The organism is Lysinibacillus macroides (genome assembly GCF_001281525.1).
GTDB lineage: Bacteria > Bacillota > Bacilli > Bacillales_A > Planococcaceae > Lysinibacillus > Lysinibacillus macroides.
In genome coordinates this window covers 947,342-1,004,635 of record NZ_LGCI01000010.1, presented here as the reverse complement: position 1 = coordinate 1,004,635, position 57,294 = coordinate 947,342, and the positions used below count along the sequence as shown (strand labels likewise).

Genomic DNA, 57,294 nt, shown 5'->3' with positions numbered 1-57,294 from the left:
AATATACAGATAAAAAACTATTGCTATTAGCTTGTGGTGACGATTATGCTAAGCTTATTATTAAAAATAAGCCTGCCCTACAGGAGCATTTTACTGTCCCGTATATTGATGAGTCATTAATGGATGAAATTTTACTGAAAGAAAATTTCTATAAAATGTGCGATCAGTATAATTTTAAATATCCAGGTACAGCAACGGTAACAGCCGATAACTATGAAAACTTTACACCACCATTTGATTATCCGATTATTTTAAAAGCATCCAATTCTGTAGAGTATTGGGCATGTAAATTCCCGGGTAAGAAAAAGGTGTTTGTGGCGCACGATGAGGCAGAAAAAACAGCTATTTTAAAAGCGATTTATAGCTCAACCTATCAGGATACAATGATTATTCAGGAATTTATCCCTGGGGATGATTCTTATATGCGTGTGTTAAATGCCTATGTTGGGAAAGACGGCAAAGTAAAATTAATGTGCTTAGGTAATCCAATACTTGAGGAGCATTCGCCTGAAGGCATTGGCAGTTATGCAGCTATCGTAACAACGTATGACAAGGAGTTAATGGACCAGGTACGCTTCTTTTTAGAGGATATCGGCTATACTGGCTTTGCAAATTTCGATATGAAATACGATATTCGAGATAAGCAGTATAAGCTATTTGAAATTAATTTGCGCAATGGTCGTTCCAGCTATTATGTCACAGCAAGCGGTCATAATTTAATGAAGTATGTAGCAGATGACCATATGCTAAATATTGAGCAGGATGTAACATATGTACAGGACAAGCACTTATGGATGATTATTCCAAAAGGTGTGCTGTTTAAATATGCATCGAATGAAAAGCTAAAATTAGAGGCGAAGAAATTAATTCGTGAAGGCAAGTATACAAATTCCCTATACTTTAATGAGGATATGAATGCCAAGCGCTGGACAAAGCTTACACTTAACAACTTAAATTATTATCGAAAGTATAAAAAATACTTTAATAATAAAGGTTTGTCTGAATAAATGAAGGGAGGGCTATGCAAAAAGATGTTCACTTTTTGCATAGCCCCTTCATTTGTTCTTTATACTTCTGTTAGTTCCACGACAACACCTGAACGTGCATCGGCAGCGAATTCGAAGGTTTGTAGTTCACCCTCATTCATACGAGAGATACCTCCACGATATACTGGGATAGTCATAATACCATTTGTATAATCCTCAGTTTTCATAAAAATCCAAGAGCCATCAATGGGTGCATCCCTTTTAAATTCTTTTTTTATGTTTTCAAGTACTTGTCCTGCGGGTACGAATGGAGAAACTTTTTCACTTGCTTCTTTAATAATGACTGCGGCAGCTAGGCCAGTTGCAACACCGATTAAAAAATCACGTAATTTCATGTTACTTTCCTCCTTTTCTATATTCTTTATTTTAGCATAGCCTATAGAGTGAATGCACGTTCACGATTTTAAAGAAATAGTTCAATATTTCGAATTCAGAAATAAATATGTTACAATAAGTAAAAAAGAATATTCTACTTCGTGGGGAGCGATAGTCATCATGGATAAGGAAACATTACAATTATTTAAAACATTAACAGAATTACCAGGTGCGCCTGGAAATGAACATGCTGTACGCGCATTTATGCGTTCCGAGCTAGAGAAATATTCAGATGAAATGATTCAAGATAATTTAGGTGGTATTTTCGGTGTTAAATATAGTGAAGTTGCTGATGCTCCAAAAGTGTTAGTGGCAGGGCATATGGATGAAGTTGCATTTATGGTGACATCCATCACAGACAATGGGATGTTGCGCTTTCAAACATTAGGTGGCTGGTGGAACCAAGTCATGCTGGCACAGCGTGTAGAAGTATTTACGAAAAATGGTGCAATTCCTGGCGTTGTATCATCTATTCCACCACATTTATTAACAGATGCTGAGCGTTCAAAGCCAATGGATATAAAAAATATGCTGATTGACATCGGCGCTGATAACAAGGAAGATGCGATCGCTCTTGGTGTTCGACCAGGACAATCGGTGATTCCAATTTGTCCATTTACACCAATGGCAAATCCGAAAAAAATTATGGCAAAAGCTTGGGATAATCGATATGGCTGCGGATTAGCCATTGAATTAATGAAGGAAGTACAACATGAACAACTTCGCTCTCATTTATATGTAGGTGCAAATGTAATGGAGGAGGTTGGCTTACGCGGTGCACAAGTATCAGCAAATATGATTAAGCCAGATTTATTCTTTGCCTTAGATGCTTCTCCTGCAAATGATATATCAGGAGACAAAAATCAATTCGGGCAGCTTGGCAAAGGAACATTGCTTCGAATTCATGACCGCACAATGATTACACATCGAGGGATGCGAGAGTTTATTTTAGATACAGCTGAATCAAATCATATTCCTTACCAATACTTTATTTCACCAGGTGGCACAGATGCAGGGAAAGTGCATATCGCCAACGATGGGATACCGAGTGCAGTAATTGGTATTTGCTCACGTTATATTCACACATCTGCCTCAATTATTCATATTGATGATTACGCAGCTGCGAAAGCATTAATTATTGAATTAGTGAAAAAAGCAGATCGTTCGACATTAGCATCGATTCACGCTAATGTATAGGAAGTTAGAAGGATGCCTTTAGCGGGCATCTTTTTCTATGGAAAGAAAGTGGGGATTAGATGAATATAGCAATTGGTACAACCAATAAAGCTAAAATAGAAGCAGTTGAAGCAATTGCTCGACACTATTTTAAGGATGCTACTTTTACTTATGTAAAAGCTGCCTCAGAAGTAGCAGATCAACCACTCAGCCATGAAGAAACTCGAAGGGGTGCTATTAATCGTGCTCAAAATGCTATGATACAAACGGCTGCACAATTATCATTTGGCTTAGAGGGTGGTATTATGGAAATAGAGAATGATATGTATGTTTGCAACTGGGGTGCACTTACTGTTGCAGATGGAGCGAGGTTTACAGCTGCTGGTGCTCAAATTATATTACCAAAAGAAATTGCCCAGGAAATAAGAGCTGGTGGAGAATTAGGGCCCATTATGGAGCAATATACAAAACGTCAGGATATTCGTCAAGGTATGGGGGCTGTAGGAATTTTTACGCAAGGTTTAGTCAGTAGACAAACAATGTTTGAGCATATTGTATCACTTTTAATTGGTCAATATTTGTTCGCATATTTACAAAAATAGTGGATGGTGGTAAGGTAGTGCGGTTGCAACTTATGAAAGATTTTTTTAAAATAGAAAAAACTTTGTAGTGAAAGGAAGAGAGACATGTCATATACATGGCTAAGAGCTGCTGGACTAATGCTTTTACTGTTGGGGCTTTCTGGTTGTAGTCAATCTATTGAGGAACAAATTGCAAATGGACTGCAAATCACAGAAACCGTTTTTGCTGAAGAGCCAGAACAACATACAGAACAAATTGATGATATCCAACTATACTTACCTGCAAAATTTAAAGTTGAAGATAGTTCAGATGACTATAATATTGTTATTTCAAAAGGAAAAGAAAGCTATATTCTTTTTATTAATGATCGTGAAGCTAAAGATAGTAAGTTATACTATAATCTGTTAAAAGACAATGATGCTGACAAAATTATTGAAGAAACAACTTATGAGAAGGATGATCATTTTGGCTTTACTGCAGTGCTAAAAACAGCTAATGAGGATGAAATGGAGCTAGTTGTGAGTAGCGGTGGTATAAAAATGACAACGATTTCACAAGCCAAATATATTGAGGACAACTTACGAGAAATGACGAAAATTGTTCATTCCGTTAAGATAAAGTAAGTGGATGAGATTGAATAGATCAAAGATAAAACTCCTTATCAATATAATAAAATCTGATTAAAAATATTTCAAGATAATATTATGCGTGAGATACGTCAATAAAATCTATATAGATTTTATTGTTAGGAGCTATTTCAAAAATAGGATGTGAACAAAGTGAAGTCAATAAAATCAGAGCAACTTGTAGAGCTATTAAAAAAGCAACTAAATACGGAAAAATTCGAATTTCATGTTGATAAGAAGCACGATAAATTACGTTTAAATCACAAGAAGCTTGGAAAAGGAATGGAGCTTTCTTTACCAGGAATTGCGGCTAAATATAATGATAAACAACAAGCAGCTATTGTAGAAGTTGTCTATACAATTGAGCAAACCTTCTATGCAATGGAGCAAGAGATGGAGCAGGGTTTTCAGAAAACAACACAAATTTATCCTGTAATTCGTGCCACCTCGTATCCGCAAGCATCAAAAGAGGGACATGCCTTTATTACAACAGAGCATACAGCCGAAACCCGTATTTTTTATGCCCTTGATTTAGGAAAAACATATCGCTTTATTGATGAATCCATGCTTGAAGCATTACAATTAACCGTGGAGCAAATTCGAGAAATGGCTAGATTTTCCGTTAAGCAGCTACCAACTACGTATAAAAAAGATGAGGTAGCAGGCAATCTATTTTATTTTGTCAATGTCAATGATGGCTATGATGCAAGTCGTATCTTAAATGAAAATTTTCTAAAAGAAATGCGCTCACAGGTGGAGGGTGATATGACATTATCTGTGCCTCACCAAGATGTGCTAATTATAGGTGATATTCGCAATGAAACAGGGTATGATGTATTAGCACAGATGACTATGCATTTCTTTGCAGTCGGTACAGTGCCGATTACGTCATTATCATTTATTTATGAAGACGGGGAATTAGAGCCCATCTTTATCCTAGCAAAAAACAGAGTGAAAAAGGAGCAAGAAAAACAATGAATGTATTTTACAACAAAGAGCATGTAGGCGACGTTTTATTAGTTCAACTAGCAACGGAGCCAATCGTCAAAACAATCGTAGAACGTGCTGGCGATTTTGCGATTTTAAAAGAGGCACAAACGGGAGAAATCAAGGCTTTTAATTTATTTCATGCAAGTAGCTATGTGCAAACAGATGCAAACGGTGTAGTGGATGTAACGCCAGAATTAGTAGCCCAGTTGGAAGCAGCGATTGAAAAAAATGATGCTGCTCTTCGTCTCGATGTTGACTTTTCCCCGAAATTTGTGGTCGGTCATGTAGAAACAAAGGACAAGCATCCAAATGCTGATAAATTAAGTATCTGTTCTGTAAATATTGGCGATGAAACGTTACAAATTGTTTGTGGTGCGCCAAATGTAGCAGCAGGTCAGAAGGTAGTTGTAGCGAAAATTGGTGCAGTGATGCCTTCAGGAATGTTGATTAAAGCGGGTAATTTACGTGGGGTGGATTCCTTTGGTATGCTGTGCTCCGCTCGTGAATTAGCTATTCCAAATGCCCCTTCTGAAAAAGGTATTTTAGTGTTGTCTGAAGACGCAGTAGTGGGCAGTGCCTTTGAAGTGCCAAGTAAATAAAATGGCTAAGCTATTAAATAGAAAATGGTTCAATTTTTAAGAGCATGAATTCACTAGTTGTTCTCCTATTAAGATAAGATATGCTAAATCGTTATGTTACGAATATGACAGTAACATAACGATTTTTTTTGTTTAGAATCATCTACTAAATGCAAGTTTCTCACACATTTTTATGGTATGCTTTTTGATGTAGACATTGTGCTATTGAAAGAAAGATACATAGACAATGCTATAAATGAAGTGTAAGAGAAATGAGTGAAATAAAGTGAATTGGTTTAAAAAACAAATTAATAAAATTTTAAATAAAGAAGATGATGAATACGACTATGAAGAATATTATGAGGACTACGAACAAGAACAACAGGTACAAAGTGAGCCACCTGTAGCGAAGCAAAAAACTTTCCGTTTCCCATTAATTGATGATGAGGAAGTAATGTCTCAGCAGCCATCACAAAAAGAAGCATTTGATTATATAGAAGATGATTATTATGGACAAATTGAGGACCTCTCTTTACCTAAACATTTAAACCATCATATTGTGGATTCTCGTGTTTATGATGTAGAGGTTTCAGGGATTCGGGAGTTATTGGCGAATCGATCAAAGCGTACAGGTCGAAAAACAACTATGCCAAGAAGTCAGGCTGTGGAGCAGGAAAAGAGCTCAAGGGCAAGCCTTGTTTTTCGAGATGCACAACAACAGCCTGTCCAACCTCAACCATCAACACCAAAAGAAACATTTCAGCAACCAGAGAAAATCGTTAAAAGTAGCCTGCCTGAAAACCGTAAACGATTTGTGCCAACAGATGTACCGTCACCTGTCTACGGCTTTGCAAAACCAAGTCCAATCAAGGAATTATTAGATAAACGAAAGGAAGAGTATGACAAGCAAGCGGTGAACGTTCAGACATCTGATAGACAGGAAACTAATCCGTTATTAAAAGAAGCGACAACAAATAAGGTCAATGCAAATATACTAGAAGAAAAAGAGTCGGTTAGCATTAACCAGCAGGCTGTAGTGGAACAGCCTACACCACTTGAGAAGCAGGAGCCACCTATAAATGAACCGATTATTTTTGATGACGAAGTGTTGGAAGCAGTGAATGATCCGCAGGGGCATACTGAGCCAGACATAGCCGTGCCTCAAACAACCGCCTATGCAATGGACTTTGAAGAGCCTGTACAGGAGGACATTGTGCAAGAGCAAACTATTCAAAAGCTATCAGCAGATCAATCGGAAATTCATGTAAAAGAAATGGTTGTGGAGCAAGTTCAAATTGAAAATTCTACCATTCATATTGGCGAAGTTACTGTAGTGCAGCCAGCAACAAATGAAAAAAACGACCAACAGCTTTCAGCAGAACAATCTATAGCTATGACACAAAGAGACGAAAAAAGTCGAATTCCTTTTAATGTACTCATGTTAAAAACGGATAAAGAAAAGTGGAAAATCAAGCAGCAATCGAAAATGGCACAATCCTCTAATACCGTAGAAAATCAGCAACCATCTTCTAATAAGGTAGTGGATGTCAAACCAGTTGTAGACGAAAAAGATACAGAAGACAGCGTGAACATAGCAGCTAGTCAGCTAGATGTACCACAATATAAAGAACCAGACCATTCAATAACTGCTGTGCAATTGCATGAAGAAACGAATACAAATAAGCTTCAGCCAGATAACCATCAAACGGTTATTACAATGGCTCCTGTCACAACGATGTCCAATGTCGCTACTTTAGAAAAAGCAGAAATGGAGCTAGCAAGTGCGGATGAAATTTCAGCAACGACTGAGTTAATGATAGAGCCTATTACTGAAGTTGTTTCTGCTACTATTGAAGCGCCTGTGCAAGTGGAGGTGGTGGAACAGCAAGAACCACGAGCTGTAGCAGTAGTCGAAAAAACGACAAAGCCTGTACATGTTTACCAAAAACCTGCTGATGAATATTTAGAGCCACCAGAAGAAAAAACACAGGATACAGAGTGGATGGAGCAACAGGGAGATACATTGGTTGAGGCACTTTCTTATTTCCAAGTGTCTGCACAAATTGAATCAATTATGCAGGGACCTGCTGTTACGCAATTTGAAATAACAGTGAGTCATGGTACAAAGGTTAGTAAAATTCGCAACCTAGCAGATGATTTAAAGCTTGCCCTAGCAGCAAAGGATATTCGTATTCAAGCACCGATTCCTGGGAAAAGTTCCATCGGTATTGAGATTCCAAACCGAGTATCACGAGCTGTTCGCTTATCAGAAGTGACAAATAGCGCAGCCTTCCTTGAATCAGATTCACCGTTAGAGGCAGCCTTAGGTCTTGATTTAACAGGAAAACCTGTTACGCTGGACTTGCGGAAAATGCCTCATGGTTTAATTGCTGGTGCGACAGGTTCTGGTAAATCTGTTTGTATCAATTCAATTTTGGTTAGTTTATTATATAAAGCTGCGCCACACGAGTTAAAGCTTATGCTAATTGATCCTAAAATGGTAGAGCTGGCACCATTTAATCATATTCCACATTTAGTGAGCCCAGTCATCACAGATGTGAAGGCTGCAACGGCTGCACTTAAGTGGGCAGTAGAGGAAATGGAGCGTCGTTATCAGTTATTTGCGCATGCAGGTGCACGTGATATTACCCGTTATAATGCAATCGCTGATAAAAATAATGAGCATAGCCTGAAATTACCATATATTTTAATTGTTATTGATGAGTTAGCTGATTTAATGATGATGTCTCCAGCAGATGTAGAGGAGGCCATTTGCCGTATTGCGCAAAAGGCTCGTGCTTGTGGTATTCATTTAATTGTGGCCACACAAAGACCATCTGTGGACGTTATTACAGGATTGATTAAATCCAATATCCCTACACGTATTGCTTTTGCTGTTTCCTCACAAATTGATTCCCGTACGATTTTAGATGGGCAGGGAGCAGAAAGGTTGCTTGGACGAGGCGATATGTTATATTTAGGCAATGGTATGTCAGCACCTGTCCGTTTACAGGGAACATTTGTAACCGATGATGAGATTGAGGCCATTATTGAGCATGTTCGTGAGCAGGGCGAGCCTGATTATATTTTCGATCAGGAGGAGCTTTTAAAGAAAACAGAGGTGTCTGCAGAGCAGGATGATCTATTTGAGGATGTCTGCCGATTTGTTTACGAGCAAGGTGGCGCCTCTACCTCATTAATTCAACGAAAATATCATATTGGGTATAATCGTGCTGCTCGTTTAATTGATATGTTAGAATCACACGGCTTTGTGTCAGAGGCGAGGGGCAGTAAACCACGTGAAAGTTATATTACAGAAGAAGATCTAATCACGATGTTTGAATAAGAATGGCGTCAATCACATCTGAATAATCTTATTGATAAGAAAATTATTTTTTTAGAAAACTTACACATTTATTCTTATGCATAAAAAGTGCTATAATAGACAAGATGTGTTGAATAGTACGTATTTTTTAACACTTGTAAAGGTACTAATACCTAAACAGTCGTGTAATAATACGATACACCTACTAGAGATGATAGATGGGATATTGAAATTCCCGGGGGGTTTAATTAATGACAGTTTTTCATTTCACAGGCATTAAAGGCTCTGGTATGAGCCCGCTTGCACAAATTTTATTTGATGCGGGGGAACAAGTACAAGGCTCAGATGTCGAAAAATATTTCTTCACGGAGCAGCCGTTACGTGAACGTAATATTCCAATTTACACATTTGATGCAGATAATATTCGAGAAGGGATGACGGTTATTGCAGGCAATGCTTTTCCCGATGATCATCCTGAATTAACGCGTGCTCGTGAAATCGGTGTAGAGATTATTCGCTACCATAAATTTTTAGGTGAATATATTGGCAACTACACATCGATTGCTATCACAGGGGCACATGGTAAAACCTCTACAACGGGCTTAATGGCTCATGTAGTAGGTGGTTATAAACCAACCTCTTATTTAATTGGTGATGGTACAGGAGCTGGTCATGAAAATGCTGACTTCTTTGTGATGGAAGCATGTGAATACCGTCGTCATTTCCTAGCATATAATCCTGACTATGCAGTTATGACAAATATTGATTTTGATCATCCGGATTATTTTGCCAATATAGATGATGTTTATTCAGCGTTTCAATCATTAGCGTTACAAGTGAAGAAAGCGATTATTGCATGTGGTGATGATGAGCAACTTCAACGTATTCAGGCAAAAGTGCCTGTTGTTTATTACGGATTTGGTGCTGAAAATGATTTTGAGGCGCGCAATGTTGAAAAAACAACGCAGGGAACAACGTTCGATGTCTTTGTGCGTAATGAATTTTATAGCACTTTCTTTATCCCATTATTTGGAGATCATGCAGTTTTAAATACGTTAGCAGTGATCACATTATGTGAATATGAAGGCATTTCACCTGAGCTTATTCAGGAGCGTCTACACACGTATAAGGGGGTAAAAAGACGTTTTACGGAAACACGGATAGGGGATAATGTGTTAATAGATGATTATGCACACCATCCAACTGAAATTCGTGCAACGATTCAATCGGCACGACAAAAATTTCCTGAGCGTGAACTAGTCGCTATTTTCCAACCACATACATTTACACGTACACAAGCTTTTTTACAAGATTTTGCAGATAGTTTAAGCCTTGCAGATACAGCCTATTTATGTGATATTTTCGGCTCTGCAAGAGAAACACAGGGCGCTCTTTCGATTCAGGACTTAGCGTCACTTATTGAAGGCAGCGCAGTGATCAGCACTGAGGGAATTGAGATATTAACACAACATAGAGGTGCAGTATTTTTATTTATGGGTGCTGGTGATGTTCACAAATTCCAAGATGCTTTTGAAAATGTGTTAAAAAGCAATGAAACAGCTTAGTCCGTATGGGTTAAGCTGTTTTTTTTAAAACTTTAGCAGGAATTTTGTTTTTTTTGTCGAAGTTAGGGAAAGTAATAGTAAAGAGAATTTACTAGGAGGTCAACTTATGGAAGTGATTTTGTATATTGCAGCCATTATTGCTGCAATCGGATTTTTAATTTTATGTGTGAGCTTAGGTATGACATTATTTTCACTCAAATCTATTTTAAACAGCTTAGCTGGGACATTATCAGGTATTGAGGGACAGATGCAAGGCATTACCCGCGAAACAACGTCCTTATTAACAAAAACAAATAGCTTAGCAGAGGATATACAACATAAATCTGAACAATTAAATTCAGTTGTTCATGCTGTTAAAGGTATTGGTGACTCCGTTAATGGTTTAAATAATTCTGTCCAACAAATTACATCCTCTGTTTCGAAAAGTGTCGAACAAAATGAAGAAAAAATTGCACAGGTTGTACAATGGAGTAATGTGGCAATGGGTATTGCTGATAAATGGAAGAAGCGCAAAATCATTGAGCAAGCTCAGGAAGCTGTAGTTGAGAATGCGTATGAATTTGAATCAGTGCAGGCAGAAAAGCCGAAAAGAAAATGGGGTCGTAAAAATTGATAATTATTTGGTGAGTATACAATACTGATCGAATAAAAATAAAGTCTTAGACATAAGTTGAAGATGCATCTGTAAAAGTAGATGAACAACATGTCTGGACAAAATTGATCATTAGATGGGGAGGAATTGTTTGCATGATAACTAACAAGCCAAATTTTAACGAAGTAAAGGAACAGCAACTTGAAAGTTCATTACCACAGCTTTATCATCCGCAGGAATCGATTTACGAAGAGGAGCGTGTAAATATGAAAGATTTTGTGATTGGCGCATTAGTTGGAGGAATCGTAGGGGCAGCGGCAGGTCTATTATTAGCACCTAAATCAGGAAAAGATTTACGTAGCGACGTAGCTGTACAAGCTGTTAGTTTAAAAGATAAGAGTGCAGATTTTTCCACAACTGCCAAAGATAAAACATTACAGCTTTCTAAACAACTTCAAGAGCAATCTTCACAATTAGTAGAAAAGGTAAAAACATTAAAAACAGCGAAAGCACCAACTGTTTTTGATGATGGGACCGTTTCATTTGAAGGTGAAGAACCACTAGAGGATTATACACCTAATGAGGAACCAACGGCCGAAGAAACAACAGTGCAGGCTGCTGAAGAGGCAACTGAAGAAGTGCGTGCATAATGTGATGCATTGTAAAAGGGCTACGTTACATATTTTCGTGTAACGTAGCCCCTTTTTACATAATTGGTGATTGCTCTAATAAAATTTCTAATTTATCTCCACCGAAAATTTCCATATCAAAGCTAGCGGGTTGCCCATTTCTTAAAATCGTGAAATTTCCTTTAAAGCTGGTAGGTAGCTGCCAATTAGAGAAGCGGAACACATCCTGATAAATCCAACGACTGCGATCCTTTTCTCTAAATACAATTGAAGATCTATTAGCCACTGTTGAAAGAGGCGAAACGACCACCTCATTGACAAGTGCCTCATTTGCCGTTTTTGATAGTTCTAACACTTCATTTTGGAAATGAACAGTTATTTTATCCTCCAGTAAAAGATTCATCTGGTCTGCAATTCGTTGTACAGTTGGTAGGGCCTGTTGCTGAAAGCTAATCACATCCCCATCCTGCACGCCATAGCTTAATTTAGCTGCTTTTCCATTAATCAGTAATTGCGAAGAAAATTCTGGCAAATATAAGGGTTGTCCATTCACTTGAATCGTGTAGGACTCAAATTGCTTGAGTAAATGCCAATTATTTGTGATTTTAAAGGCATCTTCGATGGTTTCAGCGATATCAAATGTAACGATATCACGATCCTTTAATACGGTATCTAGTGATGCAGGGGTATGATTCACCGAAATTTTTGGTTCAATCACATACTTGGTATTTTGGATGGTAATGGTTTTAATGGCCGCAGGATCAACAATGTCTCGGACAGTAGCCGTTGCAGGCTGTCCATCTTGCCCTTCAATAAGCTGAATAGCATCTCCCGTTTTAATAAGTGTTTTGGTTGTGGCTTGTTGCCCGTTTACTAATATTTCGGCAGGCTGTCCGTGTCCACCTGGAATAAAAATATCCTGCCCATTCACATGGACGGATAAGCCATGACCAGGTTTTCCATATAATTGCTTTGCTCGAATATTCGCTGCTAGAAAAGCATCTGCCACGGTCATTTCTTTTAATTCAAAAAGACGTACAACCTGATTATTGACGGTTAGACTCATATACTGAATCGGCATTTTTTTAGCAGCAATTGCAATCCCTATTGGCGTCACTAACTCTGGTGAGGTTTTAATATGCTCTTCTTTTGTAAGATTCTGAATAGCATCAATGCCACGAACAGCTATGCGATTTGCTGGTAAATCAAGAATATATCCAAGCTCTGCTGGCAGGTTAGGTGTTAAACTACCACCGCCAACGAGCATCACTGCTTTAGGTGCTGTTTGATTATTTAAACGTAAAATTTCCTCGCCAATGGATTTTGCGAGCTGCTTAACAGCTGGTGCAATGGCTAATAAAACCTCATCCTTTGGAAAATACTGATCAAAGCCTAAAATATCTTGGATCAATATATCTTCCTCTGTTTGGAGTTGTCGCTTAGCATTTTCTGCGACAGGGAAGTCTAGTAAATAATGATCACTTAATGCTTCGGTAATTTCATCGCCGGCTGTTGGCACCATTCCATAGGCAACAACGGTACTTTTATCGGTAATGGCAATATCTGATGTACCAGCACCTATATCGACCAATGCCACATTTAAGCGACGCATCGTTGGTGGAATGAGCACATTAATCGCTGCAATAGGCTCTAATGTTAATGCCTCCATCTCTAAATCAGCACGCTTTAACGCAGCAATCAATGATTCGACAACAACACGTGGCAGGAAGGTAGCAATCACCTCAATTTGTGCCTCATCGCCTTGCTGATCAAGCAAGCTACCAATTTCCTCGCCATCCAAGCGATAATAGAGAACGGAGTAGCCAACACAATAATAATGGCTAATTTTTGCATCCTCTTTTTGCTGTAATAGTTGCTGTTGAGCTTGCTGGACAGCCTGAAGCTCCAAGCGACTAATATCTTCCTCTGTAAAAATTGGTCGATTTCGTATATTGATGGTCACGCTTGCTTGTTCTGTTTTTAAAGATCGTCCAGCTGCAGCCACACTTACCTTTGTTAAAGGACCGTGTTTTTCTTCAAGCTCATGTTTGATTCCCTTAATTAATTCCGCTACATACATGACATTATGTATTTGCCCATCTACCATGGCACGTTCTTTATGCTCTTTCACTAAAATATCTTCCACATGGAAATGGTCGTTTTCCTCTTGGAGGATAATACCAACCACTGAGCGTGTACCAATATCAAGTGCAAATAATTTAGAACTCAATGTAATCGCTTCCTTTCTTATGATACCTGAAAACAATTTAGCGAGTTGAAGCGCTAAATTAAAAATGCGTGACATTCTGCACAACATTGATTATAATATTGCTAATATCTAAAAATGTAACATACATTTCAGAGTTCTGAAAGTGTCTGTCATAATGAGAGGAGCAACAACGCATGAGCCAAAAAGATTTAGAAAGCTTACGCAGTCAAATAGACGGCTTAAATTTAGAAATTCTTCGTCTAATTAACGAACGTGCAGCTGTAGTTGATGAAATCGGTAAAATTAAGGAAAAACAAGGTGTTAATCGCTATGATCCATTACGCGAAAGACATATGCTTGATCTTATTAAGCAACATAATAATGGTCCATTAAACCAAATGACGGTTGATTATATATTTAAGCAAATCTTTAAAACAGCTTTAAAGCAACTTGAAGCAGATAAGAAAAAAGAATTGCTTGTATCACGTAAGAAAAAATCTGAAGATACGATCATTAACATTAATGGTGAATTAATTGGACAAGGTAAGCCATCATTTGTATTCGGTCCTTGTGCGGTAGAATCTTATGAGCAAGTAGCAGCAGTTGCAGCCTCTATTCAAGCAAAAGGTGAAAAATTAATTCGTGGCGGTGCTTATAAACCACGTACTTCTCCATATGACTTCCAAGGTCTAGGATTAGAAGGGCTTAAAATCTTAAAACGTGTATCAGAGGAATATGGTTTAGCTGTTATTACAGAGATTGTAACACCTAGTCATTTAGAGGAAGCATTAGATTATATTGATGTGATCCAAATTGGTGCACGTAATATGCAAAACTTTGAACTACTAAAAGCAGCAGGAGCTACAAATAAACCTGTATTATTAAAACGCGGCTTAGCTGCAACGATTGATGAATTTATTCATGCAGCAGAATACATTATGTCAAAAGGTAATGAAAATATTATTTTATGTGAGCGTGGTATCCGCACTTATGAAAAAGCCACACGTAATACACTAGATATTTCAGCTGTCCCAATTTTAAAACAAGAAACACATTTACCAGTTATGGTAGACGTAACGCATTCAACAGGTCGTCGTGACTTATTATTACCATGTGCGAAAGCAGCCATTGCTATTGGCGCTGACGGTGTTATGGCAGAAGTGCATCCAGATCCATCTGTAGCTCTTTCTGACTCACAGCAACAAATGGATATTCCAACATTTGATGCGTTCTATGAAACACTACAAAAATTCATGAAAAACTATGAAGTTCATGCTTAATGATTAATAGTAAACACCGCTTGCTTACTTTTGCAGGCGGTGTTTGTTGTATCGTGACAAATTAATGGCTAGAATATGACTATTTATACTTGGGTTTATGTAGTTCTTCTTGAAAGTCATATGAAAATTATCGTATGATAGGGCTATCAACGGTTCTTTATCATCCATTTTATTATTGATGATGAATCTTATAATTAGGAAAAGGGAGGCACGTACGATGACTGTTACAATTTATGATGTTGCAAGAGAAGCAAATGTTTCTATGGCAACGGTTTCTCGTGTAGTCAATGGCAATCAAAATGTAAAGCCAGCAACACGAAAAAAAGTATTAGAAGTAATTGAACGATTAGAATACCGTCCAAACGCAGTAGCGCGAGGTTTAGCAAGTAAGAAAACAACAACAGTTGGCGTGATTATCCCAGATATTGCAAATAATGTTTATGCTGAGCTGGCTCGTGGGGTAGAGGATATTGCCACAATGTATCGTTATAATATTATTTTGGCCAATTCAGATCAACATGAAGATAAAGAGTTACAGCTACTCGATACAATGCTAGGGAAACAGGTAGATGGTATTGTTATGATGAGTGATGAAGTAACGGAAAAAATGCAACAAACCATGGACCATTCCCCCGTACCAATTGTACTTGCAGGCTCGGTAGATGAATCTCAAACAATCGCTACTGTAAATATTGATTATTTCCAAGCAGCCTATGAAGCCGTTTCTTTATTGATTCAAAATGGTCATACACGGATTGGCTTTGTAACAGGTCCACTTTCGTATACAATTAACGGCAAATTCAAGCTAGCAGCCTATAAGAAGGCATTACAGGATGCTGCACTACCAATCGATGAAGCTTTAATTGCTGCAGAGGAGTCTAGTTATGATATGGGCTTAGAGGCTTGGGAGAGGTTAGCTGCACTTGATAATGCGCCTACAGCTTATTTTGCAGGCAGTGATGAATTAGCGATTGGTTTAATTCATGGGGCACAGGATGCAGGGAAAAATGTACCAGACGATATTGAGATTATTAGCTTTGAAAACTCAAAGTTAGCGCGAATGGTTCGTCCACAGCTTACAAGTGTGGCGCTGCCGCTTTATGATATTGGGGCTGTTGCAATGCGTCTGCTTACTAAATTGATGAGCAAGGAGCCTGTGGAGGATGAGGCAGTAATTTTACCACACCGTATTGAGCATCGACAATCTGTTAAAAGTAAATAAGGAAATAGCAACACGTAAATCTGATGATAGCGGATTTACGTGTTTTTTGTTGCTAAATGGATAGCATGAGAAGGGGTGGATGGATATCTTCAAATGACGGATAGAGTGGTATGACAGTGCTATCAATCGAATGAAAAAAGCCCCACAAATAATGTGAGGCTTAAGGTTAAACTCGTTTTTCATTACGAATAATATGTAGCGCTTTCGCTAACATTTGTGCATTCTTTTCTTCAATTTCAGCTTTTCGTGGGATTGCCTCATATAAAGGCTTTGGGTCTTCCCAAGTTGGAATTAATGGAACGGGTGCTTCAGGCTGCCAACGATCCAGCCATGCTTGTGGTAATGGACCAGTTGGTAGCGCTTGATTTGTCATTTCGAGCCATAGCATAGCCCAAGCACGGGGCACTACTCGCCAAATATCATAGCCCCCACCGCCAACAGCAATCCATTTACCATCACAATACTCATGGGCTAATTGGTGTGCAAGCTTTGGAATTTCACGATAAATATTCATTGTGCCATGTAAGTGTGTTAATGGATCAAAGTAATGAGCATCAGCTCCATTTTGGGTTAACACAACATCTGGCTTGAAAAATTCAAAGATCTCGCGCATGGATTGCTCATAAATGTCTAGGAAACTTTCATCCTCTGTAAAAGCATCCATTGGAAAATTAAATGAGGTCCCATAGCCTTGACCATTTCCTCGTTCTGTAATATTTCCTGTTCCTGGGAAAAGGTAACGACCTGTTTCATGGATAGATAATGTACAGACATTTGGGTCTTCATAAAAGCTCCATTGCACACCATCTCCATGATGCGCATCTGTATCGACATAGAGTACACGGGCATTGTATTTTTCCTGTAAGTAACGGATAGCAACTGTACTATCATTGTAAATACAAAAGCCCGATGCGCGTCCACGAAAACCATGGTGTAACCCGCCACCAAGATTGAGGGCATGCTCTGCCTTTCCTTCCATCACATAATCTACAGCTGTCAATGTTCCACCAACAAGCTGTGCACCTGCTTCATGCATATTTGGAAAAATAGGTGTATCTTCTGTACCGATCCCATAGCTTTCACCTTGGGCTTCTGATAATTCACCGTGTCCTGCTCTTTTTACGATATCAATATATTTTGGATCATGTGCCAGCAACAGCTCCTCTTCTGTTGCCACACGAGCTGGTACAATATCGACATCATTGAGTGCATTGCTATTTTTTAATAAGTCCATTGTTAGCGTCAAGCGTTTATGGTTGAAAGGATGTGTATCTGAAAATTTATATCCGAGTTGTTCAGGTGAATAAACAAATACTGCCTTTTTCATTATAATGAAACACCTGGTAAATTAGGCCATAATACATCAAAGCCCTCTTTGCGAAGGTCTTCAATCATGGCTAAAGGATTGAGTGTTTTTACTCGGATGCTTAAAATTTTATTTTGTGTATTTTCAGAGTCAGGATAAACTAAGACGCTTTGGACATTGGCATGGTGTTGATGAAATATTTTCGTGATTTCAAATAAAATTCCTGGCGTATCAGATACACGGATATCAATTTTGGAGCCAGGTTCTGTAGCACCTGTTAACTCTATATATGTATAGAGTAAATCAGTGGTTGTGACGATTCCTACTAGTTTTCCTCCAGAGACAATAGGTAAACAGCCTACTTTCGATTCATAAAAGGTAAGCGCTACCTCTTCAACAAAATCAAGCGGATGAGCAATCAGTGGGTTCTTCACCATAATTTCCTCTACGTGTGCATGAAAAATAGGAGAGTTCGGTTCATCTTGTAGTGGTGAAGGTAAAGCTTCTTTAATATCTCGTTCTGTAATCACGCCTAGCACATGATGCTCCTTATCTACTACTGGTAAATGACGAACTTTTTTTTCACGCATTAGCTTTAGCGCTTCAAGCACTGTATTGCTAGGAGCCAATGTGTAAGGATTATCATTCATAATTTCTTCTACGATCATCTATACATATCCCCTTTGTGTTGATTTTAATACATGAAACGATTTCTAAAACGAAGCTTATCAAATCTTTCCATTGTTTCAGTAGATACGCGTTTTCCTTCGCGTGCCATGAGGCAGTTTGCTGGGTGTGATGTAATTTCAGGATCATCTGTAGCAAAATATTCGAAACCAGCTGAACTCATCATCTTCTCCATCATTTTGCGATAATCCCAAACATTTAAACCAGTTCCCTTTAAATCCCAATGCCAATAATATTCAGTAGTAATCACTAGATAATCTTCCATTTCATCCCCCATAAACGAAACGGCTAGCAATGCCTTACCTGCTCCTGTGCCACGATATTCGGGAATCACTTCGATAGCACCTAGTTCAATCATATTATCGATGCGATCCTCAGCCCACCGTTCAAGTGGATCAGGATAAAGGTAAGTAACATAGCCAACGATGGTATCCTCTTTGCGTATAATAACAATGCGCCCTTCAGGAAGTCCTGCAATGTCTATGATGGCTTTCTGCTGTTGTTTTGGGGGTCTAAAGGCAACTAAGCCTTCATGGAAGGAATATGCCGCTAATTTTTCTGGAGGAACAGGTCCTTCCACATACACAGTACCATGCTTTGTTTCCTTTGTGACAGAAAAAAAAGTTTTTTTATGTTCCATAATTACACCACCTGAGTTTAATAATTACATTATAGCTGATTTCTTGCGGAAAAACGTTTATTTTTGCAAAATATACCTATATTTTTGGAAAAATAAAAATATTGAGACATTCTATGTGAATTCGTGTAAAATAGTATTATATTGCTTCTGTTATTTAACAGATGAAAGTAGTATAAACGATATTTTAAGTGTTTTTACTATGTTTATCTGTTATATAACAAATGTTGCATCATTATTTTTCCTTGATGGAAAATCGTGAATAACAGCAGAGGGGATTGCTCATATTCACGATGTATAGTCAAAGGTAAATGCAAAGAAAGGGGTATTTTCATGGGGATGAAAATGAAAGAGAAGTTAGCTGCTTTAGCTGGCCAGCACCATCTAACAAATTATGAGGAAACAGCAAAAACGCATAATTGGGCTGATACGGAAAAAGCATTTAGCTGGTTCGAAACAGGTTTAGTAAATATGGCGTATGAGGCAATTGATCGTCATACAGAAACGTATCGCAAAAATAAGGTTGCGCTTTATTTTAATGATGGGAAGCGTAAAGAGGCATACTCTTTTAATGACATGAAAAGGCTAACAAATAAAGCGGCAAATGTCTTTAAAACAACTACGAATCTACAAAAAGGGGATCGTTTATTTATTTTTATGCCACGTTCACCTGAACTTTATTTTTCATTATTAGGTGCGTTAAAAATGGGCGTCATTGTCGGGCCATTATTTGAGGCTTTTATGGAAGGCGCTGTCTATGATCGACTGGCAGATAGTGAAGCAAAAGCAATCGTTACAACACCAGAGTTACTTAACCGTGTACCTTTAGCTAAATTACCAAAATTAGAACGTGTTTTTTTAGTGGGTGAAGGAATAGAGGAAACAGAGCAAATATTAGATTTTAAGAAGCATTTAGAAGAGGCTTCTAGTCAATTTGATATTGAATGGGTGGATCGAGAAGATGGAATGATTCTTCATTATACATCTGGTTCCACAGGTGCGCCAAAAGGAGTGCTACATGTCCATAATGCGATGATTCAGCAATATCAATCAACACAGTGGGTGCTTGATTTACGTGATGATGATATTTACTGGTGTACAGCCGATCCAGGTTGGGTAACGGGAACTGCTTACGGCATCTTTGGTCCATGGTTAAATGGCGTGACAATGTTAATTGTTGGTGGAAGATTCTCACCACAGGCATGGTATCAAGCTATTGAGGACTATAGTGTAACTGTTTGGTATAGTGCCCCAACAGCGTTCCGTATGCTGATGGGTGCGGGCAGTGGCTTGCTTGAAAATTATGATTTATCATCGCTACGACATGTTTTATCGGTTGGTGAGCCATTAAATCCAGAAGTCATTCGCTGGGGGGTAGAGGAGCTAGGACACCGTATACATGATACATGGTGGATGACAGAAACAGGCGCTCATATGATTTGTAACTATCCTTCGATGGATATCAAGCCAGGCTCTATGGGAAAACCACTCCCTGGTATTTATGCAACGATTGTTGATGATACGGGTGAGGAGGTACCTCCATTTACAATGGGGAACTTAGCTATTCGACGAGGCTGGCCTGCGATGATGCGCCAAATTTGGGGCAATCCAGAGCGCTATGAATCCTATTTCTTAAAAGGTGAATGGTATGTATCTGGAGATTCTGCCTATATGGATGAGGATGGCTACTTCTGGTTCCAAGGGCGTGTGGATGATGTTATTATGACGGCTGGTGAGCGTGTAGGGCCGTTTGAGGTAGAAAGTAAGCTACTAGAGCATCCAGATGTGATTGAAGCAGGCGTAATTGGTAAGCCTGACCCAGTACGTGGAGAAATTATTAAAGCCTTTGTAGCATTGCGTGATGGTGTTGAGCCTTCCGATGCATTAATTGAGGATATACGTGATTTTGTAAAGAAGGGCTTATCTGCTCATGCAGCACCACGAGAAATTGAATTTAAGGACAAGCTGCCAAAAACGCGTAGCGGAAAAATTATGCGTCGTGTATTGAAGGCATGGGAATTAAATTTACCAACAGGTGATTTATCAACAATGGAAGATTAAAAGACCCGTCGATATTTATACAATAGATGCATAAAAAGGGGCAAGAATTCCTTCGATGAACGAAAGGATTCTTGCCCTATTTTTTCTGATACTTACAATTGTATAGAAGTAAGCGGTATCTTTTCTTGAACTACTCGCCACTTAGCTCACGCTTGAAGTGGGAGATTCCTGCGAACACCAACGTAACCGCCAGTTTTTTAGCAGGCTACCCTCGTAGTCCCTACGATTGATACGAGATTCGTATGGTCTTTCAATCTTGTTTTCGGTTTGCCACTTGGTTTTCGTGCCATAGGTTTACAGTGATCTCGTGCGACTCTTGAAAGCTATTGGCGAACGATAGCCAGCAGACGAGTTCTATTTATACACCTACTACTACAGTAGAATCGTTCAAGAATATTATACCCTCAAGAAGGCATGTTGGCTATCGCCAACCGACATTCATCTCCCACTTACTCATGGGGCTACACCTTACACATTCCTTGGAGTGGGCGTCTTCTGTCGGAAAACGATAAAAATTATAATTAAATAAAAATTCAGTTGACTTAATAATTATGCAGACGTATACTATTTTTAACTTATTTCAGAGGTGAGCGCATTGAAAGTAGGTATTGTTGGAGCAACAGGATATGGCGGATTGGAACTTATTCGATTTTTACATAATCATTCAGCTGTAGAGCAGATTGAGTTATTTACATCTTCTGAGGAAGGCGTCATTTTTTCTTCTAAGTTTGGACATCTTGTGCAAATTGCTGATACACCCTTACAAAAAATTGATCATGACGTTTTGGCACAATATGACGTCGTGTTTGCAAGTACACCTTCTGGGGTGACAAGTGAGCTTTTACCACCATTAGTAGGGAAAGGTCCGAAATTGATCGATTTGTCTGGTGACTTCCGATTAAAAGACCCGACAAGCTATGAAACATGGTATGGCAAAAAAGCTGCACCATTCACAAGCCTCCAGCAAAGTGTTTATGGCTTAACAGAATGGAATTCAGAAGCTATACGACAGGCAACACTGATTGCCAATCCTGGTTGCTACCCAACGGCTGTTTTATTGTCGTTATTACCATTGCTAAAAGAGCAGTTAATTGATCCAAACTTTTTAGTTATTGATGCCAAAAGTGGTATTTCAGGAGCTGGGAATAAGCCATCACAAACAACGCATTTTAGTGAGGCCAATGAGAACTTCTCGATCTATAAAATGAATACCCATCAACATATCCCGGAAATTGAGCAAGCTATTTCGATATTTGCACATGTAGATACAACGATTACATTTAATACACATTTAGTACCGATGACAAGGGGTATTTTAGCAACAACCTACGCTCCTGTCTTGCCAGGTATTACGGAGGCACAGCTAGTTGCTTGTTTACAGACAACCTATGAAAAACATCCATTTGTGCGGATTGTGACAGATAGTAATAGCTTAGCAACCAATCGTGTAAAAGGTTCCAATTATTGCGATATTTTAGTGAAGGTGGATAGCCGTACAAACCGTGCCACAATTGTTAGCGTGATTGATAATCTTGTCAAAGGAGCAGCAGGGCAGGCGATCCAGAATATGAACGTTCAATTTGATTTACCCCAAACAACAGGGCTAGATGTTGTACCATTCTTTATTTAGCAACTGTGACTTTTCAATCAAAGGAGGAAATGGAATGACCATGTCGACATCCACAAATAGTATAAAAAAATTATCAAGTAAAAATATTGTTTCACCAAAGGGTTTTAAGGCAGCAGGGCTACACTGCGGTTTAAAGCATAAGAAAAAGGATTTAGCGCTTTTAGTAAGTGAGGTTCCTGCTAGTGTTGCAGGTGTTTTTACAACAAATGCTGTGCAGGCAGCGCCATTAAAAGTCACAAAAGAAGTAGTTTACACAACCAAAAAAATGCAGGCAATGATTGTGAATTCTGGTAATGCCAATGCCTGCACAGGGAAGCAAGGTCTGCAAGATGCACAGACAATGCAAACACTGGCAGCTGAAAAATTGGGCATTGCAGCAAATTTAGTAGGTGTTTGCTCAACAGGAGTGATTGGGGAAATCATGAAAATGGAACCAATCATTGATGGGATTCAAAAGCTAGAGCCAAAGGACAATTTAGAAAGCGCCATTGATTTTGCACAGGCTATTTTGACAACGGATACTGTGATGAAAAACACAAGCTATAGTACGACTGTGGATGGCAAGGAAGTTATTATTGCTGGCGTAGCAAAAGGGTCAGGGATGATTGAGCCGAATATGGCAACGATGCTTGGCTTTATTACAACTGATGCCAAAATTGAAGCAGATGTTTTACAAGCAACACTCGCGGATATTACGAATTTAACATTTAATGCGATTACAGTGGATGGAGATACATCTACAAACGATACGGTGGTTGTTTTAGCAAATGGCTTAGCAGGCAATGATACATTAACACCTGAGCATCCAGATTGGCATCATTTTTACTATACACTGAAAACGGTAGCGGAAGATTTAGCAAAAATGATTGCGAAGGATGGCGAAGGTGCTACAAAGCTAATTGAGGTCGAGGTTGAAGGGGCTATTTCAGACGAGGAGGCACGTAAAATTGCTAAATCAGTTGTTGGTTCACCACTTGTCAAGACTGCTGTATTTGGCTGTGATGCCAATTGGGGACGTATTATTGCAGCAGTAGGCTATAGTGGTGCAGTGGTTGATCCAGATAAAATCACCATTCAAATTGGTGGGGCAACAATGGTTGAAAATGGAGAGCCAGTGCCTTTCTCAGAGGATGAACTAATTCAACTCTTAAAAATGCATGAGGTAAAAATTTATGTGTCTCTTGGTATAGGTGAGGGCAAGGGGCATGCGTGGGGATGTGACTTAACCTATGACTACGTTCAAATCAATGCATCATACCGCTCGTAAACGTATGGTCATCAAGCTTGGAGGCAGTACACTCGCGGGCTTAAATGAAGCATTTTTTGAAAATTTTAAAAAGCTACAAGAGAGCGGTATAGAGCTTATTATTACCCATGGTGGCGGTCCTGCTATTAATCGTGAACTGGCGGCTCGAGACATTGCATCACATACGTTAAATGGCATACGTGTGACAAATGAAGCAGCTATGGAAGTTGTCCAGTCAACATTAATAGGAAAAGTGAATCCTGCATTAGTTCATGAATTAACGAGCGCTGGCATTGCAGCAATTGGCTTAAATGGTTTTGATGGTCAGCTAATGGTCGCAGATTTTTTAGATAAAGATACGTATGGCTATGTTGGCGCTGTTCAAGCTATCAACACATCATTGCTTGAAGCGCTCTTACATGCAGGGATTGTCCCTGTTATTGCTTGTGTTGGTGCACATGAAGAAGGGCAGGCATTAAATATTAACGGAGATACAGTTGCAAGTGAAATCGCATTAGCTGTAGGAGCAGATAGCTTACTACTAGTAACAGATGTGAGTGGTATTCGTATTGATGATGAGTATCAAGCAACAGCCACACCTGCCTTAATTGAACAATGGATAGAAGAAGGGCATATCTATGGGGGGATGATCCCAAAAGTACAGGGTGCTCTCGATTGTTTACATGCAGGTATTCCTGCTGTCCAAATTGTGGGAGAAGCATTAATAGGTACAACAATTGTAGCTTCCAGTAAAAGCTACTCCTCATAATGGTTACATCCTTAAAGTATAGTGTCATAAGAAGAACATTTCAATAATAGTGGAGATGATAAGATGAGTGCTTTATTTGGAAACTATGGGCAACGTCGCGCACAGATTGTGAAAGGGCAGGGAACCATTGTGGAGGACTCTGCTGGGAAACAATATTTAGATTTTACGAGCGGTATTGCTGTGGTAAGTCTTGGTCATGCACATCCAGCCATTGTGCAGGCAGTGCAAGCGCAAAGTGAAAAGCTTTGGCATACATCCAATCTTTTTGATATTCCTGGTCAGGAAAAGGTAGCCCAACGATTAATAGCTGAGACACATTTTGCTCATGCATTTTTTTGTAATAGCGGAACGGAGGCAAATGAAGCTGCCATTAAATTAGCACGTAAGCATACAGGAAAACATCATATTATTACGTTTGAAAAATCATTCCATGGTCGTACGTTTGGAGCAATGTCTGCGACAGGTCAAGGCAAAATACATAATGGCTTTGGACCACTTGTTGAAAAATTTACGATTTTGCCATTTAATGATGCTGCTGCACTTGAAGCCGCTATTGATGACTCTGTAGCTGCTATTATGCTGGAGATGATTCAGGGTGAGGGCGGCGTTAATGGTGTGACGTCGGAATTCGCAGCTGCCATTGCGCAGGCCTGCAATGATAAGGGAATTTTATTAATTATTGATGAAGTACAAACAGGTATTGGACGCACAGGAACACGCTATGCCTTTGAGCAAACCATATTAAAACCACATATTATCACATTGGCAAAGGGCTTAGGTGGGGGCTTCCCTGTTGGGGCAATGCTAGGAACGGCTGAACTTTATGCGACATTTAGCCCAGGTACACATGGTACCACATTTGGTGGTAATCCCCTTGCGATGAGTGTGGCAGAGGCTGTGTTAAGCCATGTTTTTGAGCCAGCATTTTTACAGCAAGTACAAGAACTAGCTGCCTATTTTGTGGAGCAATTAAAAGCTCATTTACCTTCTAGTTATACGGTTCGAGGACAGGGCTTATTATTAGGAATTGACTGCGGTGCAACAGAGGTAGCATCTTATATTGCAGCAGCAGAGGACAAGGGGCTATTACTAGTAGGAGCAGGACCTAATGTTATTCGTCTCTTACCACCATTAACAGTAACAAAGGAAGAGATCGACAAAGCTATCGCTATTTTAAAGACAATTTTACTTTAAAAGAAATCCCAAGAATCTGCTGGTCATTTAGTGGATTCTTGGGGTTTTAAATCGTTATTGTAATTGTTTTACGAATGTCGTTACTAATTTCGGTAGCCAATCATGAAGCTCACTAAATGTAAATCCTGCTGTGGTGGCTTTTGTATTTGACATATACCAATGCGCAGGAACGTTATAAGGTGATTGAGATGCCTGATCGCCGCCAACAAGAGAGATTTTTGCCTGCTTGCCACTTGCTTGTTCAATAAGAGCGATTAATTCTTTTAATGAAATAGTACCATTTGCTGTTGCATTGTAAGGACCTTCAATCGGATACATCCCAGCAAAATATAAAAATGCAGCGGCTTCCTTATCTGTCATATAGCTCATCCGAGCATGGATATTTGAGACAGTGATAGGCTGGCCCCGTAAAATACGCTCAATATGAAAATGCAAACGACGTGTATAATCATGCTCGCCCATAATAATTGGAAAGCGTACAGCAACAACAGGGAAGGTAGCTGTTTGAAATAAAACAGCCTCTGCTAGTCGTTTTCCTTCTCCATAGGAAAAATCCTCACGCTGTCCCATACGAATAGGATAATGGAATGGATCGAAGTCTTCTTCCTTTTTGATTTTGCCATCCACCTCATAGATTGATAGTGTAGAAGTAAAAACAAGCTTTTTTGTTTTTCCTTTTAATACCTCGCACATAACCTGTGCTTCATCTGGGGCATAACAAATATTATCATAAACGATATCCCATGCTGTATGAGCAAGAGCCTGTGCTAATGCTTCGCCATCGTTGCGATCAACAAGTAATTGCTTGATATTTGTGCCGAACAGATGCTTCGTTTGGCCGCGCGTTAAAATGGTAACATGATGTCCCTCCTGAAGACAAAGCTCCACTAGCTTTTGACCAAAAAAACGTGTACCTCCTAAAACTAATATATTCATGATGTGCTCACCTCTTTAAAATAGTAGTCCTCTCTATCATGACAAAAAAATAAACCTACTACAAATCAAAGATGAGATGTAGCAGGTTTGTTGTTATTGAGTTGGTGTATTGGTAGGAGGAGGGGGGCTGGTATTTCCTCCGTTTGACCCCTCACCAGGATTAGCTGTGCCACCATTCCCGTTGTTATTGCCGTTCCCATTGCTATTAGACCCATTGCCATTCGTAGAACCGTTGCCATTCTCCTCAGTACCATTGTCATTCCCTTCAGCAGGTGGTGTCGTTGGTGTTTCTTGATCTGGCTCTTGTTCTTCTTCATTTTCCTCTGGCTCAGGGGTGCTCTCACTACCACCTGTAGAAACAACATTGGATTGGGCAGATGTTAAGCCTGTAATATCGACAGCGACAACAACATAGGCTTGTCCGCTAGCAACAGTAATGCTTTGTGTTGATTCAAGCACAGATGTAACTAAGCTTCTGCCACCATTGGTAACATTGTAAATACGGTAGCCGACCACATCATTAGATGACCCTGACCATGATAATGTGGAGCCATTCACCGTAGCACTCACTGTTGCTGGTGGGCTGCTATCTGCTGGGAAATCCACTGCTGAGACAGACGAGTTCGATAATGATGAATTTTTTGGTAATAAATTAGCAGGGTTACCGCCAAGTCTTCCTAACATTCGTGTAATAAAGGCTTGATTAATCCCTACGCCACCTGATCTCGTGAATTCAGCAGGCGTATTTGATAGGGCGTTATAGGTTTTCCCTTTAATCGTTACAACGCTGCCGCTTCCAGAACCGAAGCTATCATCAGGTTTTGATGGTACAAAGACCTTTGCATTAAATAAGTCTGAACGCACAAGACCAGCACTTGAGCAAGCTGCAGAAGGCGCTAAGCCCGAAATACCACAGAATGAAGCGCTCACGACATTTGGTGGCCTCTTAAAGCTTGTTTGTGGATCAATAAACTGTGGGTCCACATCGTAAACGGCATTCATCAACGTCGCCCATAGTCGATTTACCCGAACGCTAGGCTGTGAATACGTATTATTAAATGCATACAAGGTACGTGGCTGATCATAGCCCATCCAAACGCCCAAAGAAATATTCGGATTATATCCTACTAACCACACATCTTTATACTCTTGAGAAGTCCCTGTTTTTGCGGCGAAATCAGAAGAGAATTTCAATGAATTTCGTGCAAGTGTACCTGTTCCTTGTGTTAAAACATCACGTAGCATATCTGTAATGATATACGATGTTTCTGGGCTAAACACTTGGGTAGGTGCTACCTCATGTTGATAAATGATATTGCCATCTTGATCTTCAATTCGATCAATCATATAGGAATCAACAAACTGTCCGCCATTTGCAAAGGTTGCAAAGGCATTCGTATTTTCTTCAACAGTTACACCTTCATGTAAAGCACCAATACCTGTTGCAAGGTTGGTGAAATCATCAGGATGTAATTTGCTGAAGCCCATTTTGACTAATAGATCGGCAGGACGTCTATTTAAAATATCATTGTATAAACGTAATGCTGAGATATTTTGAGAGTCTGCTAAAGCCTCACGCGCAGGAATAATCCCGCGTTCATCACTTGTAATATAGTTACTTGGACTCCATGAGCCGATGGAGAATTTTACGTCAACTAATGGGCTACCTGCACCGATAACGCCATATTCAATCGCTGGTGCATAAACAAGCAATGGCTTCATTGTAGAACCATTCGAGCGATAAGCTTGTGTGGCATGGTTTACTTGTGTTGTTTTAAAGTCTCGTCCACCTACAAAGCTTAAAATCCGACCTGTTGTGTTTTCAATTAAAATACTACCTACCTGTACAGGCATTTCGATATCAATTTCTTCACCAGTTACAGGGTCCTTCCCTTTTCCAGTATACGTATGACCGTAATATTGGAAGTTTTGCGCAGCTTTTTGCATTGCATCATACATATCTTTATTAATCGTTGAATAAATTCGGTAGCCCTTTGAGCGAACATCACGATCAGCTAAAATTGTATATTTATCTCTTAATTTTTTTTCTGATTTCAAACGCTCTGCATCAATGCCATCTTCTTGTGCTAGCTTTTCCGCAATAATATCTTTGGCGCGATTTTCAAGCTCGTATGTAAGCCATGGATAACGATCCTCCGCGCGCATTTCAGGTCCGCGGAAATCGGCAGTAATATCGTAGTCGAGCGCTTCTTGATATTGTGCATCATTAATATAACCAGCTTCTTTCATACGATAAAGCACTGTTTTCATACGATCAATACCTGGTTGTAAAGCTTTCTCGCTTTTTAGCTCACCTGTATTGGTAAACGGTGTATAGGCAAATGGAGCCTGCGGAATCCCAGCTATATACGCTGCCTGGGGAAGTGATAGCTCTTTTGCTTTGATGCCAAAAATCCCTTCAGCAGCTGTTTCAATCCCTGCGATATTTCGACCTGATGAGTTACGACCATAGGGAATAATATTTAAGTAAGCCTCTAATATTTCTTCCTTTGTCATAAAATGCTCTAAACGCATCGCAAGTAAAATTTCCTTCGCTTTACGTTCATAGGATACTTCATTTGTTAACACTTGGTTTTTAATAAGCTGTTGTGTTAGGGTAGAGCCACCTGTCTGTGTAGCAGAGTTTGTGACATCTTGTAATAATCCGCGGATAACCGCTTTTGGTACGATGCCAGTATGCTCGCGAAAATATTCATCCTCTGTTGCAAGAACAGCATTGATAACGTCTGGCGCAACATTGTTAAGTGAAGTTTCACGACGATCTAAATCTGTCCGTAATTTCCCAATATAAATATCATTGGCAAAATAAATTTCACTGGTTTCTTCATAGCTAAAAATTTGATTTCGCAGCTCTGCTTTTGAACGCAATGGCTCATCTTTTACAAGAGAAGCAAAATAACCAGCACCAACTGAACCGACAAATACAGTACCAACCAATGCAAAGACTAAAAATAGTAAAAATAAGTTCCAGGCAACACTACCTGAAATACGTAATCTCTTCATCCATGTTCGTGCCAGTAATTCATCGATTTTTGCATTGATTTGTTGAATCTTAGCTTTCAATGTATCGACCTCCTAAAATCTTGTTTATTATAGCACATATTGTTTTAGTAGGAACATAAGTTATTGACTTTGAAAAAGATTCGTATAGAATAATGTTTATAGTTTTCTGGTGAGGAAGAGCTTGCAGTAGTATCTATATTCCCTGTTTAGAGAGCCAGTGGTTGGTGAAAACTGGTCATAATGTAGAGACGAATTACGTGCTTGGAGCTTAGACGTGCGCGCCTGCGATAAAGGCGATTGAACGAAGTGGAAGGTGGATGACATCTTCAAGCCGGGTGGTACCGCGTTAGTTTGTAACTTAACGTCCCTGCATGCAATTTTGCGTGTAGGGACTTTTTTTATCTAAATATGTCCTTACACGTAACGAATTTCAACCATTTTAGGAGGAACAAACATGACAAATGAATTATTACAAGATTTAGAATGGCGTGGCTTGCTTTACCAGCAAACAGATGCGGAAGGCATGGCTAAGTTATTAGAGGAGCAATCAGTTTCCCTATACTGTGGTGTAGACCCAACGGCAGATTCTATGCATATTGGCCATATCGTGCCTCTTTTAACATTGCGTCGCTTCCAAAAAGCAGGCCATCGTCCGATTTTACTTGTTGGGGGTGCAACAGGGATGATTGGAGATCCATCTGGTCGTTCTGAAGAGCGTCAATTACAGACAGTAGAACAAATTGATAAAAATGTCCAAGGTATCCGTAGTCAATTAGAGCGTATTTTTGATTTTGCAGAGGATGGCAATGGGGCACAGCTTGTCAATAATCGTGACTGGATCGGCAATATGAACACAATTGAGTTTTTACGTGATTACGGAAAATTAATTAATGTCAATTACATGCTGGCAAAGGATACAATTGCTTCGCGTCTCGATACCGGTATTTCGTTTACGGAGTTTGCCTATACATTAATTCAAGGCATTGATTACAATCATTTATACAACCATTACAATTGCCGCATTCAAGTAGGTGGCTCTGATCAGTGGGGTAATATTACAACAGGCTTAGAGGTTATTCGTAAAACACATGAGGAGGAGACAAAAGCCTTCGGGATTACAATTCCTTTAGTGACAAAAGCAGACGGTACAAAATTTGGTAAAACAGCAGGTGGTGCTGTCTGGCTGGATGGCAAGAAAACATCGCCATATGAGTTCTACCAATTCTGGATCAATGCTGCGGATGCAGATGTTGTAAAATACTTAAAAATCTTTACATTCCTTTCTCGTGAGGAAATTGAAGCATTAGCCGTTTCTGTAGAGGAGGAGCCACATTTACGGAAGGCACAAAAAGCACTTGCTGAAGAAATGACTCGTTTAATTCATGGACAAGAAGCTTTAGAGCAAGCCATTCGTATTACAGCTGCTTTATTCTCAGGCGACTTAAAAGCTCTTTCGGCGGATGAAATGAAGGATGCCTTTAAAGATATTCCTTCTATTGAAATGGCAAAAGAGGACAAAAACATTGTGGACCTTCTTGTGGAGGCGGGAATCTCGTCCTCGAAACGCCAGGCACGCGAGGATGTATCAAATGGTGCAATTAGCGTAAATGGTAAAAAGGTGACAGATTTACAATATGTAGTTGATGGACAAGATCGTTTAGAGGATGCATTTAGCATTATCCGTCGTGGTAAGAAAAAATACCATATGGTGAAATTCATATAAATACTAACAGACTGTAGACAAAAGGAATCGAGAGCTTCAATCTCGATTCCTTTGTATTGTGTGCCAGGCATGGCAACTATCTAGGTGGTGAAAGTCCGCTGTGGGGGTACACATCGACCAACCACTAAGGAAGCGCAAGGTACTTATCGTGAGGGAAGGGCTGGAGGAAGCGTGGAATAAAATCTTGGCTCGACGAACAGAAATCTGATACCAAGGCTCTACAAAGGGATAAGGCTCCAATACAAGTCAAAGTCCAAAAGATGTGCGTAACTTTGTAGGGTAAATCAGGCGAGTAAAAGAGGAAAGATAGGTGTCTTACCCTGGGAGGTCTTGTGGATGTACAGAAGTACAGTCGAAAAAGGTTAGCCGCAAGAAGTCAGCAGAAGCCATAGTAATGAAGCCATTCATGAAGGGCTGAACAATTTATAGTGTTTCAACGCCACGAATGCGTAAGTGACCAACTCCGAATGTGTTAATGGTGAACGTATGAGCGTATCTCAAAGGCTAACCAAAATGGAGCTATCACTTACTACGTGAGAGGAAAGGAGAAACGAGTGTGGAGCTTTTAGAAAAAATTCTAAGTAATCAAAACATGAATAATGCCTACTTGCGTGTTTATAGAAACAAGGGGGCAAGTGGTGTCGATGGAATCACGGTTGATGAACTGAAACAATATCTGAGAGAGAACAAGGATGAACTATGTCAGCGCATCAGAACAAGAAAATACCAACCACAAGCTGCCTTACGAGTGGAAATCCCAAAAGAAAATGGCAAGATGCGTAAATTGGGCATACCAACAGTAGTGGATAGAGTCGTTCAACAAGCCATTCATCAAGTACTCAGCCCGATATTTGAAAAGCAGTTCAGTGAATTCAGTTACGGCTTTAGACCAAAAAGAAGCTGTGAGATGGCTATGATAAAAAGCTTGGAATTTCTGAATGACGGAAACGATTGGGTCGTAGATATTGACCTCGAAAGATTCTTCGACACAGTTCATCATGATAAACTGATGCGAATTATATCCACTACAATTGATGATGGTGATGTGATTTCGTTAATCAGGAAATACTTAGTCAGTGGGGTCATGGTGAAAGGAAAATATGAAGAAACACCAGTCGGGACTCCGCAAGGAGGAAACCTTAGTCCACTATTGAGTAATATTATGTTAAACGAACTGGATAAGGAGCTGGAAAGTAGAGGACTTCAATTCGTGAGATACGCAGATGACGCCCTCATCTTTGTGAAGAGTGAGAAAGCAGCGAATCGAGTAATGGAATCCATCGTGAGATTTATTGAAAATAAATTGGGGTTACTCGTCAATGTAGAAAAGAGTAAAATCTCTCGTCCAAAAGATTTGAAATTCTTGGGGTTTGGATACTATTACGACTGTAAGAATAAGAAATACCAAGCAAAACCCCATTTCACATCCATACAAAAATTTCAAAGAAAGCTTCGAAAATTAACAAAGCGAAATTGGAGTGTTTCGTTGGATCACCGAATCCTAAAACTAAAACAAGTTATACTAGGGTGGGTTAATTACTTTAGAATCTCAAATATGAAAAAAGCAATGATTGAGATAGACAAGAAACTTCGCTCCAGAACGAGAGTGATTATCTGGAAGCAATGGAAGGTAGCGAAGAAACAAATTAAGTCGCTTATTCAGCTAGGGATTCCGGAGGAAGAAGCAAAAGGATTAACCTACTGTCGAAAAGGTTACCGATTTATAGGATTATCCAAAGTTGTCCAAAGAGCCATCTCAAACAAAAGACTAAAGCAGAGGGGGCTTCCCTCTGCTTTAGAACATTATCTAAAAGTACACACTGTAATATAAATTGAACCGCCGTATACGGAACCGTACGTACGGTGGTGTGAGAGGGGCGAAGATAGTTAAACTATTCTCCCTCTACTCGATTAGGCTACGATGCCATTCTAAAATGTTATATTTTCTTTAAATAATTCCAATTTTTATTTCCAGCAAAACGTCTAATAGCTGATCTGGAGTGTGTATCATGCAGTTTGTCTAGTCGGTCTGGATCTACTGTAGAGATGTATTTCAGTAAAAATCTAATATTTCCTAATAAACCTAATACATGTAGTTGTATTCCAGATAATTTATGATGGCTAGGGTGTAGCATATCAATTTTTTTTACGGTATATTCCCCCACAATATCATCTGAACTCTCAACCTCCTCACTATTTTTAATTAAATGATAAAAAAAGTTTCTATTTTGGTTTCGATTACTATCTTTACTTTTAATATAAAAAAATAGGTGAGATTTATTTTCTGAATCTTCGAATTTTATTACAGTGCTAGGTGCAATGGGGGGTATTTGTTTTGTCATTACACACCTTTCAACGTGCAAATCTACTTCTTCTTTATACTGCGAATTGTATCTTCTTAATGCATCAACATTTAACAATAAAGGTTTTAAAGAAGTTCTACCAAAAAATGTAGTTATTTTTAAAATTGAGTCCTCAAATTCAAAGGAGAAAACAATATCGTTATCTAAAATGGCCAAATTCCGAGTCAAAACCCGAATACGATTAGGGTTTATTAAAATAGCTACTCGAAATACATTTGTGAGTAGATCTTCTGTAGTAGGTGGACCGACTCTTTGATGCCATCTTTCATAAGCGTGAGCAACAACCTTCACATCTATAATTCCTTTTGGTAATTTTAAGTCAAGGTATTCAGGTGTTGGATATTTCTTTATTAACATAGAGTAGTTGTTTTTTTGAACATTTAAAAATGACACAGCTTCCTTTATAGATATTTTCCCCACTGGATAAAGGTCTTCTATTTTTACAACTGATTTCTTATCCACAGATGATTAATTCCTTTTCTGTTTTTATGAATAAACTACATATTATTAAAAATCTAAAAAAATTATGTTGGAACAATTTAAAAATAATAGATAAACTCTTACAACATCTCACGTAGCTTGTGGAATGTTGTTTTTTTATAGGAAACTTGGATATTTTATATGTTTATATTCCGTTGGATGTAATAGTTTTGCAAGCTTAATGGCTCCATCAATAAGGCGGGGAGAAGGGCGACAATAAAGCCATTCCTCCATAACATATAGCTGCTGCCTTTTGACAGCCTCTAAATCCTGGGCATGCGGGCGTTTTAATACATGGGCTGGTTTTATTCGCTTAAAAGCAACACCAACCCAAGCCATCATTATATAGTCAGGCTTACGCTGTACCACATCTGCCCAATCTGTTTGGACACTAGCTAGTTCCACATCCCGAAATAGATTCACACCGCCAGCGATTGCACTAATTTCGGTTAGCCAATTGGTGCTGCCAGGTGTAAAAATAGGATTCGGCCACCATTCCCAATAAAGTGTGGGCTTTTCCGTAATTGTTTGAGCAATGTGCTGCATGTTGTCAATTGTTTGTAAATATTCCTGCATGACAGATTGTGCCCGTTGTTCCATATTGCAAACCTTACCAAGTGTGAGAAGATCTTGTGCGATTTCCTCTAAGGAGTTTGCATTAAAAACAATATGTGGAATGCTTCGTTCTGCCAATGCCTGAATATTTTTTTCCATACCCGGTACGCTTAAAGAAGCAAGCACAAGATCAGGCTGCAATGCTTCTAGTGCATCCATATTAATCGATAAATCAGGCCCAAGCTGTGGTAAATTTTTCACTGCTATTGGCCAATCAGAAAAATCATCAACACCAACAAGCTGATCGACCAGCCCTAAATAGGCGACAAGCTCTGTATTACTAGGACAAATTGAAATTAAACGCATATCGCTATCTCCTATTCTTTTTAAGAAAAGTATAACGAGAGTTAGCCCTATAGACAATGAACTTATCATAAAATAGAAAAAAAGGTGGAGAAAATTCCCCACCTTAGCATCTAATACGATTAAGAAAGTGCTACAGCCTCAAGCGATTGCTCTTTCTTTGCAACAGGACCCATTGCATTTGTAATGATTTGTTTAATATCTTCCAATGTTGCTTTACGAGGATTTGTTGTCGCACAAACATCTAACAGCGCATTTTTCGCTAATGTTTCAATATCCTCATCTTTTGCCCCTAATTCACGGAAGCCGCTAGGAATATTTAAGTCCTTAGCTAGCTTTTCAATCGCTGTAATCGCTTTTTCAGCAGCATCGCGCTTACTTAAGCCTTCCACATTTTCGCCTAATAATTCAGCAATACGAGCGAAGCGCTCTGTACGTGCCGTCACATTAAAGCGGCAAACATGTGGCAATAAAATCGCATTACATACGCCATGTGGCAGATTATAGAAGCCACCTAGCTGATGGGCAATTGCATGGACATAGCCAAGTGAGGCATTATTAAAGGCCATACCAGCTAAAAATTGTGCATATACCATTTGCTCACGTGCTTCTAAATCAGTGCCATTTGCATAGGCACGTGGTAGGTATTCTGGAATTAGTTGAAGTACCTTTTCAGCACAAGCATCTGTAATTGGTGTTGCATTTGTTGAAACAAAGGCTTCAATCGCATGTGTTAATGCATCAACACCAGTAGCTGCTGTAAGAGCAGGAGGTAAACCAATCATTAATTCAGGATCGTTAATGGAAAGTAACGGTGTCACATGTTTATCAACAATCGCCATTTTTACTTTACGTGCTGTATCTGTAATAATCGTGAAACGAGTCATTTCACTTGCAGTACCAGCCGTTGTGTTGATCGCAATATAAGGGACAAGTGGATTTTGAGATTTATCCACACCCTCATAATCATGAATACGTCCACCATTCGAAGCAATAAGTCCGATTGCTTTTGCTGCATCGTGTGCACTGCCTCCTCCAAGAGATACAATGGAATCGCAATTTTCAGCATGATATACTGCAACCCCATCTTCTACGTTTTGATCTGTTGGATTTGGTTCGGCTTTCGGGAAAATTGCTACATCAATTCCAGCAGCTGTAATGATGTTTGCAATTTGTTCAGAGAGACCTAATTTGTGTAAGCCCTCATCTGTTACGATTAATGTCTTTTTCACTTCTAAATCATTTAAACGATTACCAACTTCTTGAATTGCTCCAGCTCCAAATAAGTTTGTTTTCGGCATTACAAATTGCTTTAGAACGTCTGACATATGTCCAACCCCTTTAAAATTATTATTGCTTGAATGATGGTGAACCACCTTTCGCAATTCATCGTAGTCTATTTTTTATCAAACTGCAACTCAAATTTTTATCAAAATTAATATTTTTTGTAGTGTTATTATTTTACAAAAAAGTTAACCTTGTAATAGATTCTTTAAAAATAAGGGTTATGTTATTTATTGATTTTATTATGCTTTAGAAAACATTTTATTATAAAAGTAAAATATATTTTTTGGAAAGTGGTTCTATTTTTATGCCTCATTGAATAGTAAATACCTGATAATAGGTTTTTAGCATATAGGTTGTATTTATGCTGCTTTTAAGGTGCGTAAAAATGGAATAAAATCCTTTTTTTATTTAGTAGTGAACATGAATATTAATATTTTACTTTTTTAGTGGAGCTGTGAATTTTGGAAAGTCATAATATAACAACCTGAAAATTCCTCTTGTTTTCGATAATACATAAAAGGTGGTGATTGAAATTCTAATGGAATGCCTCTGTTTGAAAAATTCACTTCTTCTATCTTTTTTTATGAAAGGTGGATATTTAGCAGGAAATTTTTAAATTTTATTGAATATAATTTCAATGAAAATATATTCAATAAATGAGGTGAGAAAATGTCGAATAGACAAGTACAAAAGGAACGGAGAAAAGCCTTAATTTTAGAATGTGCTTTAGATTTATTTATTCGAAAGGGCTATGGTGAAACCAAAGTTGCGGATATTGCGAAGGCTGCTGACATGAGTATGGGCTTGCTTTTCCACTATTTTGAATCGAAGGAGAAGTTATATGAAACGCTCATTCTCATTGGCTGTGAAAAGCTTAAAATGGATTTTTCTCCTTTAGATGAAGAACAACCACTAGCTATTTTTAAAAAAGCTGTAGAAGACATATTCAACATGATTAAGACAAATTCATTTGCTGCTAAAATGTTTGTTCTAATGGAAAGCGCGCAGCATTTGGATTCTTTAGCTCCTGACCTAAAAGAAAAACTTGCTGAAGCTACTAAACTAATGGAAAAAAGCGCTCTCATCATTGAAAAAGGGCAGCTACAGGGTGATATTAAACAAGGAAATGCTCAAGCGCTTGCCGTAGCATTTTGGTGCTCTATCCAGAGTATTGCACAATATATAGCTCTGCATCCTGAAACACCGTGCCCTGATCCCATGTGGATTATTGCCATACTTGACAATAAGGAGGCTAGTTATCCATGAAAAGAAATGTAATAACCTTTACAATTGTTGTATTACTATGTGGATGGCTTGGGGTGTGGGTGGACAAATTACTCCCCGAGCAGCCTCAGGGCGATTCACTTGGTATGGGAATTTGGCTAATTTCACCGTTATTTGCAACGATACTATTGCGTGCCTTTGCAGGGGATGGTTGGCGGGACATGGGATTATCACTTAGTTTAAAAGGCAATGTAAAATGGTATATTACCGCACTGCTGATTTATCCTGTTATCACATCTATTATTGTGCTGTTAGGCTATGTTTTTGATTGGATGGATTTTTCGAACTTTGATATGTCCACAATTGTGTCTGTTTTTGTAAGTGGTTTACTTGTCCAGTTTATTAAAAATTTTTTTGAAGAATCGGTTTGGCGGGGCTATCTCACAAGCAAACTGATACAGCTAAAATTAAATGACTTTTGGCTCTATGTTAGTGTTGGGGGAGTGTGGGGAGTCTGGCATATTCCTTACTTCCTTGTATTTTTAACTGAAAATGATATTACTAGCGTACTTCCCGTAAATCGATGGGTATTTATGCTTGTAGGAATTGTCACTATCATTTTCTGGAATGTTATGTATACTGAAATTTATCTTATGACAAAAAGCATTTGGCCACTAGTCCTTATGCATATGACAGAGGATGCTCTAGTAAATCCGCTTATTCTTGAGGGTTATCTCAACATTGTCCAAGGAAAAGAAATTCTTGTTTCACCAACCGCAGGCATTATTACAACATTTCTCTATTTGCTTGTTGGGTTGATGTTACGCGCTAAAAGAAAAAAGCGGGAAGGCAGAATGATAGTAGCAGACATCTCACTTCAGTAATGTGAAAGTTTAGTGAGAAGCATAAAAAAGTCATTAATAAATACTTCTCATTGGATAGGCGCGGAGGTCGAATTGTCTAAGTAGCACCTGTGAATCGTGTGCAATATGGCTACGGTTTAAAGGACAATATCTATAGCTTTATGCACAGGTGAAGGTAACATAAACGGCTGATCCGCAGCGATTTTAAAAGGATTATATAGCGTATGTTTGGTTACAAGAGAGCTTGCAAAAAAACTGACATCCCTACAGCCTTAGATAGAACGAATGAGCTGCACAAACAATAAAGGATGACAATTTACAAAATTACCTACTAAAGCAATCAGTTGATAAAAAAATTGATAAACAGTTTCACTTTCATTTAAACATTATGGTCTAAAATTGACATTTTTGTGAAAAAATATTCAGGTATAAAAATCATGAATTTTGAAATATTTCAAGTATTTTACTAGATATTCATAAACATTGTTACTTTAGTACTTGAAAATAATAAGATGACCGCCAGATAATGGCGTAAGTTGGCGTGAATTGGCGGGACCTGTGAATATAGATCAAAAAAATGGCGGTCATTACATCAAAAAATGGCGTTAAACGAATGTTGATACCCTATTGTTGGAAATGTTAGGATATCATTATCTCGAGATTAAGTGTATAGGCTATAGCCAAGGCATGATGACATATGTCATAAAAATTTAGAAATATACTTGAAAAATGGAGTGATATTTGTGAAATTTTCTAAATTATTATCAGCATCAACATTAACGTTAGCACTATTTAGCACTAGTGTAGTGCCTGTTTTTGCAAATGAATCTAGTAAAACTGTAGAAACATCTTCTATCACAACAATGGATCAACTGGATGAAAGATTTAATCTTCAAACTATAACAGAAATTCCAGAAGGAGTTATCCCTCTTGAATTCGATTCAATCGAGGAAGCAGCTAAATATTTTTTAGAATTAGAGAATGGTGATGTTACTTCTGATTTAGAAATAAATAATACCACGCAAACACTAGAAATCACACCTTTTTATAACACACCGATTACAACGACTAAAGTGGGGAGGTTTAATGCCACTAGTGCTGCTACACTAAGTGCTACTATTTCATATGTTGCGATGGGAAATGGGATGATTGATTTAGTTAGTGTAAAATCTCAAGCTCAGGGAAATGGGAGTTGGACTTGGTCACAAAGTTCATATACAATAAAAAAATTAGATGGTGGCAGATCAATAGGGATAAATATATCTGGTGTTTTAACAAATATTGTTTATGTGGGCGGAGTATTAAAGCAATATAAGTATAGTGAGACAGTATACGTAGAAATTTGATTTTTAACATAACTCAAACAGCCCTGGTATTCATTTTAAGCCAGGGTCTTTTTACGTATATATTCACTCTCACAAAAATGAAATCAATCTTGTCTGCTTTATTTTTGCTAGATAACTGGTAGATTCAACTAATTTATGTAAATTCTTTTCTTTGATTAAAAGAGTCAACAAAGCGACGCATCACATACTTCTCTCCACTTGTTCTTCTCGAATGGTGTAATCAAGTTTGTTTTCCGCAGTCTTTTCTTCTTTTAAAAAAACTATGACAAGTTTGGACTAGATGAATTATTGATTGGGCTGATTATTAAAGAGATAGAGAAACCACTTCCTTGGAAATAATGATCTATATACATTTATCAGTAATTTTAATGTTTAGGATGTCCCATACCTTAATATACTGATTTTCTTAGAATGAATCCGCAAATTATTGATTAGCTTTGAAGGATTTTGAGTAGTTGAAAATAATAAAAACCGCCAAATACTTGATATACAAGTATCGGCGGTTTACGTTTAAATGTGTTTGAAACCCGAAAAAATTAACGAGAGGAATGTTCTACGATTTTATAAATCCATTGATAACAAGGGTTTGCATCACCTCTTTATAAAGTTGCCCCCAAATTTGCCCCCATAGTGCCCCAAAACACATGATTAACTTAATAATTTTAGAGCATCATTGAATACTTCCACAACTTCTTTTTTAGCTTCATCAAGCACATGAGCATAAGTTTCCCAAATGACTTTTGGTGTGTTACCTAAACGATCAGCTACAACTGTTACATCGATTTTAGCAGTCAATAATAATATGGTTGCGTGCGTGTGTCTGAATACGTGCGGAGAAAATGGAGCGGTAATACCTGAATGCTCTTTTACTCTTTCAAAAGCATAATGCAGGCTATTCTCAGCATAAGGTGCACATGTTTGACTTGATACAAAGACAAGTTCAGTGTCAGAGAATCTCTTCCCGTTGAATAAATATAACTCTTTACACCAGGTCTGATATTTTTTTAGCATAGCCATTATTTTAGAATCCATATCAATAGTACGATAACTATTTGTTGTTTTTAATGGACCTATTTCATTTTTCGTTCGTTGGCGGTCGAAAGTTACTTGGTTATATTTGAAATCTAAATCACGCCACTGCAAACCAAGTGCTTCACCACGACGACACCCAGAGTATGCCAAAAAATGAAATAACGTATTGACGGTGATATTCTCCTTTTCATGTACATAGCTCAAAACTGTCTGTAACTCTGCTTTTGTTAACATATTAGCTTTTTCAATAGCACCTTCATCTTTAATGATAACTTTCGTGAAGCGATTTCTCGGAATGAGCTCATTGTCGACTGCAGCATTAATAGCTACTTTGAATACACGGTGAAACAATCGTACTGTCGAAGGCTTATAATCAATCAATAACTTTTGAATAAATTGACGTTTATATGTCTCTTTATCTAAAGTAGCCAACTTAAACTTCCCTAATGATGGCTTAAACTGGTCACGAATCATATTAGCTCGCTGTTTGACAGTATTAGGCCGCCAAGTTACTTTATTGGACTCAAACCATATGTCTAGCCATTCAGCAACTCTCATATTGTCGTTTTCCACTTCAATATGATTACCACTAACTAACTTTGCACGCACTTCACATAAAGCGCGATAGGCAGCAGCTTCACTCGTAAATGCTTGTTCCTTTTTTTCACGACGTTTTTTGAGTACATCATAATAACGATGTCGATAGAGCCACCTTTTGTTTCCTGATGCGTCCAGATACCAAAACAATTCCTTATCACGTTGACATTTATTTAATTTCGGTTTTTTCGCCATTAGTATCCCTCATTCGTTATCGGGCAGATGTACGGTAGGGGATAGATAAATCACCACCTTTCCAATAATGCTAACAGGTTTCATGAGTAGATAGTATGCTATCTATGCATAATGAGCTTGCTCTTATATTGTAAGAGTCGCTTACTAGCAAATTCATATTCTACGTTAAATATTTCTTGTAATTCTCGTATAACTTGAGGAGCGGAGTAATTTAATTTGAGATCATCCATCATAAATGTTGGCATGCATGCATGGTACATAAAGTGATTAGCTTTGAATTCCTGATATTCACGAAAGAGGGGATACATATGAAATTGATCGCCTGTATGTAATAGAACATGTGAAAGCTCATGGCAAAAATCTTGCCATTGTTGCTTTGGCGATTGGTTTTCATTAAGAAAAATATAATACCGACCATCAATAAACAAGGCCTGACTCTTTTCTGACCAATAAAACACTTTCAAGCCCATTCGAAGGGCCATTTCTTCAAACTGCAGCAGAGTAGGGTCTGTAATGCCTAGACGAGTATAGAACTGTTGGACATAATCTTCCAGATGTGTATAGTGTATGTAAATCAACTCCTAAAACAATTATTTAGAACGTATGTTCTTTTTATTGTATAACAAAACCCTACTTTTTAGAAGTAGGGTAAATAATTATCATTTCAAAATAAATGTAAAATAACATATACTATAGGCATATACATATTTCATAAGAATCATGGAGGTGGTTAGTATGTTAAAAAAAACTTTAGGCTTTATAAAAAAAACTGAACAACAGTCTAAAAAGCAGAAGGAAGAATTTGAAAAAATGGCTAAAAGTAATCAAATGACAAAAAACAAAGTAAAAGAGCGAATTAATACAAAATCAAAAGAGTTTGAAAAAAAGCAAATCAATAAGAAAAAACATTTTGATATTATTCATAATAAATAGCTAAAGGAGTTACCATATAGTCCCCAGCCTCTATGATTTTAAATGAACCTAAAATTATATCCATCATCATGTTAGGTACTTTATCTAAATCTTTTTCTTCTAAATTGGGCATAGCAGAGTTTCCATCAATAACAATATTTTTTTTTCCTATTACCCTAAATAACATTTTTGCTTGCCTAGAATTATCAATTCTAAATGTTAAGGCTTGTGAAGACTCTCTTAAACTATCTTTACTCACAAGACCAATATTTTTCCCCGCTTTTATAAGTGCCATACCAGATAGTAATTCTGAAGCATATTTTCCAAGTGAGTGTAGTTGTTCGTACATTGATACTATGGGTTTAACTCCTTCAACTGTGGCTACAATGATATTTGCTTCAGCCATTTTTGCCCTATCTGCAGCATTAGGATTTTTTTTCGCTAATAATTTCTTGGCTTCTTCGTAGCTAAGGTCATACTGTTCAATTTCCATGAAGTAAATTTTTTTCATTGCTTCTGCATTTATAGAATTTTTTAATAGATCAAAATCATAAAATTTAAAGGTAGATTCATAGAAAAATAAGTCACCCTCTTTAAATCTATTATTTCCTTCAACAAGTAAATTTCTTTCTTTTAATTTTCTTATTAAAATTTCTAACGCATGATCATGAAAGGCTTTATTTAAAATATCTTTTTGACCTTCTAATATCGAAGTTGAATATATTTCTGATTCTGTTCCTCCATTTCCTTTTCTTGCACCGAACCTAAAGCTTCCGCCAGGAAGTATTCCTGTTGAAACTTTTACATTAGCATTTAATTGTCCATTTGAACTTCGTGTTGATTGCGTCGTTTCTCCATTTGTTTCTTGTGAAGAACTTTCCATAGTAAAATTATTAATTAGTCCCTCGTCTAATTGTGCTAACATAGAATTTATTATGTTTGTATCTAAGTAAATAATTTCCTTCATTAGGTATCTCTCCTAGCGTGATATATTTATGGATAAAGAACCGTTTGAACAGATTCGATATACCTGTTTAATTTGAAATAAAGAGGGAAAATTAATTTTCCGTTTTAGGTGTTTTTTGGACATGCTAATATAGCATATCCTATTTCTTTTCATGTTTTATGATTTCCCAAATATCACGTAATCGACGGACTACTTCTTCATTCGGCTCAGGAAGTTCTCTATAAAAAAACTTGCAGTTCAGGATCATTAGCGAAAGCGTGGAACTCAGCTTCGTCTTTTTCTTGTTGTGAAGGTGACGAAGGGCTATCTGTATTACCTAGTAGGTAGTCAGTGGTCGTATTTAATGTATTAGCTAAAAGTACAAGCATTTCATTAGAAAGAGTACTATATCCATTTTCATAGTTGCTGATTGTACCTTTAGTTGTTTGAACTTTAGTTGCTAATTGTTCTTGTGTCATTTTTTTAGCTTTTCTAGCTATTTTCAAACGATGATCCAACATGAAATCACTCCTTGTACAATTAACCATTAATTTTACCTCCGACTACAGATAAATTTGATTAGTTGAGTCAATTCAGTTATTATGCATCTTACTTAGGGTAATTTATCACTCAAATAAATACAGAATAATTAAGATTATATAGAAAATAGTAAATAATTCTTTGAGTAAATACTCCTACATCAACGATAAAAAATATTACTTAAATGATTAATACTCCCAATAATGGTGCTTTTAAAGGACATGTTATTTATGACATGTCCTATTAGGATATAAAATTATACTTAGGGTGCTGGGCGCTCGTGGGTATATTATTGTTTCCTTACTCAATACCTATGCGTTGCACCTTCTGACTACGTAAAAGGATTCGTCAGCTTGGCTCAAAGTTGCCATAGCAATCGTGCCTTAGGCTTCCTTTGAATTCACCCAGTACTTCCTCTATAGTTACTTATAGAGAGGGCATGGTAATACCAACTGCGCTGTTATTAAATGTAGATGCAATTTGACTTGCTGTTTCATATAACTCTGTGTTTGCAAGAGATGACATATGGTTTCCTAAGAATTTATCCATAGCGTCACCCTCTTTTGTGAAGTTACTTACAGCACCGTAAACTGTATCATCAGCGAATGCTCTAGCAGCCATCAATTTGTTATCAGGATCGTCTTTAAGCGATCCTTTCTTTATGTTTCCATAAAGTTCAGCATATGTGTTCACCCTAAGTAGTAATTGGATAAATTACAATTCCCCATTATCCTTCAAAATTTCCCACATCTTCCGCAGCTTTTCTAAATCCTCTTCCTTCGACTTCGGCAACTCTTTGTACCATTTTTGTAAGGTGGGGTTGTTGGCGAAAGCTTGGAATTCCGCTTCGTCTTTTTCAGATTTTGTTTCTTCTGAGGTGTCTGATTCTAAGTAGCCAGCTTTAATTAATAACTCTTTATAGTCATATTTGTATGCTTTTGATAAAAGTTTTAGTGTTTCAGGGGTAGGGTTAACATGTTTACCTGAACGTTTATCAAATCCTTTTTCGATAGTGTCTAAGTATGTATGACTAATACCGATACGTTTACTGGCATCTCGTAAAGACTCACTACCTCTTAATTCTTTCAGTAATTCACCTAGAGTTTTCATGTAATCACCACCTGTAATACATACTTTACAATACTTTAAATAATTTATGTATTTATTTAACTAAAAAAAACGTTAATCATTGTTGACATTTCGGTAAACCTTGTATTACACTAAGTGCACAAGGAGGTGTTATTCTTGGTTAACAAGTTAAGGGATATTAGGATGCAAACAGGAATGTCAGTTTCAGAACTTGCTCGTAGATCTGGTACAACACGTCAAACGATTACTAATATTGAGCTTCATGGACAAGAGCCTGGTGTTAAATTAGCATTACTGATCGCTCAAGCTTTAAATAAGGATGCAAAAGATATTTTTTTTGACGATTTTGTTATACAAGGTTTACAAAAAGGTGTTGTTTAAAATTTCCTACTAACAATTCAATCTCCTCAAACAACTAAAGAGAAAGGGGTGAGAACATGGAACAACGATTGAAAAAACTCGAAGAACGAGTAGCTATGTTAGAACAACATTTAGTAGAACTTGCTTTTCATGCAGGCGAAACAGCAGGGAAGTTGGCTGCTACAACAGTAACTTCCCGTAATGATGAAAACTCTTTAGTTATTGATGAGTTAAGAGAGAAACATGTGCGAGTCAAGTTATCAAATATTTGCTTTGAAAATCCGTACTATCAGTATCAATTAGAGCAATTAAAAGAAAAAGATGAATTAAATGCTATCAAGCAAATTGAATCAGCATTAGGACATAAACAAATCATTATTGGAATAGCTCATTAAGTAATTCATCCATAGAATCGAATGTAGTCTTGGAATATTCCTTCTCGGTATCATTTTTAATAGAAAAGCACCATGGATTTGTATCTACAGTTTCTAATTCTTGTTTCAAAATGTGGATACTTCTCTCGATTTTTTCTATCTCCCATTGTAGTGAATCGCCAGATGTTCTAGGAGCATAACTTCCATCATTCGATGGTTTAGGATTAATTCCGATTGAATATTGTTGGGAATCAAATGTTTTGCATTCTAGCTCAAAAATAAAATGGAAGATGAAATATCTTTTGTCAGAAATGTCGTGATGCAATATAAATTCCGAAGTTCCGTACACAGCTTTAGTAAAATTAGCTGACTTTGAAACTTCAAATCCTTTTGTTTCGAAAAATGATGAAAACTCAGAAATAGAATCTTGAATTAAACGATTAACTTTCACTTCCTCGGCTTTTGTTAGTAATTCTGATATCGTTGTCTGGGTTTGTTTCAGGTCTTCGAGTTTTTTTAGTTGCTCAATATTCATATGTATTACCTCATTTCAATATAGAATAAATGTTCTTACTAATTGAATATAACACATTATATTGTGGTGTTCAAAAAGAAAGGAGCCTATATATTGAAAATTCGTGTGAAAGAACTAAGAGAATACCGCAAGTTATCAAGGTATCGACTTGCCAAACTATCAGGAGTAAATGAATCTACACTCCAAATGATAGAAAACAGTGAAAATCCAAATCCAACATTTCGTGTTATGTGTAAAATCGCTGATGCTTTGGAAGTAAGTTTAGACGATCTAAGAAAGGAGTGAGATGCATGGAACAGCAATCTACCAAAGAGCTTTACGAACAACTAGCTAATCGTGAAGGTGTGACAGAAATCATTATTCCACCTTACGAAAAATTTCAAATTGTACAAGACCAGCGTGTACATGAATTTACTGGTCCTGCACGAGTATTAATTAATATAGATTAGGAGGTTAAGCATGTTTCGTAATATGCGCCATTATCTCATTTTACTTAATGCTTTTCTTAAAAATAGGAAGTGTAGCCAATGTTCACATAAATTTGGCGTTCTTCATTGTTACGAAGAATTTTGGATTTGTGAAACATGTGCACAAATAAATAGTGAACAGGGGTTTGAATTAGAACTTGATTAAATTTTATTCCAGATGACCATAAATTGTGCTGCTTCAGATTCAAGAGCAATTAGGTGATCTTCAGTGGAGGGTTCATCTGAAATTAATTTACCTTTTTGGACGTTTAAAATTGCAGGTTTTACATCAGGAACATGCTCAATGGTGAAATCAGATTGATTTAATAGTGTCAAAGATGAGCGGCATTTATTTTTATCAATTCGTTCGTCCTTCCCTTTGAAATACAACTTGATTAAGTATGAAACACCATCAATTTTTAATCCAAGTTCTGGTGATGAACGGACAGTTATATATTCGCTATACCAATTGGATTTGCCGGGTTCAAACCATTCAATTTTTTTATTTTTAATAAATTTCAAATGTGCTTTGACTGCTTCAAGATAATTCTTTTGTTTAGCTTGAGTCACCTTTTTAGCAAGAGAAAGCAAGTAATCGTTACTATATTCGTTCTCATGAAATTTTCGAATCCCATCTCGTAAAGGTTTCCAGTAATCAAAAGCAGGATTGTATTCATCTTGATATTTTATTTGCCTAACCATTGAGGTTTTTCCAGTAACGCCTTTAAAAGTAAAGTCAGTAAATTGAGTAAGTCCAACAGATATTTTTTTTGAAGACATTATTAACAACTCCTTTCTATCTGTCAATATTCGACAAAAGAGGATGGAAGCCTTTAATAAAAATCGGGAGGTTTTATCATGAATCAATTACCAAGAAATATCTCAAGTTTAGAAGTTGCAGAAATGGTTGGTCGTAGACACGATCAAGTATTGCGTGATATTCGTACAATTGTTAATCACTTAACAGAAGGGAACGACCACAAAAGTGTGGTGGTTGAAAAATACTTCCTTCAATCAGATTACAAAGATAAAAAAGGTGAATTTAGGGAGTGTGTTCTACTTACTAAAAAAGGCTGTGAATTATACAGTACTCGAATGACTGGTGAAAAGGGTACTCAATTCGCTGTTCAATACATCGAGCGTTTTAACGAAATGGAACAACATATCCAACATCAATTGCCAAGTGATCCAGTTGAACTAGCACTACAAACATCACTTAAAAATTATCAGGAAATCAAGATGATAAAAGGCGATGTGGAATATTTGAAAGATCATATGCGCATTGATGGTGCGCAGGAATTTGCGCTTAATGCACAAGGAAAAGCGAAAGTGCTAGAAGTGCTTGGAGGCTATGATTCAGCGGCATATAACGCTGTTGCTCGCAAGGCATTTGCTGAATTATGGCGTGATTTCAAAAGGCACTTCCAACTTCCGCGCTACAGTGAATTACCTAAAACAAAGTTTGATGATGCAGTTTACTTTATTTCCAAATGGCGACCTAGTACCTCACTTGAAATCGAAATTGAGAGTTATAACAAACAACAACTTCAATTAGTTAAATAAGTTTAAAGGAGGATTTCGATGTTAGCACAATCAGAAAGCGAAGTGATTCAAAGTATCTTTGCATTATCTGGTATTACACGCGAAAAAGTATTAGCCGTATTAGACAAAATGCTTATGGATCATGCAAGGCCTGCCCTTATATCGTGGACGATTGAGCAAATGTCTTTGTCCACAGGCATCAAAAAGGAGTACCTTGATAAGCACGTTTTAAAGGACCCACGTATGAAACAATTCGAACGTAGAAATAACGGTAACGGTTTACGCATTTGGATGTACGAAGGTAGCTTTGAAGCACTCCGAGAAATCTTGAATGAATGGGATTAAAAATAAATATATCGGGCAGATGTACAATTCCAACCCATTCTTACAAAGAAGTTGGGGCAAACAACCTCTTATTATCTCAACTATAAAGCTAACTTACTGACGATACCATGCGTGGTAAGCATAATATGCACTTTCTGCATGGAAGGGGGTGTCATTATGCATGTAGATATTGGAGCACTCATCAAAAGATGCCGTAAACGAGCAAAGTTATCACAGGAGGCATTTGCAGAGCTTATGCATACTACGCAGTCAACAATTAGCCGTATTGAGCAAAATATCATCGCTTGCGAGGCTAAATTTCTAGCACGAGCTGCAGCAATTACAAATTCTCAGGATGCAGTTATAGCAGCGTTATTTAGTGCAGATGCAGCAGTACAGTTTTTACAAACAGTACCCATGTTTATAGGAGGATTATTCAATTGGATGCTTTAGAAAAACTGAATCACCAGATTAATAGAGAACTAGCTTGGATTGAAGATCTAACAGTAGAAATCAGGATGCTTGCTTGCAAGGGGCAATTGCGGCTGAGTTAAACTTGCAAGGAAAAAAGCACAGGTGGTGAAGAAACTTGCGGATCAAGCCTAGGGCGTGGCGACATATGACATTAAAGTAAAGATTAATATATGTACATTTCTTTTGTGAAAAGAGGGTGTTGAAGAAGTTAAATGGCAATTGAAGGGCAGGTGAGTAGCAGTGGTGAAGGTTAAAGGCGCTGAAATCACGTATGACAAGCAAGGACGAATGAATTATCATCCTAAATTTCATTTCTCACATGGGAAACCTTTTACGGAAAGGGAACTTGAATATATCTGTAAGTTTTATGAGATTGATCACGTAAGAACGATAGCATTTGCAATCGGTAAAACGGAACGTGCGATTCACACTAAAGTGCAGTGCTTAAAAAGAGGAAATTTATATGATTATTATAAAAATCGCAATAAGTACTGGTAGGAGGGAAATAAGTGGATGCTTTAAAAGTTTTAAAGGATGAATTGTTGGATGCATTCAAGGAAATAGATCATCTACAAGAAATGTTAGCAGGCAATAACGGCATGAGCGTGATGGACATTAGAGCGCAATTTGTGGACCTACATCGTAAATGGTTAGCTGCTGAGCGTGAAAATAAGAAGTTGTTAGCGAAAATCGAGCAACGTTTTAAGCAAGAACAAGAATTGTTAGAAATTTTGATACACCAAGCTAAGAATGCTTCTGGCGAAGATGATTTCTTAGAACTTTGTAATCACCAAGTATCGTTGCAGCAGGCACGTGTGAGTACGATTTTAGACGTACTAGAGCTACTCCAGGGCGGTGGTGAAGAAACTTGCTAACGAGAATCTTTAGAAGTAAAAAATGGGACAAGTTATCGTTACAACAACGGTTGGCAGCTACTGGAAATTGGTGGTTCAGATGGTGAAGTGGTTAGTGAATTATTTTTATATGTCAGATGATGACCGCGATCAAAAACATAAGGAGTTTTGTGTTAAATGTGGTCTATGTATGATTGCCATTGGTATCCCGATCATTATTGCTTGCTGGCAATAAAAAAAGCTGCTTAATCGTTGGCCCGATTAAACAGCGAAACTAAGTTTAGTTATGAATAATTATATCACAAAATTAGACGTTTGCGAGTGTGATCTCGCTCTCGTCAAGCAGTCTACAACTCCGTTCCTCCCCTTGACGGTTTGCCAAGGTTGTAGGCTGCTTGATGGGATTGCCCGTCAGAAATGAGGTGAAATTATGTCCATTTGCGAGAAATTACAGTTAGCAATAGATGTTATTAAGAAATGTGACCTTGAGAAGGATGTATTGAATGTCGTGATCGCTCATACAGATAAGGTCGAAATTTTGATTAATAACGAAAATACACTTTTGGAATTAGAAGGTGTGAAGACAGTTAGTTATGAAGGGAACATGTTTAATAATAAAACTTTTGTTTTTATCGATGGTGTAGAAATTTACTCCTATCACAATTAAAAAACCACTGTTCCAGCAGTGGTTTAAAAAATACCATTTTAAAAATAAGTTACAAATATTGTACGCCATTGGCTTCAAGAAATCAATAGGTTAGGAGGGATACGATGATTTTTTCAGAGAGTAATACCAATATTGCGGCTGCGTTAGCCAAATCATGGGCTGTTATTCAAACGCCTAAGCACAATACAAAGGTAGAAGTGCGTACGAAAACTGGGCGCTCTTACACATTCGAGTATACCGATTTAAACGGCATTTTGGACGCAGTAAAGCCTGTATTTGTTGCAAATAAATTAACTATTATGCAGAACAGCTATACGCAAGCGGAGGGGAATACGATCTTTGCCTGTGTGGAAACGATTATTTTGCACGAATCAGGAGAGTATGCTAAGTCGTTCCCACTTAAATTCCCAGCAGCTAATAGCATGCAAGATTTCGGGGGGCAAATCACTTATATGAAGCGGTATAGTTTGGCAGCCATGTTAGGGCTGGCGACTGAAAAAGACGATGATGCGAACGGCATGAGTGGCAATGATTATGCTTATCAGCAGCAGCCACCGCCGCAAAATCAACCGCCAGTGCAAGAGTCTGCTCAACAATCAATAGATGCAGAAAAAGAAAAAATGTCAGGTGCCCAGTATACAGAACTGAAAAAAGCATTAGCAAAAGTAGCACAAGCTTTTGGGGCAGATGTACAAACCGTTTACAACGGTGCATTACAAGCTTGTTGGATTCCAGACAAGCATTCCAAATCGTTAACAGCAAAAGAGGCAAATATGTTAATCAATCATTTGTTATCTACTAAGGTGACCGAATGAATGACGTGCCACACCGAGTATTGTTGCCGCAGTGGATTTTTGACCAAGCAGCAGGCGATGAAACCGAGCTATATCGCCTAGTGCGCCGCTATATGTGGCAAAGCTACCCACATTACAAAATTATCAGAATCGAAGGTAGCTTCGCCATTTGTGAAAGGCTAGATAAATTTTTATAGGAGGACCAGCGGATGGAGAATAAAAACATCGTAAGAGTAGTCAAAAATAAAGATTATACAGTCATAAATAATACATCACTTTATGATAAAAATCTGAGTTGGAAAGCAATAGCCATCCATGTATTTATGCTCTCTAAACCTGATGATTGGACATTTCATAATAGCGAAATTATGCAATGGGCAACGGATGGTGAGACATCTTTTAATACAGCACTCACAGAATTGAAAAAGTATGGCTATGTCAAAAAAGAAAGACGCCGTGGCAAAAACGGTAAATTCGATTGGATCACAGTGGTCTATGAAGTACCCCAAGTTGAAGGGGATGGCGAATTGGAGCAACAACCAGAGCAGCCATTACCTGAAAAACCATCCATGGAAAATCAGCCTATGGTAGAACCATACCCCGAAAAACCATCCATGGAAAATCCACGAGTGGAAAAACCATTCGTGGAAAATCAAGGACTACTAAATACTAATATACCAAGTACTGATTTACTAAGTACTGAAAGATTAATTAATAATACTGATGATGATAAGGAGCCACCTGCTAACACAGCAACAGCAGAAAAGCAAACCGCTCCTCCAGCACAAAATGCATTTACGTTCTACGAGCAAAATCATTTTGGGGCGCTGGGCTCTTTAATCATTTACAAAATGGATCAATGGATAAATGACCTGTCAGAGCCTTTAGTTATCCATGCGATGGAAAAAGCCGTACTGAACGGAAAAACAAACTGGGGTTATGTGGAAACCATCTTAAAAGATTGGTTTAACAAGAAACTCTTAACGTTGGAAGCGGTGGAAGCTGAGGATTTACGTTGGAAGAATCAACAAATCCAAGCCAAACAACAACGTAATCAATCGCCAAGATATTATCCACCAAAACAGCAAACAGCACCTGTACCTGAGTGGTTTAAGAACCGCAATGACACTATTCCAGTTGATGTACCTGAATCAACATCAACCATGGACTTTGAAGCAGAGCGTCAGAAAATCTTGGAAATGTTAGGGAAGGGGTAGTGCGATGAGCAGACATGAGGAGCACATGAACATGCGGAACCATCTTGCAAAGGTTGCGCAGGCTAAAGGAACTTTTACTAACGGTACCGATCAAGCACTGGTACGAGCAGTGACACAATCCATGACACATGAGGAAGTAGCCAAGTATATCAATCAACTGATTAGCGAGTATCAGTTCCCGCTTCCGGTCTTACAAGACATCCACAAGCGGTTAAGCGACAGCCAATGTCCACACTACGCCATGCAGCAGCTACGGTATTTAGACAACCTATGAACCAGCCAAGCTATACACGAGTGGATGAGGACCCATTTGCAAATAGCAAAGCACCAATAGAAGTGATGGATGAGGATCTTCCGTTCTAAAAAAAGAGAAGGTGAATCTATGAATCAAATAGAGTTAGATTTAGGCATCCCGATTGATGAGAGCAAACTAGACCATAACCCTATGGTGAATACATACGGTTATGGTCCAGAAGACAAGCGCTGTAAGCATTGTAAACATCTATTCGCTAGGCAATATGCCAGAACCTATTACAAATGTGGTTTACGACAAAATACAAACGGTGCAGCTACAGATCAACGAGTGAATTGGCGAGCTTGTAGCAAGTATGAAAATAACGAGAGATAACCGTCATTTTAGAAAGGGGAAAGGGCTATGGCTACAACAGAACCGAAGTTTTTTTACGAACTGCTAAGAATATTAAAAACGGCTTATACTGGTGACCAAATTAGCATAGCTTACGAAGCTGAAAAAATTGCTGAAAAGTATGAGAAAAAAGGGTTGCAGGAGCGAGCAAATAAGATACGAGTACAAATAGAGAAATTAAGAGGTAAGAGGAGTAATAACCCTTTGGGGGAAAAGGCGCAGCGTCTTGGGTGTGAGTTTTTTTACCCAAGTGAAGCGGCTGTTAAAGCCAGGGACTTTGTACCAACGTCCAAAAATAAAACAACTATCGCTGAACTTATCAGTGTTATGAGAAAAAAAGAAGTTTTTTGGGAAGCAGAAATCCCGCTTCCTAACAAAACACTCTTATTTGGTCCACCAGGTACAGGCAAAACAATTAGTGCTCACTATATGGCAAGTCTATTAAATTTACCACTTATGCTAGTGCGATTAGATACATTAATTGATAGTCACCTTGGAGGCACAGCGGGCAATTTGAGGAAGATTTTTGATCTGGCCAATGAACAACCTTGCGTACTATTTTTGGATGAATTTGATGCGATTGCTACTAACCGCAAAAGGCTACAAGGTGACAGTCCAGAAAATGAAATGAAACGAGTCGTAAACTCATTATTACAAAACTTAGATGCTCTAAGCGATGAGGTAGTTTTACTGGCTGCTACTAATCTTGATAGTGATATAGATCCTGCTGTGTGGCGCCGTTTTCATAATCGTATGGATTACGAGCTGCCTAATGAGGACGAAATGTTTTTCTATTTGGGCAAAAATCTAGCCGATCATTTTCTTATCTGTGAAATACTACCACACTTAATTGGCCGAACGTTCTCAGACGTTGAGATTATCTTAAATAAGGCTAAAACAAAAAGTATATTAAGGTCGGTAGATTTAACTGCAACACTCATTCAAGAGTCATTGGATGAATTATTACTCCAAGAGTTAGAACCGAGGAATAATCATGAGTCATTGTAAACGATGCAACAGACCATTAAAAAGCGGCGAATCTATCATACGGCAATATGGACCTACTTGCTGGCAACGACATTTAGATGATCTTGAACAGGAGTTTTTAAAGAATCAGCTCACTATCTTTGACATACTACGGGATACCATAAATGGAGGAGATGAAGATGTTACTAGGGAGATGTGTTGATCCAGGGCCTTCAACTAATCTAAAAAAAGGCGAGGTGTACTACCTATTTCCGCATGGCGTCCTAGCATACTACGCTAGTCGTTTCCCTCGAGCGGAGTCGCATTTCGGGGTTTACCAAAGGAGTCGCTTTGAGCTAGTAACTGTAGATGCACCAACACAAGCACCCATCAGGTACCTAGCTCGAGTAGTTAAGCCACCCTCACATTTTTATCTGATTGGTGAGGAGTACATCATTACAGAGCCAAAAGCAAACGGTTATTACAGTGTGTATTACAAGCACCGTCCAGATGCGCCGATTGGGGCGTATAAACGTGCGGATTGTTTTGAGCGTGTTATATCGGTTGAAGAATCAGGAACAGCTACTGCATTTGAGGTTGGGGCAAGAACTGTACCAGAAGCGGTCAAGGTGAACGTGGCCGCCAAACAACAAAAATATGAGCAGCTTAGTTTATTTTAAGCATAAGAACCAAAGTGTGCAGCACAGAAAGGAGGACATTATGAAAAAGTTTGATGGTGCAACTGACGCTTTAAGAGAAGTGAAAAGATTATCTTCTGAAATAACTAGGTATGACAAAATATTTTTTGCCTATAACAAGTATTCAGAAGAATACTATGTGACTACTGAAAGCGATGAATTAGAAGAGGAAATATACCGACAGTGGTGTGATAGTGGCTGTGATAGTGAACCTGAAAGTGAAGCAGAAGATTATAAATTATGGGAATATATACTCGCTGTAAATAAAGAAAAATATCCCAACACATATAGAGATGCAAAGAAATCACTTATTGTTTCGGAAAATTCTTTGATAAGAAAGGATAAAAAAATCATATGTGAATACTCGGTTAGTTTTATTATTCCATACTGAGGATTGAGTAACGGAATTAATAAATGAATTAGGGTATTAAGCACAATGCCAATTTTGTGTAGCAAGCGAGGTGAAAACATATGAGATTTTTAGATTTATTTGCGGGAATTGGCGGTTTTCGTCTAGGAATGGAAGCCGCAGGGCATGAATGCGTAGGGTACGTTGAAATAGATAAATTTGCAAGAAAAAGCTATGAAGTAATACATGACACGAAAGGAGAGTGGACGGCTCATGACATCGCAAACGTTTCAGATGACGCTATTCGAGGAATCGGAAGTATCGACATTATCTGTGGAGGATTTCCGTGTCAAGCTTTCTCAGTTGCTGGTAAGCGAAAAGGTTTCAATGATACTAGGGGAACTCTCTTCTTTGAAATTATGCGCTTCGCATCTATTCTCAGACCACGCTATTTATTCCTTGAGAATGTCACAGGACTCCTCAATCACGAGGGGGGCGATACGTTCGAGACAATCATCAGAACGCTGGATGAAGTCGGGTATGATGCAGAATGGGATTGTATTAACTCTAAAGAGTACGTACCTCAAAACAGAGAAAGGGTGTTCATTATCGGACATCTTAGAGGAGCAAGTACCAGAAAAGTATTTCCTATCAAAAAAGCATCTGGACCGGTTAATGAAAGCAGAATCACGACAGGAACACTTACTGCCAGATACCCAGAGTCGCAACGTGAAGGCACATATATTGAAACGAATGGGAAAACAGGAGAAATAAATGTAATCGGAAACCTTGAAATAAAGGGTGATGAATACATCAAAAGAGTTTATAGTATTGACGGAATAAGTCCAGCCCTTCCGACAATGCAGGGTGGAATGCAAGAACCAAAGATAATGGTGCCAGGGAACGTTAATCCTTCTGGTAACGGTATTAATGGACAAGTTTATGGTATTGGTGGTTTATCACCTACTTTAACAACAAATAAAGGCGAAGGATTGAAAATTGTTCAACCAGTCCTAACTCCTGATCGATTAGAAAAAAGACAGGATGGAAGAAGAATAAAAGAACCAGGGGAGCCAATGTTTACCCTAACAGCACAGGAAAGTAGAGGATTTAACAAAGGTAATACTTTTAACATTGCTCCTACTCTTACCAAAAATAGTTGGGAACAAAATAATCATTTAATACAAGGGTGTGAAATTAGAAAATTAACTCCACGCGAATGTTGGCGACTGCAAGGTTTTCCTGATTGGGCATTCGATAGAGCTTCAGAAGTCAATTCAGATAGCCAGTTGTACAAGCAAGCTGGCAACAGCGTCACTGTCAATGTGATAGCGGCCATTGCCAAAGAGCTTTATTAAGCACAATGTCAAAAATACGTAGCAGAAAGGAGCTTAACATGAAAGCCATCACAATAAAACAGCCGTGGGCCTCATTGATTGCTTTGGGCGAGAAGAGGTTTGAGACACGTAGCTGGCAGACGAAATACCGTGGGCCATTAGCAATCCATGCTGGAAAGGCAGTAGATAAAGATGCTTGTAAGGATTATTGGATCAATGCCATATTGCAGCAACATGGCATTACATCTCATGAGCAATTACCAACAGGGGTTGTGCTTGCAACAGCCGAGTTAATTGATTGTCACAAAGTGGTATTAAATTTTTGCGAAGATGCAGCCGTTTTGGAAAATGTAGACGGAGTAATAAATGGGTTAGAAATGAAATTCGGAGACTACTCGGAAGGTCGCTACGCATGGGAACTTGATAGTGTAAAGCCTTTATCTGAGCCGGTGCCAGTAAAAGGGCAACTTAGTCTATGGGAATGGGATGG

64 protein-coding genes and 1 other annotated feature (2 of these 65 only partly in view) are annotated in these 57,294 nt (G+C 38.1%); of the genes, 46 read left to right on the top strand and 18 right to left on the bottom strand.

Annotated features, from left to right (window positions below):
* Positions 1–1,007, top strand: partial view of a carboxylate--amine ligase gene (locus ADM90_RS19715; protein ID WP_053996604.1) — the 3' portion only. The gene continues 220 nt to the left of window position 1, outside the view; 1,007 of the gene's 1,227 nt are visible here — the last part of the coding sequence; its start codon lies beyond the left edge, outside the window; the stop codon is at positions 1,005–1,007.
* A gap of 59 nt (positions 1,008–1,066) precedes the next feature.
* Here the strand turns inward: ADM90_RS19715 and ADM90_RS19710 are convergent, their stop codons facing one another.
* Entirely contained in the window at positions 1,067–1,381 is a 315-nt protein-coding gene (locus tag ADM90_RS19710) for a peptidase M4 (RefSeq protein ID WP_053996603.1), read from the bottom strand.
* Positions 1,382–1,541: 160 nt separating this feature from the next.
* On the opposite strand from ADM90_RS19710, the gene ADM90_RS19705 reads away from it, so the two are divergent.
* From ADM90_RS19705 to ADM90_RS19665, 9 genes are all read left to right on the top strand, one after another.
* The gene (locus tag ADM90_RS19705; RefSeq protein WP_053996602.1) at positions 1,542–2,618 is read left to right on the top strand and encodes a M42 family metallopeptidase; all 1,077 of its coding nucleotides are present in this window, start codon (positions 1,542–1,544) and stop codon (positions 2,616–2,618) included.
* Between the two features lie 59 nt (positions 2,619–2,677).
* A complete protein-coding gene (locus ADM90_RS19700; protein ID WP_053996601.1) occupies positions 2,678–3,199 on the top strand; it encodes a DUF84 family protein in 522 nt (173 codons plus the stop codon).
* A gap of 84 nt (positions 3,200–3,283) precedes the next feature.
* A complete protein-coding gene (locus ADM90_RS19695) occupies positions 3,284–3,802 on the top strand; it encodes a hypothetical protein (protein ID WP_053996600.1) in 519 nt (172 codons plus the stop codon).
* Positions 3,803–3,958: 156 nt separating this feature from the next.
* Entirely contained in the window at positions 3,959–4,783 is an 825-nt protein-coding gene (locus ADM90_RS19690) for a DUF1444 domain-containing protein (RefSeq protein WP_083448624.1), read from the top strand.
* Positions 4,780–5,394, top strand: a complete 615-nt coding sequence (gene ytpR, locus ADM90_RS19685) for a YtpR family tRNA-binding protein (RefSeq protein ID WP_053996599.1) — start codon at positions 4,780–4,782, stop codon at positions 5,392–5,394. The genes ADM90_RS19690 and ytpR overlap by 4 nt, the downstream gene beginning before the upstream one ends.
* A gap of 265 nt (positions 5,395–5,659) precedes the next feature.
* Positions 5,660–8,719, top strand: a complete 3,060-nt coding sequence (locus tag ADM90_RS19680; RefSeq protein WP_053996598.1) for a DNA translocase FtsK — start codon at positions 5,660–5,662, stop codon at positions 8,717–8,719.
* A 230-nt stretch (positions 8,720–8,949) separates the two neighbouring features.
* Positions 8,950–10,263, top strand: coding sequence for a UDP-N-acetylmuramate--L-alanine ligase (gene murC / locus ADM90_RS19675; RefSeq protein ID WP_053996597.1), 1,314 nt, complete (start codon positions 8,950–8,952; stop codon positions 10,261–10,263).
* Between the two features lie 106 nt (positions 10,264–10,369).
* A complete protein-coding gene (locus ADM90_RS19670) occupies positions 10,370–10,876 on the top strand; it encodes a DUF948 domain-containing protein (RefSeq protein ID WP_053996596.1) in 507 nt (168 codons plus the stop codon).
* Between the two features lie 134 nt (positions 10,877–11,010).
* Entirely contained in the window at positions 11,011–11,505 is a 495-nt protein-coding gene (locus tag ADM90_RS19665) for a YtxH domain-containing protein (protein ID WP_053996595.1), read from the top strand.
* Positions 11,506–11,560: 55 nt separating this feature from the next.
* Here ADM90_RS19665 and ADM90_RS19660 read toward each other — a convergent pair whose 3' ends face one another.
* Entirely contained in the window at positions 11,561–13,714 is a 2,154-nt protein-coding gene (locus ADM90_RS19660) for a cell division FtsA domain-containing protein (protein WP_053996594.1), read from the bottom strand.
* 173 nt (positions 13,715–13,887) lie between these two features.
* On the opposite strand from ADM90_RS19660, the gene ADM90_RS19655 reads away from it, so the two are divergent.
* Entirely contained in the window at positions 13,888–14,973 is a 1,086-nt protein-coding gene (locus tag ADM90_RS19655) for a bifunctional 3-deoxy-7-phosphoheptulonate synthase/chorismate mutase (protein ID WP_053996593.1), read from the top strand.
* Positions 14,974–15,190: 217 nt separating this feature from the next.
* Entirely contained in the window at positions 15,191–16,195 is a 1,005-nt protein-coding gene (gene ccpA / locus ADM90_RS19650; protein WP_053996592.1) for a catabolite control protein A, read from the top strand.
* 166 nt (positions 16,196–16,361) lie between these two features.
* Here ccpA and ADM90_RS19645 read toward each other — a convergent pair whose 3' ends face one another.
* The 3 genes from ADM90_RS19645 to ADM90_RS19635 are packed head-to-tail and all read right to left on the bottom strand — an operon-like array spanning position 16,362 to position 18,828.
* Positions 16,362–17,522: an acetoin utilization protein AcuC gene (locus tag ADM90_RS19645; RefSeq protein ID WP_053996591.1), complete on the bottom strand. Its 1,161-nt coding sequence runs from the start codon at positions 17,520–17,522 to the stop codon at positions 16,362–16,364.
* Entirely contained in the window at positions 17,522–18,169 is a 648-nt protein-coding gene (locus tag ADM90_RS19640; protein ID WP_053996590.1) for an acetoin utilization AcuB family protein, read from the bottom strand. The genes ADM90_RS19645 and ADM90_RS19640 overlap by 1 nt, the downstream gene beginning before the upstream one ends.
* A gap of 26 nt (positions 18,170–18,195) precedes the next feature.
* Positions 18,196–18,828, bottom strand: coding sequence for a GNAT family N-acetyltransferase (locus ADM90_RS19635; protein ID WP_053996589.1), 633 nt, complete (start codon positions 18,826–18,828; stop codon positions 18,196–18,198).
* 330 nt (positions 18,829–19,158) lie between these two features.
* Here ADM90_RS19635 and acsA point away from each other — a divergent pair, with 330 nt between their 5' ends.
* From acsA to ADM90_RS19610, 5 genes are all read left to right on the top strand, one after another.
* Complete coding sequence (acsA, locus tag ADM90_RS19630) at positions 19,159–20,886, top strand: acetate--CoA ligase (RefSeq protein WP_083448623.1); 1,728 nt, start codon at positions 19,159–19,161, stop codon at positions 20,884–20,886.
* 595 nt (positions 20,887–21,481) lie between these two features.
* A complete protein-coding gene (gene argC, locus ADM90_RS19625) occupies positions 21,482–22,516 on the top strand; it encodes an N-acetyl-gamma-glutamyl-phosphate reductase (RefSeq protein ID WP_053996588.1) in 1,035 nt (344 codons plus the stop codon).
* A gap of 34 nt (positions 22,517–22,550) precedes the next feature.
* Positions 22,551–23,783, top strand: coding sequence for a bifunctional glutamate N-acetyltransferase/amino-acid acetyltransferase ArgJ (gene argJ / locus ADM90_RS19620; RefSeq protein ID WP_053996587.1), 1,233 nt, complete (start codon positions 22,551–22,553; stop codon positions 23,781–23,783).
* Positions 23,746–24,531, top strand: coding sequence for an acetylglutamate kinase (gene argB, locus ADM90_RS19615; RefSeq protein WP_053996586.1), 786 nt, complete (start codon positions 23,746–23,748; stop codon positions 24,529–24,531). The genes argJ and argB overlap by 38 nt, the downstream gene beginning before the upstream one ends.
* Before the next feature lie 63 nt (positions 24,532–24,594).
* Positions 24,595–25,725: an acetylornithine transaminase gene (locus tag ADM90_RS19610; RefSeq protein WP_053996585.1), complete on the top strand. Its 1,131-nt coding sequence runs from the start codon at positions 24,595–24,597 to the stop codon at positions 25,723–25,725.
* 54 nt (positions 25,726–25,779) lie between these two features.
* Here the strand turns inward: ADM90_RS19610 and ADM90_RS19605 are convergent, their stop codons facing one another.
* A complete protein-coding gene (locus tag ADM90_RS19605) occupies positions 25,780–26,661 on the bottom strand; it encodes an NAD-dependent epimerase/dehydratase family protein (RefSeq protein ID WP_053996584.1) in 882 nt (293 codons plus the stop codon).
* A gap of 93 nt (positions 26,662–26,754) precedes the next feature.
* A complete protein-coding gene (locus ADM90_RS19600) occupies positions 26,755–29,685 on the bottom strand; it encodes a transglycosylase domain-containing protein (protein ID WP_412177004.1) in 2,931 nt (976 codons plus the stop codon).
* A 163-nt stretch (positions 29,686–29,848) separates the two neighbouring features.
* Positions 29,849–30,057: a binding site (T-box leader), on the top strand.
* A gap of 82 nt (positions 30,058–30,139) precedes the next feature.
* Between ADM90_RS19600 and tyrS the strand changes: the two genes are divergently transcribed.
* Both tyrS and ltrA read left to right on the top strand, forming a co-directional pair.
* Positions 30,140–31,408, top strand: coding sequence for a tyrosine--tRNA ligase (gene tyrS / locus ADM90_RS19595; RefSeq protein ID WP_053996582.1), 1,269 nt, complete (start codon positions 30,140–30,142; stop codon positions 31,406–31,408).
* Between the two features lie 556 nt (positions 31,409–31,964).
* The gene (gene ltrA / locus ADM90_RS19590; protein ID WP_053996581.1) at positions 31,965–33,239 is read left to right on the top strand and encodes a group II intron reverse transcriptase/maturase; all 1,275 of its coding nucleotides are present in this window, start codon (positions 31,965–31,967) and stop codon (positions 33,237–33,239) included.
* Positions 33,240–33,345: 106 nt separating this feature from the next.
* Here ltrA and ADM90_RS19585 read toward each other — a convergent pair whose 3' ends face one another.
* The 3 genes from ADM90_RS19585 to ADM90_RS19575 form a co-directional block, all read right to left on the bottom strand.
* Positions 33,346–34,233 carry a hypothetical protein gene (locus ADM90_RS19585; protein WP_053996580.1) on the bottom strand — a complete coding sequence of 296 codons (888 nt, stop codon included), beginning with the start codon at positions 34,231–34,233 and terminating at the stop codon, positions 33,346–33,348.
* Between the two features lie 135 nt (positions 34,234–34,368).
* A complete protein-coding gene (locus ADM90_RS19580; RefSeq protein WP_053996579.1) occupies positions 34,369–35,172 on the bottom strand; it encodes a cobalamin-binding protein in 804 nt (267 codons plus the stop codon).
* A 119-nt stretch (positions 35,173–35,291) separates the two neighbouring features.
* The gene (locus ADM90_RS19575) at positions 35,292–36,497 is read right to left on the bottom strand and encodes an iron-containing alcohol dehydrogenase (protein WP_053996578.1); all 1,206 of its coding nucleotides are present in this window, start codon (positions 36,495–36,497) and stop codon (positions 35,292–35,294) included.
* 628 nt (positions 36,498–37,125) lie between these two features.
* Here ADM90_RS19575 and ADM90_RS19570 point away from each other — a divergent pair.
* The 3 genes from ADM90_RS19570 (at position 37,126) to ADM90_RS19560 (ending at position 39,889) form a co-directional block, all read left to right on the top strand.
* Complete coding sequence (locus ADM90_RS19570; protein WP_053996577.1) at positions 37,126–37,722, top strand: TetR/AcrR family transcriptional regulator; 597 nt, start codon at positions 37,126–37,128, stop codon at positions 37,720–37,722.
* Positions 37,719–38,564 carry a CPBP family intramembrane glutamic endopeptidase gene (locus ADM90_RS19565; RefSeq protein WP_053996576.1) on the top strand — a complete coding sequence of 282 codons (846 nt, stop codon included), beginning with the start codon at positions 37,719–37,721 and terminating at the stop codon, positions 38,562–38,564. Before ADM90_RS19570 ends, ADM90_RS19565 begins: the two co-directional genes overlap by 4 nt.
* Positions 38,565–39,286: 722 nt before the next feature.
* Entirely contained in the window at positions 39,287–39,889 is a 603-nt protein-coding gene (locus ADM90_RS19560) for a hypothetical protein (RefSeq protein ID WP_053996575.1), read from the top strand.
* Between the two features lie 648 nt (positions 39,890–40,537).
* Here the strand turns inward: ADM90_RS19560 and ADM90_RS19555 are convergent.
* Positions 40,538–41,713 (bottom strand): tyrosine-type recombinase/integrase, encoded by a 1,176-nt coding sequence (locus ADM90_RS19555; protein WP_053996574.1) that lies wholly within the window; start codon positions 41,711–41,713, stop codon positions 40,538–40,540.
* Positions 41,714–41,811: 98 nt separating this feature from the next.
* On the bottom strand, positions 41,812–42,195 hold the full coding sequence (locus tag ADM90_RS19550) for an ImmA/IrrE family metallo-endopeptidase (RefSeq protein WP_083448640.1): 384 nt from the start codon (positions 42,193–42,195) through the stop codon (positions 41,812–41,814).
* A 253-nt stretch (positions 42,196–42,448) separates the two neighbouring features.
* On the opposite strand from ADM90_RS19550, the gene ADM90_RS19545 reads away from it, so the two are divergent.
* Positions 42,449–42,646 (top strand): hypothetical protein, encoded by a 198-nt coding sequence (locus ADM90_RS19545; RefSeq protein WP_053996572.1) that lies wholly within the window; start codon positions 42,449–42,451, stop codon positions 42,644–42,646.
* On the opposite strand, the gene ADM90_RS19540 is transcribed toward ADM90_RS19545, so the two are convergent.
* From ADM90_RS19540 to ADM90_RS19525, 4 genes are all read right to left on the bottom strand, one after another.
* Positions 42,630–43,592 (bottom strand): DUF6414 family protein, encoded by a 963-nt coding sequence (locus ADM90_RS19540; protein WP_053996571.1) that lies wholly within the window; start codon positions 43,590–43,592, stop codon positions 42,630–42,632. The genes ADM90_RS19545 and ADM90_RS19540 overlap by 17 nt on opposite strands.
* A gap of 218 nt (positions 43,593–43,810) precedes the next feature.
* A complete protein-coding gene (locus ADM90_RS19535) occupies positions 43,811–44,092 on the bottom strand; it encodes a helix-turn-helix domain-containing protein (protein ID WP_083448639.1) in 282 nt (93 codons plus the stop codon).
* 445 nt (positions 44,093–44,537) lie between these two features.
* Complete coding sequence (locus tag ADM90_RS19530) at positions 44,538–44,732, bottom strand: hypothetical protein (RefSeq protein WP_152928052.1); 195 nt, start codon at positions 44,730–44,732, stop codon at positions 44,538–44,540.
* Between the two features lie 93 nt (positions 44,733–44,825).
* Entirely contained in the window at positions 44,826–45,221 is a 396-nt protein-coding gene (locus ADM90_RS19525; protein WP_053996569.1) for a helix-turn-helix domain-containing protein, read from the bottom strand.
* Between the two features lie 114 nt (positions 45,222–45,335).
* On the opposite strand from ADM90_RS19525, the gene ADM90_RS19520 reads away from it, so the two are divergent.
* A complete protein-coding gene (locus ADM90_RS19520; RefSeq protein WP_327037039.1) occupies positions 45,336–45,581 on the top strand; it encodes a helix-turn-helix transcriptional regulator in 246 nt (81 codons plus the stop codon).
* A 56-nt stretch (positions 45,582–45,637) separates the two neighbouring features.
* Positions 45,638–45,955, top strand: a complete 318-nt coding sequence (locus tag ADM90_RS19515; RefSeq protein WP_053996568.1) for a hypothetical protein — start codon at positions 45,638–45,640, stop codon at positions 45,953–45,955.
* Here ADM90_RS19515 and ADM90_RS19510 read toward each other — a convergent pair.
* Positions 45,936–46,469: a hypothetical protein gene (locus tag ADM90_RS19510; RefSeq protein WP_053996567.1), complete on the bottom strand. Its 534-nt coding sequence runs from the start codon at positions 46,467–46,469 to the stop codon at positions 45,936–45,938. The genes ADM90_RS19515 and ADM90_RS19510 overlap by 20 nt on opposite strands.
* Before the next feature lie 93 nt (positions 46,470–46,562).
* Here ADM90_RS19510 and ADM90_RS19505 point away from each other — a divergent pair, with 93 nt between their 5' ends.
* Both ADM90_RS19505 and ADM90_RS24370 read left to right on the top strand, forming a co-directional pair.
* Positions 46,563–46,754: a helix-turn-helix transcriptional regulator gene (locus tag ADM90_RS19505; RefSeq protein ID WP_053996566.1), complete on the top strand. Its 192-nt coding sequence runs from the start codon at positions 46,563–46,565 to the stop codon at positions 46,752–46,754.
* Between the two features lie 5 nt (positions 46,755–46,759).
* Positions 46,760–46,918 carry a BC1881 family protein gene (locus tag ADM90_RS24370; protein WP_152928051.1) on the top strand — a complete coding sequence of 53 codons (159 nt, stop codon included), beginning with the start codon at positions 46,760–46,762 and terminating at the stop codon, positions 46,916–46,918.
* A 180-nt stretch (positions 46,919–47,098) separates the two neighbouring features.
* Here ADM90_RS24370 and ADM90_RS19500 read toward each other — a convergent pair whose 3' ends face one another.
* The gene (locus tag ADM90_RS19500) at positions 47,099–47,716 is read right to left on the bottom strand and encodes a hypothetical protein (RefSeq protein ID WP_053996565.1); all 618 of its coding nucleotides are present in this window, start codon (positions 47,714–47,716) and stop codon (positions 47,099–47,101) included.
* A gap of 78 nt (positions 47,717–47,794) precedes the next feature.
* Here ADM90_RS19500 and ADM90_RS19495 point away from each other — a divergent pair, with 78 nt between their 5' ends.
* From ADM90_RS19495 to ADM90_RS19415, 19 genes are all read left to right on the top strand, one after another.
* Positions 47,795–48,499: a Rha family transcriptional regulator gene (locus ADM90_RS19495; protein ID WP_053996564.1), complete on the top strand. Its 705-nt coding sequence runs from the start codon at positions 47,795–47,797 to the stop codon at positions 48,497–48,499.
* Between the two features lie 18 nt (positions 48,500–48,517).
* A complete protein-coding gene (locus ADM90_RS19490) occupies positions 48,518–48,823 on the top strand; it encodes a hypothetical protein (RefSeq protein ID WP_053996563.1) in 306 nt (101 codons plus the stop codon).
* A 156-nt stretch (positions 48,824–48,979) separates the two neighbouring features.
* Positions 48,980–49,255 carry a helix-turn-helix domain-containing protein gene (locus tag ADM90_RS19485; RefSeq protein ID WP_053996562.1) on the top strand — a complete coding sequence of 92 codons (276 nt, stop codon included), beginning with the start codon at positions 48,980–48,982 and terminating at the stop codon, positions 49,253–49,255.
* A 261-nt stretch (positions 49,256–49,516) separates the two neighbouring features.
* Positions 49,517–49,774, top strand: a complete 258-nt coding sequence (locus tag ADM90_RS19480; protein WP_235473692.1) for a DNA-entry nuclease — start codon at positions 49,517–49,519, stop codon at positions 49,772–49,774.
* A gap of 11 nt (positions 49,775–49,785) precedes the next feature.
* Complete coding sequence (locus ADM90_RS19475) at positions 49,786–50,151, top strand: hypothetical protein (protein WP_053996561.1); 366 nt, start codon at positions 49,786–49,788, stop codon at positions 50,149–50,151.
* Positions 50,152–50,173: 22 nt separating this feature from the next.
* The gene (locus tag ADM90_RS19470) at positions 50,174–50,365 is read left to right on the top strand and encodes a hypothetical protein (protein WP_053996560.1); all 192 of its coding nucleotides are present in this window, start codon (positions 50,174–50,176) and stop codon (positions 50,363–50,365) included.
* Positions 50,366–50,560: 195 nt separating this feature from the next.
* The gene (locus ADM90_RS19465; RefSeq protein ID WP_053996559.1) at positions 50,561–50,797 is read left to right on the top strand and encodes a hypothetical protein; all 237 of its coding nucleotides are present in this window, start codon (positions 50,561–50,563) and stop codon (positions 50,795–50,797) included.
* A 104-nt stretch (positions 50,798–50,901) separates the two neighbouring features.
* Complete coding sequence (locus ADM90_RS19460; RefSeq protein ID WP_053996558.1) at positions 50,902–51,612, top strand: ERF family protein; 711 nt, start codon at positions 50,902–50,904, stop codon at positions 51,610–51,612.
* Positions 51,609–51,788, top strand: coding sequence for a hypothetical protein (locus tag ADM90_RS19455; protein ID WP_053996557.1), 180 nt, complete (start codon positions 51,609–51,611; stop codon positions 51,786–51,788). Before ADM90_RS19460 ends, ADM90_RS19455 begins: the two co-directional genes overlap by 4 nt.
* Before the next feature lie 12 nt (positions 51,789–51,800).
* Complete coding sequence (locus ADM90_RS19450) at positions 51,801–52,808, top strand: DnaD domain-containing protein (protein WP_053996556.1); 1,008 nt, start codon at positions 51,801–51,803, stop codon at positions 52,806–52,808.
* Positions 52,809–52,812: 4 nt separating this feature from the next.
* Positions 52,813–53,082: a DUF6877 family protein gene (locus ADM90_RS25625; protein ID WP_053996555.1), complete on the top strand. Its 270-nt coding sequence runs from the start codon at positions 52,813–52,815 to the stop codon at positions 53,080–53,082.
* Positions 53,034–53,171: a single stranded DNA-binding domain-containing protein gene (locus ADM90_RS24070; RefSeq protein WP_235473690.1), complete on the top strand. Its 138-nt coding sequence runs from the start codon at positions 53,034–53,036 to the stop codon at positions 53,169–53,171. Before ADM90_RS25625 ends, ADM90_RS24070 begins: the two co-directional genes overlap by 49 nt.
* Before the next feature lie 19 nt (positions 53,172–53,190).
* Positions 53,191–53,436: a hypothetical protein gene (locus tag ADM90_RS19440; RefSeq protein ID WP_053995618.1), complete on the top strand. Its 246-nt coding sequence runs from the start codon at positions 53,191–53,193 to the stop codon at positions 53,434–53,436.
* Between the two features lie 27 nt (positions 53,437–53,463).
* Entirely contained in the window at positions 53,464–54,462 is a 999-nt protein-coding gene (locus tag ADM90_RS19435) for an AAA family ATPase (protein ID WP_053995619.1), read from the top strand.
* Positions 54,449–54,643, top strand: a complete 195-nt coding sequence (locus ADM90_RS25620; RefSeq protein WP_083448565.1) for a DUF6011 domain-containing protein — start codon at positions 54,449–54,451, stop codon at positions 54,641–54,643. Before ADM90_RS19435 ends, ADM90_RS25620 begins: the two co-directional genes overlap by 14 nt.
* The gene (locus ADM90_RS19430) at positions 54,621–55,100 is read left to right on the top strand and encodes a hypothetical protein (protein ID WP_053996554.1); all 480 of its coding nucleotides are present in this window, start codon (positions 54,621–54,623) and stop codon (positions 55,098–55,100) included. The genes ADM90_RS25620 and ADM90_RS19430 overlap by 23 nt, the downstream gene beginning before the upstream one ends.
* A 40-nt stretch (positions 55,101–55,140) precedes the next feature.
* The gene (locus ADM90_RS19425; protein ID WP_053996553.1) at positions 55,141–55,509 is read left to right on the top strand and encodes a hypothetical protein; all 369 of its coding nucleotides are present in this window, start codon (positions 55,141–55,143) and stop codon (positions 55,507–55,509) included.
* Positions 55,510–55,589: 80 nt separating this feature from the next.
* A complete protein-coding gene (locus tag ADM90_RS19420) occupies positions 55,590–56,825 on the top strand; it encodes a DNA cytosine methyltransferase (RefSeq protein WP_053996552.1) in 1,236 nt (411 codons plus the stop codon).
* A 38-nt stretch (positions 56,826–56,863) separates the two neighbouring features.
* Positions 56,864–57,294 carry the 5' portion of an ASCH domain-containing protein gene (locus ADM90_RS19415; RefSeq protein WP_053996551.1) on the top strand. It continues 19 nt past the right edge of the window, so the window shows 431 of its 450 coding nt (coding positions 1–431); the start codon lies at positions 56,864–56,866; its stop codon lies beyond the right edge, outside the window.

Excerpts from the sequence above, each read along its gene's own strand:
- ADM90_RS19535 (WP_083448639.1), bottom strand. The coding sequence starts at position 44,092 with ATGTTGGATCATCGTTTGAAAATAGCTAGAAAAGCTAAAAAAATGACA.
- ADM90_RS19575 (WP_053996578.1), bottom strand. The coding sequence starts at position 36,497 with ATGTCAGACGTTCTAAAGCAATTTGTAATGCCGAAAACAAACTTATTT.
- ADM90_RS19540 (WP_053996571.1), bottom strand. The coding sequence starts at position 43,592 with ATGAAGGAAATTATTTACTTAGATACAAACATAATAAATTCTATGTTA.
- ADM90_RS19510 (WP_053996567.1), bottom strand. The coding sequence starts at position 46,469 with ATGAATATTGAGCAACTAAAAAAACTCGAAGACCTGAAACAAACCCAG.
- ADM90_RS19665 (WP_053996595.1), top strand. The coding sequence starts at position 11,011 with ATGATAACTAACAAGCCAAATTTTAACGAAGTAAAGGAACAGCAACTT.
- ADM90_RS19515 (WP_053996568.1), top strand. The coding sequence starts at position 45,638 with ATGGAACAACGATTGAAAAAACTCGAAGAACGAGTAGCTATGTTAGAA.
- ytpR (WP_053996599.1), top strand. The coding sequence starts at position 4,780 with ATGAATGTATTTTACAACAAAGAGCATGTAGGCGACGTTTTATTAGTT.
- ADM90_RS19610 (WP_053996585.1), top strand. The coding sequence starts at position 24,595 with ATGAGTGCTTTATTTGGAAACTATGGGCAACGTCGCGCACAGATTGTG.
- ADM90_RS19450 (WP_053996556.1), top strand. The coding sequence starts at position 51,801 with ATGGAGAATAAAAACATCGTAAGAGTAGTCAAAAATAAAGATTATACA.
- ADM90_RS19495 (WP_053996564.1), top strand. The coding sequence starts at position 47,795 with ATGAATCAATTACCAAGAAATATCTCAAGTTTAGAAGTTGCAGAAATG.
- ADM90_RS19645 (WP_053996591.1), bottom strand. The coding sequence starts at position 17,522 with ATGAAAAAGGCAGTATTTGTTTATTCACCTGAACAACTCGGATATAAA.
- ADM90_RS19490 (WP_053996563.1), top strand. The coding sequence starts at position 48,518 with ATGTTAGCACAATCAGAAAGCGAAGTGATTCAAAGTATCTTTGCATTA.
- argB (WP_053996586.1), top strand. The coding sequence starts at position 23,746 with ATGACTACGTTCAAATCAATGCATCATACCGCTCGTAAACGTATGGTC.
- ADM90_RS19425 (WP_053996553.1), top strand. The coding sequence starts at position 55,141 with ATGAAAAAGTTTGATGGTGCAACTGACGCTTTAAGAGAAGTGAAAAGA.
- ADM90_RS19430 (WP_053996554.1), top strand. The coding sequence starts at position 54,621 with ATGTTACTAGGGAGATGTGTTGATCCAGGGCCTTCAACTAATCTAAAA.
- ADM90_RS19640 (WP_053996590.1), bottom strand. The coding sequence starts at position 18,169 with ATGATCGTAGAAGAAATTATGAATGATAATCCTTACACATTGGCTCCT.
- ADM90_RS19500 (WP_053996565.1), bottom strand. The coding sequence starts at position 47,716 with ATGTCTTCAAAAAAAATATCTGTTGGACTTACTCAATTTACTGACTTT.
- tyrS (WP_053996582.1), top strand. The coding sequence starts at position 30,140 with ATGACAAATGAATTATTACAAGATTTAGAATGGCGTGGCTTGCTTTAC.
- ADM90_RS19695 (WP_053996600.1), top strand. The coding sequence starts at position 3,284 with ATGTCATATACATGGCTAAGAGCTGCTGGACTAATGCTTTTACTGTTG.
- ADM90_RS19565 (WP_053996576.1), top strand. The coding sequence starts at position 37,719 with ATGAAAAGAAATGTAATAACCTTTACAATTGTTGTATTACTATGTGGA.
- ADM90_RS19550 (WP_083448640.1), bottom strand. The coding sequence starts at position 42,195 with ATGGCCCTTCGAATGGGCTTGAAAGTGTTTTATTGGTCAGAAAAGAGT.
- ADM90_RS19655 (WP_053996593.1), top strand. The coding sequence starts at position 13,888 with ATGAGCCAAAAAGATTTAGAAAGCTTACGCAGTCAAATAGACGGCTTA.
- ADM90_RS19525 (WP_053996569.1), bottom strand. The coding sequence starts at position 45,221 with ATGAAAACTCTAGGTGAATTACTGAAAGAATTAAGAGGTAGTGAGTCT.
- ADM90_RS19530 (WP_152928052.1), bottom strand. The coding sequence starts at position 44,732 with ATGGCTGCTAGAGCATTCGCTGATGATACAGTTTACGGTGCTGTAAGT.
- acsA (WP_083448623.1), top strand. The coding sequence starts at position 19,159 with ATGGGGATGAAAATGAAAGAGAAGTTAGCTGCTTTAGCTGGCCAGCAC.
- ADM90_RS19710 (WP_053996603.1), bottom strand. The coding sequence starts at position 1,381 with ATGAAATTACGTGATTTTTTAATCGGTGTTGCAACTGGCCTAGCTGCC.
- ADM90_RS19605 (WP_053996584.1), bottom strand. The coding sequence starts at position 26,661 with ATGAATATATTAGTTTTAGGAGGTACACGTTTTTTTGGTCAAAAGCTA.
- ADM90_RS19635 (WP_053996589.1), bottom strand. The coding sequence starts at position 18,828 with ATGGAACATAAAAAAACTTTTTTTTCTGTCACAAAGGAAACAAAGCAT.
- ADM90_RS25620 (WP_083448565.1), top strand. The coding sequence starts at position 54,449 with ATGAGTCATTGTAAACGATGCAACAGACCATTAAAAAGCGGCGAATCT.
- ADM90_RS19420 (WP_053996552.1), top strand. The coding sequence starts at position 55,590 with ATGAGATTTTTAGATTTATTTGCGGGAATTGGCGGTTTTCGTCTAGGA.
- ADM90_RS19440 (WP_053995618.1), top strand. The coding sequence starts at position 53,191 with ATGAATCAAATAGAGTTAGATTTAGGCATCCCGATTGATGAGAGCAAA.
- ADM90_RS19700 (WP_053996601.1), top strand. The coding sequence starts at position 2,678 with ATGAATATAGCAATTGGTACAACCAATAAAGCTAAAATAGAAGCAGTT.
- ADM90_RS19670 (WP_053996596.1), top strand. The coding sequence starts at position 10,370 with ATGGAAGTGATTTTGTATATTGCAGCCATTATTGCTGCAATCGGATTT.
- ADM90_RS19545 (WP_053996572.1), top strand. The coding sequence starts at position 42,449 with ATGTTAAAAAAAACTTTAGGCTTTATAAAAAAAACTGAACAACAGTCT.
- murC (WP_053996597.1), top strand. The coding sequence starts at position 8,950 with ATGACAGTTTTTCATTTCACAGGCATTAAAGGCTCTGGTATGAGCCCG.
- ADM90_RS19465 (WP_053996559.1), top strand. The coding sequence starts at position 50,561 with ATGTCCATTTGCGAGAAATTACAGTTAGCAATAGATGTTATTAAGAAA.
- ADM90_RS19485 (WP_053996562.1), top strand. The coding sequence starts at position 48,980 with ATGCATGTAGATATTGGAGCACTCATCAAAAGATGCCGTAAACGAGCA.
- ADM90_RS24370 (WP_152928051.1), top strand. The coding sequence starts at position 46,760 with ATGGAACAGCAATCTACCAAAGAGCTTTACGAACAACTAGCTAATCGT.
- ADM90_RS19570 (WP_053996577.1), top strand. The coding sequence starts at position 37,126 with ATGTCGAATAGACAAGTACAAAAGGAACGGAGAAAAGCCTTAATTTTA.
- ADM90_RS19455 (WP_053996557.1), top strand. The coding sequence starts at position 51,609 with ATGAATGACGTGCCACACCGAGTATTGTTGCCGCAGTGGATTTTTGAC.
- ADM90_RS25625 (WP_053996555.1), top strand. The coding sequence starts at position 52,813 with ATGAGCAGACATGAGGAGCACATGAACATGCGGAACCATCTTGCAAAG.
- ADM90_RS19435 (WP_053995619.1), top strand. The coding sequence starts at position 53,464 with ATGGCTACAACAGAACCGAAGTTTTTTTACGAACTGCTAAGAATATTA.
- ADM90_RS19580 (WP_053996579.1), bottom strand. The coding sequence starts at position 35,172 with ATGCGTTTAATTTCAATTTGTCCTAGTAATACAGAGCTTGTCGCCTAT.
- ADM90_RS19555 (WP_053996574.1), bottom strand. The coding sequence starts at position 41,713 with ATGGCGAAAAAACCGAAATTAAATAAATGTCAACGTGATAAGGAATTG.
- ADM90_RS19470 (WP_053996560.1), top strand. The coding sequence starts at position 50,174 with ATGGGACAAGTTATCGTTACAACAACGGTTGGCAGCTACTGGAAATTG.
- ADM90_RS19600 (WP_412177004.1), bottom strand. The coding sequence starts at position 29,685 with ATGAAGAGATTACGTATTTCAGGTAGTGTTGCCTGGAACTTATTTTTA.
- ccpA (WP_053996592.1), top strand. The coding sequence starts at position 15,191 with ATGACTGTTACAATTTATGATGTTGCAAGAGAAGCAAATGTTTCTATG.
- ADM90_RS19460 (WP_053996558.1), top strand. The coding sequence starts at position 50,902 with ATGATTTTTTCAGAGAGTAATACCAATATTGCGGCTGCGTTAGCCAAA.
- ADM90_RS19705 (WP_053996602.1), top strand. The coding sequence starts at position 1,542 with ATGGATAAGGAAACATTACAATTATTTAAAACATTAACAGAATTACCA.
- argJ (WP_053996587.1), top strand. The coding sequence starts at position 22,551 with ATGACCATGTCGACATCCACAAATAGTATAAAAAAATTATCAAGTAAA.
- ADM90_RS24070 (WP_235473690.1), top strand. The coding sequence starts at position 53,034 with ATGTCCACACTACGCCATGCAGCAGCTACGGTATTTAGACAACCTATG.